Genomic DNA, 57,671 nt, shown 5'->3' on the forward strand with positions numbered 1-57,671 from the left:
AACAGGAATTTGAAAATGTTCAGCCAAAGTTATGGCGTAGGGAAGGATTTGGTTGTAGCCTCGTTTTTTTAATTTTTTCGGATGAATGGGAATCGGAATGATTCCATCGAATTTTTTTAAATCTACATCAAAAATGGTCTTTTCGGCCAATAAATATCCGATTTCAGGATGATTGAGGTATTTGAGATGATGCAAGAGTTTTTGGGTGACGTTTTCATGTCGGAAAAACAACAAACTATGGGCAGATTGGATTTTACAAAAGGGTTTCAATTTCTCAAAAGCCAAATTATATTGGTCCATATTCCAATGTGTTAAAGGCAAATCGGCAGCACAAGTAACACAAAGTGGATTTCGCTGCGAAATGACCGAATCACAATTCAGACATCGTATCGGGAAAAATAAATCGAAAATAGACCGTCCTATTGCCAGTATTTCCATTAAATTTGTAATTGTTTTTGACAATTAAGTTAATGAATAAAGTTCGCGTCACCAAGTCTTTTACTTTTGAAACTGCTCATGCATTGTATGGGTATAATGGAAAGTGCAAAAATATCCATGGTCATTCCTACAAATTATATGTGACCGTAAAAGGCACACCGATTCAGGATCCAACCAACCCAAAATTTGGGATGGTCATCGATTTTGGTGACATCAAAAAAATAGTGAGAGCGGAAGTGGTGGATCAATTTGACCATACCATTTTGTTGAATATCAATTCACCTCATAAAGAATTGGGAGAGCATTTGTTGGCAGAAGGACATAAAGTGATATTTACGGAGTATCAACCTTCTTGTGAAAACATGCTTTTGGATATGGTGCAATTGATTCGTCCTCAGTTAGATGCTTCTATAGAGTTGATCTCTATGCGGCTTCATGAAACCGAAACATCTTATGCTGAATGGCTGGCGGAGGACAACAGATAAATATCCAACTTCAAGAAGGAAAAAAAGTATATTTTGCTTCAGACCAACATTTGGGAGCGCCAAATGATGAAGAAAGCCGAATCAGAGAATTAAGATTTGTCAATTGGTTGAACCAAATCAAGCCGGATTGTCAGGTATTATTTCTACTCGGGGATTTATTTGATTTTTGGTTTGAATACAAACAAGTTGTACCGCGTGGATTTGTGCGGATTTTGGGGAAATTGGCAGAATTATCAGATTCCGGAATCAAAATTTATTTTTTTACCGGCAACCATGATTTATGGATGCGGGATTATTTGGAAAAAGAAATCGGAATGGAAGTATTTCATGACCGAAAGCAATTTCAAATTAATCAAACCAAATTTTTCATCGCGCATGGAGATGGTTTAGGACCCGGAGACAAAGGATATAAACGCATGAAAAAGTTGTTCCGAAATAAAGTTGCCCAGTTTTTCTTTTACCTTTTGCATCCTGATTTCGCCGTTTGGTTGGGCATCAATATGTCGCTTAAAAACAAATTGATTTCAGGTGACGAAGATGTGAAATTCCTCGGTGAAGAAAAGGAATGGTTGGCGCAATATGCCCGTAGAAAGTTAGAAAAGGAACATTTTGACTATTTCGTATTTGGTCATCGGCATATGCCGATGGAAATTCAAGTAGGTGAAAATTCTTTTTACATGAATTTAGGTGATTGGGTGAATCACTTTACTTATGCGGTTTTTGATGGCGCAGAACTAAAATTAGAACGCGACGTTGCCCAATAAATCTTCGTAGATTTCTAATAAATTCTCCCAAAAATAAAATCCTAAGATCGTGGCTAAATAAAGCCAAAGTAGAACTTCTTTTACCGTATTGGATTTTTGGTATTGGGTAAATCTAGTGAGGAAAATAGCGAGTGGAAGACCTAAAAACGCCAAAGCATCAGTATTTTCTCCGGCAAATAAAATCAAGATAATGACCCAATTGGTGAAATAAAGAAAATTCAGAAAATATTTCTGGCGTTTGTTGATGTCTTGAGTTGCAGATTGAGCTAAATGATCCAACCAACTCAAAATGATAAGCAAACCGATGGGAATCAAACCCCAAATGGGGAAATCCCAAAAATCCATGCAAAATGCAGATTGATAGGAATTTATCCATTCGATTTGGCCGATTAAATACAGCAATTGGACGCCGACTATCAACGGTAAACTGATGCCGATTAGAAATAAAATAAATCCTTTTAAAGTTACGGACCGCATATATATGAAAAGGAACAATAGGAATCCGAAGAGCAAAAAACCAGGTGGAAAAAAGAAGCCTGAAATGCTTAAAAGGATGCCGACATCAAATAGAAATTTGGTATTTTCCGGACTTTGATCGGCTACAATCAGTCTCCAGAAAAGCAATGTGCTCATCAAAAGAGCAGCGGATAGTTTAAAATCGAGGGAAATTTCTGAAAAACAAAGCATCCAAATCAGAAAATACCAAAAGACCAATCCCTGGTGTTTAATCAGGGGTGAATTTTGATATAATAATAAGCTGACGAAGATGGAAATAAAAAACAAGAATATACCCGTAATGGATTGCCAATCAAAGGATAAGGTTTGTGTTTTGATGAAAAACAAAAGGATAAAAAGAATACCAAGAATAATTTGAGCGAAAAAAGACTTTCCAGAGAGTAATTTTACCAACATTTTTATAACTTTGTCCTCACTTATAGAAACAAAGATATGGGATTAATTACAGATTTTTGGTTTGGGTTTGCGAATTTATGCAGATGGTTTTTTGAAAACACTTTGGTGCCAATCGGACATGCTTTTGACTGGATTTTATTCATCGTCGGAATGGTGTTGATGGGATGGTGGTTAGTCAAACTGAAACAGTTCGGAAACGACAACGAGAAGGATTACGAAGGCTGGTAAGCCTTAATAAACGACCTAATTATTTTTATATAATTTGAATTCCTGTGAAGCGTAAATGACGGTTTGCAGGAATTTTTTATGGATGAAAGTTTCGTCAGATGGCGTTTTTATCTCCGAAAATCATCAATTTTCCGGTTTTATAAATGATAAACAAATCCAAAAGGAAAGACCAATTCCGGACATAGTAAATATCAGTTCTGATACGCATTTCCATGTCTTTGTCTGAATCCACCGCTCCTCGATATCCTTTTACCTGAGCCAATCCTGTAATACCGGGTTTTACATAGTGACGTAATGAATACTTCTTAATGATTTCAGCATAGACTTCATTTTCAGAGACCATATGCGGTCGAGGCCCTACGATGGACATTTCACCTTTTAGGACATTGATGAATTGCGGGAGTTCGTCCAGGCTGGTTTTTCTCAAGATTTTCCCAAGTTTGGTCACACGCGGGTCATTTCGCTCGGTTGGTTTTTTATTGTTGTCTTTGTCGTCACGCATGGTGCGGAATTTCAAACAATCGAATTCTTTTCCGTTCAGGCCATTTCGTTTTTGTTTGAAAAGAATGGGACTCCCTTGGGAAAAATAAACCATGATGGAAAGTAGTGGCAATAACCATGATAATAGGAAGAGAAAGACAATAAATGTAAAAGCAATGTCAAAAACTCTTTTGATGAATTGATTTAGGATGTTGTCGAGCGGATATTTTTTATAGGTTAAAATAGGGAAACTGTCGAGGTAATTGATTTCCAAACTCTGTTTGATCTCTAATGAAGAACTTGGGATGAAGCCAATTGGGATGTATTTGTTTTCCAATATATCGGTTACTTTACCGACCATTTTTTCATCCATTCCGTTGCCGAGCGAGATGTAGGCAAAATCGATTTCCTGGGTTTGCAAATATTGATTTAAAGAATTGAGATCCAATAAACTTTGATTTTCCTTTGGATTTTTAACGACAAAGATGTCTTTGATTTTTAATCCAAATTCGGCTTTTTTAACAAGTAAATCTTCCAAACCTTGGGAATTGTCATTGAACCCGAGCAAGATGACATTACGGAGGTTAAAGCCTTTTTTTCGATAGTATTTTAAGATGTTTTGAATGAGTAATCTACTGAAAAATAGGTAAATAAAAAGGATGCTTAAGAAATAAAATGATTCTATACTTGTATATAAACTCTCTTTTTTTCCTCCTGAAATAGCAAAAAGGATAATGGCAAATATGACCATTTGGAAAACAATTCTCCTCAAAATATCTAAAAACCGAGAAAACCGGAACCTATTGTATAATCCAACTTGTCCAGCGACTAAAAGCCAAAAGAGGATGATAAGGACTAAGGATTTATAATGAACTTTTGCGAATACTAAAAGACCGTGCAAAGATCTTTCCCAGCCTGAATCGTGAATAAAAAGGAATAGGAAAAAGAGTCCGATTAAAAATATTAGATCAATAAATGCTAAAAGTAAAATAGAATAAGGAGAATACCTTTTTTTTGACATTTTTTAAGAATTACAAATTATATTCACCTTTTCGCCCTTCACTTAAGGACAAAGATATTAAAAGCATTTCATTTAACTGTTAAGTAAAATCCTGATATTTTCTTTCTACATATGATTTAAACTTTTTCTCGAAATTATTTTTTGAAAATTTCAGGACATTTTCTCTGATTAACTCAGGGTCAAAAGACAATGACTCAAAATACAGAATTGCTTCTTTTATTTCATTTGAAACCGGATTTTTAAAATGGACCCCCGTTTTTTCATTTATAACCGTTTCTTTTGTTCCGCCTTTTCCAAGGCAGATTACCGGAGTTCCGCAAGCTTGGGCTTCAACCGGAACAATGCCAAAATCCTCGAGTGCTGCGAAAACAAATGCTTTCGCATTTTTTAAATAGGATTTTAGTTCATCATTTGAAATAAAGCCTACAAATTCAATATTGGGTTTGGCAATTTTTTTTATTTTTTCCAATTCAGGACCATCACCTGCCACAACTAATTTTTTATTAGGTATCTCATTAAATGCTTGAACAATTTGTTTGGTGTTTTTATAGGGAACCATGCGAGAAGCGGTAAAGTAAAATTCATCTTTTTCTTTTTGGAATTCAAAAAATGAAACGTCAACGGGAGGATATATTACTTCTGATTCTCTTCTGTATACTTTGTGTATTCTTTCAGCAATATAATTTGAGTTTGCTACAAAATGATCTACTCGGTTTGAGCTGATGATGTCCCAAGCACGTATTTTGTTTAACACGTATTTTGCATAAATTCCTTTTAATCCTTTGTTGAGATTAGCTGATTTTAAATAATCGTGGTACAAATCCCAAGCATAGCGCATAGGGGAATGACAATAACATATGTGTAATTGATCTTGATGAGTCAAAACACCTTTAGCAATTGACGAAGATGAGCTTATAACCAATTCAAATTCTGATAGATCAAATTGTTCAATTCCATATGGGAATAATTGTAAGAACTTTCGATGATTAGATTTTGCAGTAGGAAGTTTTTGAATAAAACTTGTGTGAACATTTGCTCCATTAAGAATATAGTCCCTGTCTGAATTTGTTAAAAAATCAGTAAGCGCATAATGTTCAAAATCATCCCACATAGAATTAATAGAACGAATTACTTTTTCGGCTCCTCCATTTACATAATACCAATCATGTACCAATGCTTTTTTCATAAAAATGGTGTTTTAAAAATGGTGTATTTTATAGATTAATAATCGATTGCTTCGATAATTTTCTTACGAAATACATCCGTTGAGAACTGATTTGCCTTTTCAGAAATATAGTGGGGGGGGGGGAGCTTTAGCGTTTCAAATGTACGTACAGCATTCGTAATCTCTTCAATCGATTGTTTGTTGTATAAATATCCGGTTACGCCATGTTTAATTGTTTCACCAGTTCCTCCGACTTTATAAGCAATTACGGGAGTTCCGGCAGATTGAGATTCCACTGCTGCAATTCCAAAATCTTCTATTCCTACATAAACAGAGGCTTTTGCCTTTTTCACATATTCGTATACTTTATCAGAAGATAGAAAACCGGGAAATTCAATATTGGTTTTTGCCATGGATTTAAATTGAGGCATCAACTCTCCATCGCCGATTAATATCAATTTTTTCTCTGGCATTTGATTAAAAGCTTTAATCAATAAATCAAATCGTTTCATTTTGGCAAAACGACCAACGGCTACATAATAGTTTTCTTTTTCAGGATAAAGCTGGAACAAAGATAAATTTACAGGAGGGTAAACGACAATAGAATCACGGTTATAATGTTTCTTAATCCATTCTTTTTGGAAATTAGAATTAGCGATTAATACATCAGGTTTTTGTGCACTTTTCACATCGTAAGCCCTTAAATAATTTACGAAAGGCTGAATCAAAAAACGAAAATTCCCAAAATAAATTTTCAATTGTTCTTCATCCCAAATGTATTTTAAATTTCGGGATTGGATATAAGAAATGTGTTTTTGATGAAAATTTGATTTATTTACTCCTTTGGCAATATTATGCGAAGAACTGATGATAACTTCTGCATTTTTGTCAATTCTAATTTGATTTACAAAATAGGGAAAAAACGGTAGCAAGTACCTAAAGTATTTACCGAAAAACTGTAATTGAGTAGTAATGATTTTAGGATTGTTTTTAAAGAATTTATGTTTTTCTTCCTCTTTTCTTATATCTGTTAAGGCATAATATTTTTCAAAATCAAAGATTTTGTCAATTTCTGTTATTACTTTTTCAGCACCTCCATATAAATCTAACCAATCGACAACTAAAACGTTTTTGCTCATAAAATAACCAGTTTCTTATAAAGGAAATCTACTAAATATTATCCTTTCTGAATTTAGTGAATTTTCAATCAAGTTTAAATCTTTAAAGTATCCAATGCAATTTTTCATATTTCTTTTGATCTTTTTAGACTCATAAACGAATCTTAGTAAAATTCAGACGAGCCCGCTCAATGGTTTCCTGTATATTGGATGGATAACGATAATTTCCTGCCAGTATGGACAGAATACCATCCGTAACTTCTCCTGCCGGTTTTTGAGCATCATAAACTCTTCGGTTCTCGTCATATCCGATGTCCATTAAAAAGTCTGCACATTTCCTATGGTACTCTATCAAAACAAATGGCACATTGGCGTAACATGCAAAAACCGAAGCGTGTAATCGTGTAGAAATGATAAAGTCACAGTTTTTAATTTCTTGCCATACTGATTTTACATTATTCATATAAGGAATAACAGAAATATTTTGTTGAGGCAGCTGCGAGATAATTTCTTTTGTAAGTTGTTCATCGCCTATTTTTTTATTACCATTGAAAATAAAGAATTTAAAATGAATTTCCGGATTTTCAGAGAGGAGTTTCAAGACATCTTTTACAAACTGATTTCTCCTATTTTCATTTTCTAAATCGCCATTGTGAAAACGCTCATAATTACATACACTGACACCGATCGTTTTCTTTTTAACCAATGGTTCTAAGGTGATTTTTTCCATATCACCAAAACATTCGGAAAGCAAAGCAGCTAGATCGAACGCCCGTATGGGTTCGTAATTTAAATCAAGTGACTTTGCATACTCAAAAGATTCTGAATCTCTTAAAGAAAGAAAACTTGACTTTTTCAGGTATTCAATCACTTTTTTTTCATCTTCTACGGATTGAAATGGTCCCAAAGAGACTCCGATGCTACCATGTTTTAAACTTTTATTCAAGATTCCCGCTTTTTCGGCAAAAATAATATCACTGAGAGGAGTGATTTTACTGAAAACGGAACCGCCGGCATTGATGAAATAATCAGCCGAAAGAGACTCTTTAAAAACTGAGAGTTTTTGAATAAGTCTGTTTGTATTATTTGTTGGATAAACATTTTTTATAGGTGTTAAAGAAATCGGTAAAGGATTTCCCGTAAAAAGGGCCGGGTTTTGATTATGCCAATAATATTGATTTCCCCACGAAGATATTTCTACAAAGGCATCGTCTCCTGTATTTTGGTATCCATAAAAACCGTTAAATATGATTTTCTTCATTTCTTGTAATCTTTTTCCTTTTTTGTAGATTAAGTATTTTTTATGAATTTCCTATAATAATAAACTAAGATTGCATTTGAACTTAAAAAAGAAATAAAAATGGCCAATGCTAACCCGATATCTCCTAAAAAAATAATCGCCATAGAGCCTATTATGATTAAGGCCAATGAGGCAAATAGATGTGTATAAAATAAGGGCGAAGTTATTTCTTTTGCTTTTAATGCCATAGCTAATGGCCTAGAATATACAGTAATAATTTGAGATACCCATATAATAAATATGATCCAAAAACCATTTCCATATTTTTCTTCATACACAAAATAATATACTCCGTAAACCAATGGTAGAGAAATGAAGAATAAACCTATAAGTGGTATGTTGAGATTTTTATAAAATTGATGAACCGTATCAGAGAGATTTTCAGTTTTTTGCGAAAATAATGGAATATAATAACTCTCCATAGCAGCGAGAAGAATGGTAAATAAGCCTAATAAGTTTTGAATGCTTCTCACCTTAGCTGTTCCCAACTCGTCTACTCCCAATGCATCTCCCAATATAAAAACACCTTGGCTGTAAACCCAGAATAGTATACCTCCTGCTATAATCCACTTAGAGTAAACGTAATGTTCTTTAAAAATTTTAGCAAAGGTTTTGATTTTGTTGTTATTTGGCTGCTTTGGATGATTGACAACTCCTCCCCATTTAATAAGACTAAATGCCGTAATGCAGATGGCTCCTAAATAACTGATGGAATATAAAGTCAAAATAAGATTTAAGGATAATTCATTTGAAAAATAAAAAGTTAAAGCGAAAAATGACCCAACTAAAAAAATGGATGAAACAACGTTCGCATGAAAACAAATGACCTTACTTGCGAAAATTGTCTTTTTCAGTAAGTCGTTTACAATCATCCCCAAACTGAGGCCTAAGAATGCCCATAAATTTACATTTTTCACCTGAATATTAATAAAATAGCGACAAATAAAGTTTATCGCAAAAGTTCCAATTATGGCTAAAATAAGTAATGAAATTATATAAATTAATAGATTGGATTTCCATTTTTTAGGGATAAAAACTAAAACTGGAGAAGAAATGAAATAGGAAATAAAGATAAATACAAAACTTGCATAGCTGTAAACCAGTACAAAATCAGCAAATACTGAAACCGAAGCCAATTTGGATAGCAAAAATACGGCTCCAAAACTTAACAATGAAACGAGCGATTGATCAATTAGTATTAAAAATTTATCTTGAAATAGATCATTTACTTTCACAGAAATAAATTTATGCTTGTCCAGAGTTTTTTTATTCGGGCTAAGGTAAATAAATTTGGAGACTTATAGGAGTTTAGACTTTTTATATGCGAAAAATCAAAATTCTTTTTTTTAACCTCATTTTGCTTTTTTTCACCAATTGTGTGGGGCTTTTACCGTATTCCCAAAATTCGATGAAAGAAAAATCAAATATTTTAAACCCTAATGAACCCATTATTTGGGGCATAAATGGTCATCCGGTAACCTCAAAAGATTATTTAAAAATAAGTATAGATCAACAACTTCAAATTCTTCAACAACATCAGATAAGTTATTATAGATTTGATGTACGACTTGATTTAGAAGGAAATGTTGTATGGTATGAAAATGAGTTTGAGGAGTTGTTAAAAAAGTCCCAATCCTATCAAATTGAATTAATGCCGGTAATCCTTATTAATTTGTTTTTTGATGATTACCAAATAACAGAAGAAGAGGCTTTTCTAAGAGGTCAAAGGCAAATGAAAGGATTTGTCAGTAAATATGGTCAAAATATCGATGTTTATGCTTTAGGGAATGAACAGGATCTCCGCTTGCTTAAAAATGATAGCACAGGGCTTTACCCATCAGATTATGAGGTTGATAAATTTAAAATTGTAGCTGCCTATTTTAAAGGGATGATAAGTGGAATCAAACAGGTAAATCCAAATTCAAAAACTATCATCAACAGCTCTAATGGGCTATATTTCGGTTATTATCAGCTTTTAGAAGATTATCAAATAGATTACGATATCATCGGCTATCAATGGTATTCCTTTTCTTATGGATCTGAAAAAATTTTTGCAGATGCTATAATGGATTTATACAGTCAATTCAAAAAACCGATTTGGGTAACCGAAATCAATCGAACTCATGGGAGTTTAGAGGATGATAACAATGATCAGTCTTATTTGATGGATTCGTTTATGCGGACTTTAAATTTAATTCCGGAAATAAAAGCTTTTTTTATTTACGAATTATTTGATGAGCCGTCACTTAAGGGTTTACATAAAGAGTTTGAACAGTCTCAATATGGAATTTTCAAGTGGAATGGTTCAAATAAAATTGAACCTAAACCAGTGTCTGATGTTGTCAAACTTAATATTGAAGAAAAGAAAAATGGTTCTGAAAATTATGTTTTTTCCGTTTTTCAAAAATTGCTTTTGAAAGAACCTTCAAAGGATGAATTGGATTTTTGGAGCAAGCAATTTGAGTCTGCCAATTCAATGGAATCATTTTTAGAACTTTTTTTATCGGAACAACAAGTTTATTTTGAAAAAGTACTATCTCTTAATCGATCAGCAAAAGAAAGAAAAGAAATCAGTGGAGTAAAAACGGACCAAGTTTATGAACAATATTTAAACCGTTTGCCCAATCCCGTTGAAAAAAGGTTTTGGGTGAGTAAGCTGTCAACGAAAAGCCCTATTTTTGATATTCATCGGACAATTTTATTGTCAGAAGAATTTTGGGTAAACGCCATGCGAAATGGTTATGAAAGAAATTCGGGGTTTAAATTTAATAACTAGATAATTCTTGGTCAGAGGGTGTTTTAATCATACTCAGAATAGATAGAACGACTCCAAACATCATGGCTCCGAGCTGACGGCTCAGAACATTTTCAAAAATACAAAATAAAAACAAGGCTAAAACCAAAGCAAAGGAAACATAATTTTTATATTGGCTTTTGAAAAGCATGACAAATATGATCAAAAAAACGATTAAGGAAAAAATCCCACTGCTTAAATAGAAATTTATAAATTGATTGTGGGAATTAAACCGACTTTTCACAAAAAACTTTCGATGTTCTTCATTTAAGAAGTTTTCATGGGTTAAGTAACAATCTTCAAGTTGGTTGATTGAGTTTTTGAAACCTAAGCCCATCCAAGTTGCTGAATTAGATTTCACAATTTTAGCTGAACACTGCCAAATATGGGATCTGGGTTCCAGTAAGATTATTTTCTGAATTTCGAGTTTGTCCTGTTCAAATCCTGCTGTTAAACGACTGATAAAATTAGGGTTGAGAACTCCCGCAAAAGCCATAACAACAATTCCTCCTAAAGAAATCAAAAGCGTCCGTTTTTTATTTTTGGCATAAAAAACAGCAACACCTATTATGATGAGTAGAGATAAAATTGAAAGCCTTGCGGAAATAAATAAAATGAATATGCAGAAAATGAGACACAATAAGTAATGGAAGATTTTTATCCTTTTTTTTCGTTGATATCTGACCAAATACAGACATACACAAAAGGAAACCAAATAGATGAAACCCAAATAAGGTCTTTCACCCATCAGTAATTCATTGACTTTTGCGCCAACATCCAGATTCAGGTTTTGATAGGAATTATAGTGAAGTCCTAATTTTATAACAGAAAGTAACAATAAACTCGTAGAGCCGATTAGAAATGCATATAGGGGAGGCATATTGTTTTTAATAGGAATTGAAAGAAATAAAATAACGGGAATTGTAATTATTTTAGTTAAAAATGAAAAATCTTCCCATCTATTCCAAACAAGAATTCCGATTAAAATTATTAAAATCAACCCTGTAAATAAAAAGATAATTTTATTGTTCTCCTTTTTCCAATCTTCTTTTTTAACGACAAATGGAAAGCAAGCAAGTAGTATTCCCAATATTATATTGGGTGCTGCTTGAAAATGTTCCGTAAATGGAATCACAGCAAAGAAAAGAGAAAATATGAAATTGTATATTTTGTTTAATTGTTTCAATGGTTACTCAAGTTAAGAGTTATAATAAAATTAATTTAAATAGGGAGGATTTTTCAGATTGAATTCTTTTTTTGATTTAATTTCAAAATAAATTGCGTTTGGTTACGATCAAAAATCTTCTGAAAAATTTCAGCAAAGAGAAAGAAGAAAAAGCCAGATATTCCCAAAAATTTATGTCCTTATCTTTATATAGTATTTTAAAATTGCTCAATTCTCCTTTTTCCATTTTCCAAATATTTTGAGAAAGTCCAGATTCACCATAAGGATTCTTATCCAATACACAAAAAGCTAATATTTCATTTAAGCAAATAGCTTTATAGTTTTTAGTTATTTTCAGCCAAACCATATAATCTTCTGAATGTTTCTGATCTGGATTAAAGGGAAATTCCTCAAGAACTTTTTTCTCAGCAAATACAGTTGGTGTTTCAAAATAATTTTTAATAAAGCTTTGTTTGAAGTTAATTTCTTGATAAGGAACTGAATCAGGCAGTTTCTTTTTTTTATATGCGCAGGAAATCAATTTTACATTTTTTTCCTTGTGAAAAATAGCAACTTGTTTTTCTAATTTGGTTTTATCCCAATAATCATCTGAGTCTAAAAATGCAATCCAATTGGTATTGGCCATTTTGACACCGATATTTCTTGCGACTGAAGGCCCAGAATTTTTACCGGTACTCGTAAGTTTTATTTCAATTAAATGATTATTATATTTTTGGATATCTTTTAAAACTTCCCAAGTATTATCTGTAGAACAATCATCGATAAGAATAATTTCGTCTGCTTTGTAGGTTTGATTAATTACGGATTCAATACACTTATTAATTGTTTTAGATGCATTGTAACATGGTATAACAACAGTTATTTTTAACTCTGTAGTTTGTGTCATTTGATTTGATTTGAAATATCTTTTCTGAAATCTAATCTACATTTTATTAATAATATAAGACAAAGCCAAAATCCATATTGTTTAAAGTGGTCAACTTGTAACCAATTTATTGATAGTCCAATAAATGAAAGTAGTAAAATTACACCTATGAATCGATATTGATTAGAAGAAAATTTCCAGTATAGGAGAGAGTAGTATATCGTTAAGAATAAGAGGCTTAACCAAATAATTATTCCAATTAGACCTAATTCTGCTATTACACGTATGTGAAAATTATAGATTGGAGGAAAGGATTTGAGATTTTGATTTTTGTAAAATAGATCATATTCATAATTATTTACAGTAGCCCAATAGGGGTAATGATCTCTTGAATGATAGGTTAGCTGCCCTATTCCTACTCCGGTGATTGGATTTTCTTTAAATACCTGTATAGCAGCGTATTGCATGCCGAATCTTGACTTGTTTGATACATTTTTTGTTAGGTTTTTGGAGAAATTTATGCGATCTGTTTTTTCATAAAAGGTATTAATTATTTGCTCAGACTTAAACAATGTAAGGAGGAAGATCAAAACTACTCCATATTTTAAAATTCTGATCGTGCCTGCTCTAAACCTAATATCATATATGAAAAGGAATAATAGTACTAATAATTGCACTGATATAATAATTAGTGCCGACCTAGAATCTGAAAAGAATAATAAAACTAAGATGACCCCTAAAGGGATATATTTATATACCTTTTTTTCAGTAAATATATAACTAACCATCCATGGCAGGATTGTGAGTAAATATGTGCCCAAAGCAGGGATTTCAAATGTAATTGATGAAATTCCAAGTCTTCTTCCTATGCTTAAACTGGTGTTAACAAAAGGGAATATATCAAATGATTCTAATACAGGAATTAGGAAACTCATTCCAAAGAAAACAATGGCTATTTCTATAAAACCATATACTGATACAAAAATGAAACTAAAGAGAAAAATTTTCCGAATGAAAAGAAATATATTCATGACAGAGTAGTTCTTTATCACATTCCAAAATAATATCGTGAAGATTACAGCAGAAATTAACATGGAAATACTCTGTCTTATATATCTGCTTATCCCGGAAGTGTGTTTGAAATAACTGGTAGAAATCGTCTCGAAATTGATTAATGCTGATAAAACCGTCCAGAGAATAAAACAAATTAATAGGATAGACAAAGAGTTTCTGTATGGAAAACTAAATTTTCCCTTTATGCCACTTTCTATAATTACAAAAACAAATCCTATCAAAAAGAAATAAGTTGCCGACTCATCGCTATATTCACCCAGAAAAGACATTCCTTCAAATTCATTAAAAGGAATAAAAAACACCCCTAGTGCAAATAATATTGTATATATTTTACGAAGTGACAAATCAGGTGAATTTATGACATATAGAGAATTTATTTAAGCATCTTTAGTTTTATGCTTTTTGGTATTCCTTCGTCTTGTATTTAATAAAAAGGACCTTAAGTAAAGCTACAAATAGGAAAATTCCAAATAAAATAATTGGTAATAAAATGGTTTTAGGAAGTTTATTTACTTCAATATTTGGAAAAATAGCCGCATCATAAATGACCTTAGTTTGTTCTAGTTTTTGAAGATTTAATTTTCCTAAATCTCTTATTAATATTTTTTTACCAGTTATCAAATCATTTAAATCAGCATACATCTCTATATTCATATCAGAGCTGTTTACAGATGGAGAACTTATTTTTTGTAAAATCCTATTCACTTCAGTAACAGAAGAATCTATCTCTGCAATTTCTTTTTCTATGTTTTTCTGTTCAACTTTCTGACGTTCTATGTAATATTTTTCCTGATTGATGTTGGTAATAAAATCATTTACGATTTTACGATCCAAATCTTTGCCTTTTGTAGTTAATGTAATTAAATGATATTTATATAATTTCTCAACATTTGAACCTTCTTCATAATTTTTTAATTCAATATTGTTTTCACTCAAATATTTGGCAATTTCCAAATTATTATTGCCATCATTTATGAATTGGTATATATCAACAACCGGCTTGATCTCTACAGTAGAAATTGGACCTTCTTCAAATTTCTTGTTTTCAATCTCACTATACAAATAATTTAAACTACCAAAATTAGGAATTACGATTATCTCTTGCTTATAGGTTTTTTCCATGATTTTATCTAAAAAGTAACCTGAAATAGCTCCAAGAATAATTAAAATAGAAATTATGATGATGTTTCTTGTTAAAAATCTAAAAAATTTATAAATCGAATATCCTAAATGGTCAATAAAATGGATAGACTTTTTAGTTAAATATGATAAATCTATTTCTTGAGAATCTGAGTTTTGGTGAGAATTTGTAGTCATCTTAATTAATATTACAAGTTGGGCAAATATAACAGAATTATCATTATCAAAAAAAAGAGGGAATTCCTTTGATAGCCTAATCCCCCAGCACACTCCACATCGGCCTTCTAGCCGGTGTCGGATATTCAGATGTAGGAATTGGGTTGATTTGGGTGGTGAAGCCGTTTTCTTTGGCGATTTTTTGTGCAAATTCAAACCAAGACATTTGGTCAGGGCCTGAAAAATGATGGATGCCGTAGTTATGATTTTCCGATACAATCAAGTCATATAGGTATTGCGCCAAATCACGTGCATCTGTCGGTTTTCCGATTTGATCGGCTACGATGTTGAGTTCATCTTTTTCCGCCATCAATCGGAGCATGGTTGTATAAAAATTTTTGCCATAAGGCGAATACACCCAAGAAGTCCTGATGACAAAAGTTCTGGGGTTTAATTCTAGTGCCCATCGTTCTCCTTCCAATTTTGATTTGCCATAAACGTTAATCGGATTCGGTTTATCTTCTGGTAAATAAGGTTCTCGGCTTTTTCCGTCAAAGACATAATCGGTCGAAATATGGAAAAGTGTAGCACCTTGTTCGGCACATTCTTCTGCCAAGTATTTCACCGCATCAGCATTGGCTTTAAAAGCCAATTCGGCTTCATTTTCTGCCAAATCCACAGCCGTATAAGCTGCACAATTCACACAAAAATCGATTTGATTGGAAAAGAAAAAAGTTTCGACCAATTCTTTTCTGGAAACATCCAATTGGCTTCGATCCAAAAATAGAAATTGATAGTTAGAGGTAGGATTTTCTGTTACAACATCCTGAAGACATTTTGCCAATTGACCATTGGCACCCGTTACCAAAACCTTTTTCATAGAGATACAGGCGTTAGTTCACGAAATGATTTGGCATGTCGGTCTTTTTCCGAAAGAAGCATATCCGAACTCGGAATTTGCCAATCGATTTGTAAATCCATGTCCAAAGGATTTACACCATCTTCTGAGGCTTTGTTATAAAAAGCATCACATTTATAATAAACGACCGCTTCATCGCTTAAAACGGAGAAGCCATGTAGGAATCCGGTTGGGATGAAGAGTTGTTTTTTATTTTCATCGCTGAGTTCAACCGCAATGGATTGACCATAAGTAGGTGAATCTTTTCTGACGTCCACCGCTATGTCCAAAATCTTTCCGGAAAGGACACGGACGAGTTTGGCTTGTGCAAATTCTCCTCTTTGCAAATGAAGACCACGCACGACACCATATTTGGATTTGGACTCGTTGTCTTGTACAAATTGGATGTCGATTCCGGTGTTTTCTTGAAACTTTTTTAAGTGGTAACTTTCGTAGAAATATCCACGTTCATCAGCAAAAAGTTGAGGTTCTATCTCAAAACAGCCTTTTAATATGGTTTCTTTAAACTTCATTTTTTGATTTAAAGTTCGAATTTAAAAAGAAAAAGCCGTTTTGTAGATACAAAAACGGCTTTTTAAGTTTGAATTAAAATGAATTTATTTAATTCCTAAATCTTTTTTCACATCTGCAGTGATATCGGTTCCGTTTGAATAAAGCAAGATGGATTTTTCCATTACATATTTTAAACCTTTTGCAGCAGCAACTTTGTTAATAGAAGCTTTTACTTTGTCTTCAATTGGTTTTAATAATGTGTTTTCTTTTTCGCCCAATTCTTTTGCAGCAGCTTGCTGATAAGTAACCAATGCTTGTTGCTTAGTCATGTAATCTTTTTGTTTGGCTTCCAATTCTGTCATCATTCCTTGAATCTCAGCTTGAGATTTTCCTTCTGTTTTAGACTGAACTTCAGTTTCGATTGCTAGAAGCGCATCTTGCTGTTTTTTGATTTCAGCTTGGTGCTTTTGTACCAAAGCATCTAACTGCGCATCAGCAGAAGTTTTTTCAGGGAAAGAGGAAAGTACTTCTTCTACGTTTACTACGCCGAAATCCTGTGCAGAAACTGCAAAGCTTCCCAATAATATAAAGCTAAATGCTACAAATAATTTCAAATTTTTCATTTCAGTTATTATTAATTTTAAGTGTTTATTTTTTTAAATTGTTTGAATTGCTTTTTGAACTTCCAGATCGGGAAGTGCTTTTTCCAGACGAATTTGATTTTTTAGTCGAATTACTTGTCCTACCGTTTGAACTATTTGAACTGTTTCCTTTGCTTGGCTTTTCAACTGCATTTGGGTTCAATAATAATAGTACTTCGCGGCTGATGTCAAATTTTGGGTCTGTATATACCATGATCAAATCACTTCCTTTGTCAAAAATGAAACCATAGTTTCTTTTTTTTGCAACTTCATCAACAGCAACATAGATTTGATCCTGAATCGGTTTTACGAGTGATTTTCTCAATTTGATCAAATCGCCATCTTGACCATATCTTTTTTCTTGAATTTGTTTGATCTCACGAAATTCACGGTCTATTTCTTCTTGTTCTTTTCTGATTTGATCTTCTGTCAAAAGGACTTTTTCATTCAAGAAATCAGCTTGTCTTTTGTTGGCATTGTTCTGACGATTTTGAATTTCTTTGTTCCATTGTTCAGTTTGCGTTTTCAGCATTTGTTGTGCATCATTATAAGATGGAAGATTTTCCAAAATATAATCCGTGTCCACATATCCAAATCGTTGCGCCGACAAAGAAACTGTTGCTCCAAAAATTAAAATTGTCAATAATAAATTTTTCATCGTGTTGTCGTTTTATCGAAAATTATGCCATAACAGATTTGGCAAAAATACGTTTTTTAAAATTGTTGTCCAATAATAAAGTGGGTTTGCCATCCTGACGGTTCGTTGGAGTACATGGTGTTATCAAATCCATATCCAAAGTCAAATCCTAACATCCCAAATGCTGACATGAATATACGGACACCTACTCCCGCAGACCTTTTTAACTCAAATGGTTTGAAATCTTTGGTGTCTAACCAAGTGTTTCCGGCCTCAGCAAATCCGAGTGCAAAGATTTTGGCTTGTTGACCCATCGTGATCGGATAACGCAATTCCAAAGTAAATTTGTCATAAACACTACCACCACCGGTCGGTGTGATGTCGTCTGCGGTTCCTCCGGACTGAGTCGAATCATCGTATCCACGCAATGGCACGATTTCACGACCATCAAATCGGTTCCCCATCAAACCTGTTCCACCTAAATAAAATCTCTCAAATGGAATGGTTCCGACTTCACTGTTGTAACTTCCTAAATACCCAAATTCACCTCCGATTTTTAAGACCATTTTACCGGCCAATTCTTTGTACCAATAAGCGCGTGCTTTAACTTTGTAATATTCCAACCACTCAAATTTTTCTACATCTTCCAAAGTCGAATAATCTTTCCCATTCAATAAAGAATAAGGAGGTGTTACGGTCAAGGAAACACTCATGTCCGATCCGTTTTGTGGGAAAATCGGATCTGGTCCGGAAGAATTTCGGGTCAAACCTATAGTGTAATTAAAGTTATTGGAAGATCCGTTTTCATATTGCAAATCACCTACGGTCAATGCATAATTGTCAAAATTATAACGTTGATAAGAAAGAGAATGTGAAAGTCTGAACCAGTCGTCCGGCCAGGTCAATAATTTGCTTAAACCTACCGTCGCACCGATGATATTCAGCGCTGCTTCTTGACCATAAACATCACGATAATTGTATCGAGAATAATAAACTGAGGTAGAAAGTGCAGTAGGTCTTTTTCCTCCGATCCATGGTTCTGTAAAGGAAACACTAAAGTTTTGGTAACCACGTCCGGCTTGTGCTCTTAGAGACAAGGACTGTCCATCTCCCATAGGAACTGGCTTCCAAGCGTCTTTATTGAAGAGATTTCGTACCGAGAAATTCCCAAATGTTAATCCGAGTGTACCCAAAAAGGTTCCGGCTCCATAACCTCCTTGTAGTTCTACTTGACTGGAACTTTTATGTACCAACTCCCAATTTAAGTTAACAGAATTGGTTTCTGGGTCTGGCTGGATATCAGGATTGATTTGAGTTGGCTCAAAATAGCCTAAAGCTGCCAATTCATATAAAGTCCTTTTGATTTCGGTTTTGGAAAATAAATCACCCGGTTTTGTTCTTAATTCTCTTGCGATAACATGGTCATAAGTCACATCGTTTCCGCTAAATGTAACACGGTTATAAGAAGCAGGTTCACCTTCTATGATTTTGATTTCCAAATCGATGGTGTCATTTTTTACGTTTTTCTCTATCGGAATCATTTGTGAGAACAAATATCCGCGGTCCATGTACATCGTAGAAATATCATCATCTTTTTCAGATCCACTGATTTTTTTCTGAATCCCAACCGCATCATATCGATCTCCTTTTTGGTAAGCAAATTTTCTTTCCAAAATCTCCGTTGGGAAAACGGAATTTCCGGTAAAAGTTACATCACCCAAATAGTAAGGCTTTCCTTCTTCCACTTCTATTTTGATGGCGATATTATTGGGGTCAACTTTAATCACGGTATCAGAGATGATTTTGGCATCACGGAATCCGATGGATTTGTATTCCTCGATGACATTTTTTAAATCTTCGCGGTATTTGGTAGGATTGAATTTCGAACTTTTGAAGAAATTGATGGATTTTTTCTTGGTACCTTTCATCGCTTTTCTTCTCAATTGACCATCACGAAGCTCATTGTTTCCTTCAAAATCGATGCTTTTGATTCTAACTCTTTCGCCTTTGTCTACATTGATTTCCAAATCAATTTTGGAGGCATCTTCTTCTTTTTTCTTTTCGATAAAATCTACTTTGGCCTCAGGATATCCTTTTTCCAGATAATGACCTTTGATGGAATTCCTGATTTGATTTTTCAAATTACTGGTGATTTTCACACCCGGATCCAACTTATGTTCTTTGGTAAAATCTTCTCTTTTTCCTTTTTTGATGCCGTTAAATTTGGCTTCGACCAACTCAGGAAGCCCTACTAAATGTAAACGTAGATAGATTTTATCACTTTCGGTTTTGGAAACGTATAGATCCACATCAGAAAAAAGATTGGATTTCCATAGTTTCTTTAAGGCATTGTTGATTTTTGTCCCTGGAATCTCCAGTTTCTCACCCAAACGCAAACCTGTAAAACGCATGATTTGGTTTTTGGTGAATTTACTTTCTCCACTGATCTCTAAATCGGCTAACATATATGTCTGCGGATTGGTATATCCGGCCTGTGAAATATCCTGACTGGGCACGGTAGGAAGTACCGGCATGGTTTCAGTTAATATAGAATCTTTTTCTACTGTCAAGGAATCTTCCTGGGCATACAATATTCCACTCAAACTCAAAAGGATGATTGCATATAAGTTCCTCATAATCACTTCTTTTCGCATAATTCTATTACTCTGTTTTGATCTGTTCGCCAGTTTTACCAAATCGCCTTTCTCTTTTAGAAAAATTGGAAATGGCATCTAAGAAATGCTCTTTTCGGAAGTCGGGCCATAAAACGTCCGTAAAATACAATTCAGCATAAGCAATTTGCCACAAAAGGAAATTACTGATTCTGAATTCTCCGCTGGTGCGGATGAGCAAGTCTACTTGGGGTATGTTGTAGGTATATAAATTTTCTTCAAAAATACTGAAGTTGATGTCATTTGGGCTGAGTTCACCATCTTGAACTTTTTGTGCAATTTTTTGGGTTGCACGTAAAATTTCCGCTTGGGAACCATAATTTAAAGCAATGTTTAAAGTTGCTTTTTTATTGTCCTTGGTTAGATCTATTGCTTTTTGCAATGGTTTTTTTACATAGTCAGGCAAAGGTTCGGTTTCGCCAATGACCATCAATCTGATTCCTTTTTCATGCAATTCTTGGATTTCAGATGCAATGGTTTTGGAAAGCAATTTCATCAAAAAAGCAACTTCCAGTTTGGGACGGTTCCAGTTTTCAGTTGAAAAAGCAAATAAAGTCAAATAGGGAATGCCTAAATCTCCACAGCTTTCGATCGCCGAACGCACCGATTTGATCGCATTTTGATGACCAAAAGTTCTTTCCAACCCTTGATTTTTCGCCCAACGTCCGTTTCCATCCATAATGATGGCGACATGTTGAGGTAAGTTATGGAGATCAATAGTATCTGTAATGGTTTGATTCATGTAGAGGATTAATCACAATAACATGGAGGGCGTCCAAATGTGTAGGTTAGTGTAAGTCCGGTAAAGACATACCAGTCAGTATTGGACATGTTTCCAACTTGTCGGGATTTGATGATATTTGAATTTAAATCAGTCACTTCCTGTTCATTTAGTCCTGGTTCTGAATTAAATGTAAAATCTTCAGTACTTGCAAAACTATGATCGAGATTGTCCGTTGAAGTATAGCGGAATCCTACTTCTGCAGATACGACAAATTGACGGTATTTGTATTTGTAACCTGCTCCAAAAGGAAAGGTAAATTTCGTTTCTTTTTCTGTTCTGGTAGAGATATCAGTTGCCAAAGTTGGTGGGTCTAAAATCACACCGTTTTCATCTCTGGCAAATGTGTTTTCTACTGTGTAAAGTGCTTTGTCATAAAGAAATGCACCTACTCCTGCAAAAATATAGGGCGAATGTTTCTTTCCATGCTCATCGTTGATGTCAAAGAAATTGTATTCAAACACTAGTGAACCCTCGATTATATTGTTTTTGTAGGCGTAATCTCGCTGTTTTTTATATTGTTCCGGAGCGCTGGCATCTGCCCCAACTACGCGGCTGTAGATTCCATTAAAGCGCACACCCATATAAGGGTTGAAATTAAAACGGTATAACGCTCCTACTGCAAAAGGAATTCTGTCGGCTAAAGATTCTGAACCATATGAAACCGGCATGGGATTGATATAATTGGATTTACCAATGTCTCCGATCACATTTGCTCCTCCTGCAAATATTCCGATTTCATGTCTCTGTGCAATTGACAAAGAAAAAAATAGCCCGAGTGTTAAAATAAGTAGATTCTTCATATTTTAATTAAGAATAGATGTGCAAAAATTGAACGGAAAAATAACAAATTTGTTGCACATTTTTTCTAATAAGCGACAAATATAATCAAATATGCTCGGCAGCTATATGCTTTAACAAAAATTATGAAAAAATTCTAATTTTAATTTCTTCTGTCTGAGCCCCAAAACATCTTTTCCCGCAATGTCATCAAATAGGTTTTGTCGTTAGGCTCCACAATTTTTATTTTAAATTTCGCTTTTTTTAACTGTAATTTCACATCTGTAGACAATGGCTTGTTCCGCGCATCTAGCGATAAGAAATATTCGCCAACTCGACTGTGAATTTTTAAATCTAAAATCGAATGGTCTGAAATCATGTACGGCCGAACATTCAGGTTGTGCGGTGCTATTGCTGTGATGATAAACGTATTGTTCTCCGGATGAACGATTGGGCCACCACAACTTAAGGAATATCCGGTTGAGCCCGTCGGAGTTGAAATGATCAAACCATCTGCCCAATAAGAATTTAGAAATTCCCCATTGACATAAGCGTCTACCGTGATCATACTGGTCGTTTCTCTTCGCGTGACCGTAATTTCATTTAATGCAAATGGAAATTCGATTTCAGTATCTTCAGAATGGACTTCTATCAGCGAACGACTGCTGATTTTGTAATTGCCTGAAAATATGTTTTCTAGGCTTTCCAATAAAAATTCCAAATTGATCGTGGCCAAAAATCCCAACCTCCCGGTATTTACACCTACCACCGGAATGTTTTTGTCTTGTATAATGGTCGCAGCACTTAAGATGGTTCCGTCACCGCCAAATGTGAAAAACAATTCGACAGATTTTTGTAAATCTTCATAAGAGGAAAATGTCTCTGAATCCAAATGGATGGAAAGTTCTTCTTTCAGTATTTTTTGGAATTCTTTTTCGACAGTATAACTGATGTTTCTACGGTGAAGTTCAGCGAAAAATGCTGAAAATGAGTTTTTCTGCTCTACCGAAGCCTTCAAGCCATAAATCGCTACTTTCATCAATTGAAATTAAATATCTAAATATTTCATCAACATATCAAATCGGTCTTTCATCAAATCCTCTTTTTCATCATTGAAGAACTTATATAAAACCGAATAATTAAATCGTTCAAAAGTTTCACTTACCGAAACCAAATTATCAGAAATCAATTTGATCGCAATTTGGATTTTATCTTCCTGATAGCCAGTGATGAAAAGTCCTATGATTCTTGCGTTATTGCTTTCCGCAATTTTTGCTATTTCGCTGATGGAAAATTGTTTCTGCGAAACCTCTACGATCATAATTGCGCCGGGTTCAAAAATAAAAGGCAATGTTGACAATCCTGAGATCACATCTTCCATCATCAAAAGACCCAAATATTGAAGTTCTGTGTTCAATACCACCAAAACATTGGCAGTATGATTGTGAAAGTTTTGAACTGCATCTAGTAAAGAACCGGTTTCTGTCATATAAAAGAATTCGGCGAAATCTTTTAATTCGGAAAGTTTTATTTCAACTTCAGAATCTTCCAGAGTCTCTCTTGAAAGCATGCCCACAAAACCCAATCCTTCGAAAACCGGAACATGCGTTAACCCAAATTCTCTCATCAATTCCAAACCATGCCCAACGGTTTGGTTGAGTTTGGGTGGAATAAAGTCTTTACTGATGTAGTCTGTTACGATCATCTTTTACAAAGATAGGAATTAAGAGAATAGTAAAAAGGAATTAGTGATTAACTGAAAATTTATTTCCATTGACTTAAAAAAATACCCTCTCCATCGGAGAGGGTTAGGGTTATTTTTTCTTCAATTCCACTGTAAAATGTCTCAAAATCGGAGATTCCCATACGATTTCATATCCGGAAGTGATATCATTTCTTCTATCGTAAATATTTTTCAGCGCAACAGCGATGTAATCCATGTGGTTGTACGAATAGGTTTTTCTCGGAATCGCCAATCGAAGAAGTTCCAATTTAGGAAAACGATCCAATCGGGTTTCAGGATCTCGGTCAGCCAATAAAGTTCCGATTTCTACACCCCGTACACCGGCTTCTTTGTACAATTCGATTCCCAAAGTTTGGGCTGTATATTGTTCGCGAGGTACATTGGGTAAAAAACTCAAAGCATCCACAAAAACTGCATGACCACCTATGGGCTTCTGAACCGGAATGCCAAATTCGATCAATTTATTGCCCAAATATTCCACTTGACTGATACGCGCTTTTAGATAAGGATGTTCCGTAGATTCCATCAATCCTTGCGCCAGCGCTCCCAAATCGCGTCCCGCCAATCCGCCATAAGTCAAATAACCTTCGTAAATGATCCCGAAATTTCCACAAGTTCTGTAAAGACTTTCATCACGCAGACAAAGCAATCCTCCGATATTTACCAATCCGTCTTTTTTTGCAGACATCGTAAATCCTTCTCCATAAGAAAACATTTCCTTCACGATTTCTTTGATGGTTTTGTTTTGATAGCCGGCTTCTCTTTCTTTAATGAAATAAGCGTTTTCTGCAAAACGCGCCGCATCGAAATAAACCGGAATTCCGTATTGATCTGACAAAGCCTTCACCGCTTTGATGTTTTCCATAGAAACCGGTTGCCCGCCAGAAGTATTACAAGTAACGGTGACCAAACAGAAAGGAATATGCTCTTTCGGATGCGATTTATAAACCTCTTCCAATTTATTCAAATCGATATTTCCTTTAAATGGATGCAAATCATGGATGTCAAAAGCTTCGTCGATCGTACAATCCACCGCATGTGCTTTTCTGAATTCAATATGCCCTTTGGTCGTGTCAAAATGAGAATTTCCCGGAACAACCATTCCTTCTTTCACCAAAACACTGAACAAAACATTTTCCGCCGCACGTCCTTGATGCGTTGGTAAAACATGGGGCAATCCCAATATTTCATTCACCACTTTTTTAAGTTTCAAAAAGGACTGTGAACCGGCATAACTTTCGTCTCCTACCATCATTTCAGCCCATTGTCTATCGGACATTGCGCCCGTTCCACTATCGGTAAGTAGATCTACAAAAACTTTATCACTCGTCAGGTTAAACAAATTATAACCGGCTTCTTCGATCCATTTCTCACGTTCTTCGCGCGTTGAAATGTAAATATCTTCAGTCATTTTGATTTTATAGGGTTCTACCCAAGGTAATTCCATATGGTTTGTTTTTTTGTGTGCGGTTAAAATTAGGGATTCTTTGTTGAATGTTTCAGGTTTGGAGTTTAAAGTTTTTTAGGTCCAGCCACAAATTCCTTCAAATAAAAAGGTTCAAAGTAAGCTACGTCTTCAAATGTTTTTTGGGCGAATTTATTTTCGGCTATTCGAATCATATTTTTTGCAGAAGGATGAATGCCTTCGATGAAGGAAGCATTCGGTAAATTCAAAATTTCTTTGCTCTTTTCAACGCCATCACCTATGAAAACAATTTTTTTATCAGCCCATTCTCGAAAAGAACTTTCATCTAGGATTTTGGCTTCGATTTGAGAAATTTGATTTCCACTTCCATCAAATTTAGCCGTATAAACTTCCATACGCCGCGCATCGATCATCGGGATGATTAAATCAAAACCTTTGTCAATTTGACTTTGTGCCAGAATTTCCAACGAATTTAATGAAAGCAAAGGAATGTTCAGTCCAAAACAAAATCCCTTTGCCGCCGAAACGCCTATTCGCAATCCGGTATAACTTCCAGGTCCTCTGGATACACAAACCGCATCTATTTCGTTTAATGAAATTTCTGCACCTTCCAGAGCCCAATTCACAAACTGGTGCAACTTTTCAGCATGTCCGTAGTTGTTGTCATATTCCTCACAAAGGCAAAGCAATTCGCTGTTTCGGGAAATGGATACCGAACAGTTTTTGGTGGAAGTTTCCAAATGAAGGATTGTCATTTGTTTTGAATTTATTGCAAAGTTAATCGAAATAAACGGCTTATTACAAACCTTCCGTCAATGGAATTCCGGCATAGAAATCAAGCACTTTCATGCGGAAAATGAAATTGTATTTGGCTTGAGCCATTTGAGATTGCGCTACCACCAAATTATTTCTGGCGATGTTCAGATCATAAATATTCAACACGCCGGCATCAAAGCTTCGCTGCGCAAAATCAGCCGAAATTTCAGATGATCTTACGCTTTCTTTGGCGGTTTCAAAAGCGATGGAAGAAGCATTGGCATTGAAATATGCTTCTTGTACATTTTCTCTGATGGTTTGTTTTTGTTGTTCCAAATTATTTTGCGCAAGTGATTCACTGATTTGGGCTTTTTGAACGTTGAGTTTGTTGTTGAATTTTTCAAAAATCGGAATGTTGACTTGAACCCCAAAAACGTTTGTCAGGTTATCGTGCCATTGGCTGAGCCAAGCATCTGCCACCAAACCTTTGTTAAAATAATCGGCATAACTGGTCCCGAAATTATAAGATCCTGTGATCGTTGGTAAAAATCCGGTTTTGGCAATTTCGATGTCTTTTCCGGCGGTTTCCAAATCTACTTCTGCTTTTTTAACAGCCGGTTGCTCTGCGTACGCCGTAGCCAAAACTTGGTTCAAATCATAAAGCCCCATCTTTATATCATCAGAAATGTTGACGGTTTCGATGTCAAATTCTCGGTAATCAGGCAATTGCAATAAAACGGAAAGGTTAAATAAAGCGCGATCGACTTCGATTTTTGCATCGGCAACAGTTTTTTTATCCTGGGCGACATTGGCTTCCGCTTGAACCAAATCAGCTCGGGCGATGCGTCCGTTGTCAAATAATTTCTGTGAGCGATCCAATTGTTGTTCTGTAACAGCTAAATTTCCTTCAGCAATCATCAATAATTCTCTGTTCAAAACGATGTTGAGGTAATAATTGATGACCAAAAGTGAAATATCATTGATAGCAGTTTCGGTTTGGAACTGATAGGAATCCACGACCAAATTGGCTTTTTCTTTGTTTAAATTTAAAAGTCCACCGTTGTAAATCGTGATTTGCGAATTAATACCGAGACTATTGGTATATTGTTGATAACCTTTGTCGATGCTGGGATGATTGGTTCCCAGCGTCAAAGAGTTGTCAAAATAACCGTTTGCTGTAGGAAGCCATTGGTTGTTGGCGTATTGCAAATCATTTTCAGAAATTTCTTCATTGATCCGATTTTGGATAATCGTCAAATTATTTTCTGTAGCATGATTCACACAAGCTTCTAAACTCCATTTTTCTTGCGCAGAAAGGCTGATAAAGCAAATAAAAATTGGGACAAAAAGGATTTTCTTCATAATTCGATCAACTGAACAATTGGTATAAAACTAATCTAAATTGTTACAAAATTGACAAAGATTTCATTGGGTTAATCTTATTTTCTAATTCTTCAATTATATTCGTATTAAATTTAAAACTGATATGAACGACAAAATGGTGGCTGGAAGTGAAGAATGGGTTTCTCTTCCCGGATTGGGGCTTCCGACTATAAAAGTACGTGTAGACAGCGGTGCCAAAACTTCGGCTTTGCATGCGGTCAACATCCAACCATTTCAAAGAAATGGCGAAAGTTGGGTGTCCTTTGATGTTTATCCTTTACAATTTGACGGAAAACGAGTGGTGCATTGTGAAGCACCTGTTGTGGATAAACGCATCATCAAAAGTTCGACCGGGAACAGAGAGTCTCGGTACGTCGTCAAAACGATTTTGAGAGTAGGAGAGGAGAGTTGGGAGATTGAGGTTTCGCTTACGGACAGAGATTCTATGGGATATAGGATGCTTTTGGGAAGAGAAGCCATGATGGGAAAAATGATGGTCGACCCTGAGAGTAGTTTTTTGTTTGGGCAATTGGCCAAAGAAGATGCAGAAAAGTTTTATACAAAAGGAGATGAGAATGTCCAAGGGTTAAGAATCGGTTTGCTGGCCAGTAACCCTGAATTGTACAGCAACCAACGCATCATCGAAGCTGGTGAGCAATTGGGGCATCATATTGAGTTTTTTAACATCAGCCAATGTTATATAAAATTGGACGCCAAAACGCCTGAGGTTCATTATCGCGGAGGTCGTATTTTAAATGATTTTCATGCGGTGATTCCAAGAATCAGACCGAGCATGACCTATTATGGATGTGCGTTGACACGGCAATTTGAGTCTTTGGGTGTTTATGCTTTGAATAATTCTTCGGCCATTACGCATTCGCGTGACAAATTGTATTCTTTACAATTATTGTTGAACAATGGATTGGACATACCGATTACGGGTTTTGCCAATTCCCCTTTGGACACCAATGATTTGATCAAAATGGTCGGCGGTTCGCCTTTGATCGTGAAACTTTTGGAAGGAACACAAGGAAAAGGAGTCGTTCTCGCTGAAACCAAAAAAGCAGCAGAATCGGTTATCAACGCTTTTAAAAGTCTGAATGCCAATATTTTGGTTCAAGAATTCATCAAGGAAGCAAACGGGAAAGATTTGCGATGTTTCGTGATCAACGGTAAAGTAGTGGCCGCGATGCAAAGAGAAGCGCCTCCGGGGGAATTTCGTGCCAACATTCATTTGGGTGGAACGGGATCTGTGGTGAAAATCACAAAAGAAGAAAAAAGATTGGCGATTCAAGCAGCAAAAGCCATGGGACTGGATGTGGCGGGTGTAGACATGATCCGTTCAGCAAAAGGACCATTGTTGTTGGAAGTGAATTCTTCTCCGGGACTGGAAGGAATAGAAGGAGCGACCGGAAAGGATATAGCCGTCGACATGATCAAAGCCATCGAGAATAATGTAGCCAAACGTTATGTGAAGAAAAATAGAGTAAGGTAGAAATCCGCCTGATCAGCTGCATAAAAAAAGGAGCTTAAAAAAGCTCCTTTTGTACCCCAAACCGAACCAATGTCGAACCACTTCATTGAAGATTTAGTATATTTTTCCGATTCAGAAATCGGTATTTCCACTCCAAAAATAGATTGTCAGAACATCAATCATGATAATTAAACTTTTAGAAAAACAAATGGTTCTGCGGTTGAGTCTTTTCAAATGAGTTCGTAGATTTAAATTCATACGCTCAATGTGATTGGTTTCAAACCGATTTGTTTTATGAATTTCTTTAGGAATTAATGTTTTGTAATTCTTAAGTCCATCTGTATAGATTTGCTTAGCCTCTGATAAAATCAATGTTTGGATAACTCCGTTAAGTGTTTTGTTTGACCGAGAGCCAATTCTGAAATCTGCAATTTGTTTTGAAATTCTCTATGGCATAACAAATCCAAATTTGTCGTGAATTTCGTTGTATAAAAGTACAGAGTTCATCCATTTTATATTGCTTTGCAAATGAAACCATAGGCTTCTTAATTGTTCGGGCTATTTCAATTATTCTTCTGATAATTGTTGTCGTAGAGACTTTCAAATACCGAGACAGACTTCTGATGCCTAGACCTTCTTTGGTCAGAGAAATAATATCAACGTTAAGATCGACACGATAGGCATTGGATTTGTAATTGCTCAATTGCCTTCTCCCACACGACTTGCATTTGAAACGCTGTCACCCATTGGAGTGAAAACCATTTTTAACACAGTGGTTTTCACAATATTTACAATTCAATTTTTCCATGTCCCAATCTGATACATTAGATTCGATAATTACGATTTTAAAGCTATTTAAGCAATTATAAATGACAAAACCAACCCGAAGGCTGGCTTTGTTTCTCTAAATCATTTTCTGAAATATACTGAAAATGAATTCTTTATGTTTTGGTTTTTGGCAAATGTCCCAATGTGGAACACTACCACCAAATTAACTGAAAATGAGTTTCTTATGTTTTGAGTTTTGGTAAATGTCCCAATGTGGAACACTACCCCATGTGGGACATTACCCTATGGTTTAAAATATAGGATATTATAAATCTTATTATTATTTTTTTCTATTTGTATTCCATAAAAATCAATATACTGATTTTTAGACTTCATTATAATAATACTTTCATTAGGGTATGAAATAATGTAGTCTCTGCCGAAATAATTTTGTAATGAGTCTGTTTTATTTATGTACAAAAAATTAACGATTTTTTGATATTCATACATTTTAATCTCGTCATTATTAACTTTATTTTTCAAATTATTGTTTTTATATATCACTAATACTAACGCAATGATATTGAGTATTAAAGATAATGTTATAAATAATCTTTTCATAGTTATGGGTATTGACGGTATATCGGAGTCGCCCTAATTAGGGGTTTGATAAAATAACTTATCATATCTTTTAACAATATCACTTATTATAAATTCTCTTCCTTGTTCAAATGGAATTTTTTGTACTTCACGCAAGTAAATATTATACATAGAGTCGTTGGGATTTCTTTGTTGGAAATCCTTAATGACTTTTTCAAGTTGAATTTTAAAATTCGCATTATTATTTTCAATCAAATATTTAGTGAAAGCATAATCCATAGGAATTTTATCCTTAGTTTTTTCAATAATATCTAATGCTTTTCTATAATGAAGATTTGCACTATCTCCCATATCAATCTTTTCATAACCAATTCCAGTAAGAGATTCAAAAGCGTAGTTAAAATCATGGTCTATTGGAGTAGGGGTATTCTTCATTGAGTAAATTAATGAATCATATTCTTTTAATATGAAATAAGTTTTAGCTTGCCAAATGTAATTTTCATAATTATCGGGAGATAGTCTAATCATACAGTTGATATATATTTTAGCAGAGTCCGGCATATTTAAAGGTATATTGTTGTATTTATCGTATGAATAGCTAGGCATTGTTGACAATGTAAAATAACTTGCAAAAAATTTTTCTCTACATATTTGTTCATTTTGTCTCTTTTGACAAGAACTAACTATTAAAAATAAACCAAAACACACAAATTGAATTGCTTTTACTATCCTCATAATTAAGAGTATTAATAATTTTATTAAAAGGAGAAATAACTGGTACAAGATAATTAGCTCCCATCAAATCATTGCCTGCCGCTGCTTTATTGTCCATACCTACATTAATATTAATATATGAGTTGAGCGGATACATAGGAGTAATAATTCTCCGATGGCGCGGATTTGCAATCCGTGCCTAAACTCATTTTCAAACATACTCAAAAATACAATTATAAATCAAATCCGTATGTATTATCGAGAAGGCGTAATTAGAAAAGAATTGAATAACAATGAATTACATCCAAAAAGAAAAAGGACAAACAATCAATTTGATCATTTGTCCTTTTTAGTACCCGAGGCCGGAGCCCATTAATAATTTTCTATTCTTAATTCAATTTTAATCATCTAATAATCACTATATTTGAATATTAGCAGAGATTACAGAAATAAAATTAAGCTATATTTAGCTACTTTAAATTTATAATTAACCACCTTTTTAGCCACCCTTTAATTTTGTTTAATCAAGTTGAATTCTGATGAAAGTAAGTTTTGAATTAAGAAAGGAAAAAATAAACGTAAATGGATTAATTCCCATACAGGTAGTTGTAAGATCTGATGGAAAGCGTTTGCGCAAAAATATAGGAGAATCCGTAGTAGAAAAATATTGGAATGGCACCCGAGTTGTTCCCAATTCAAAAAAAGAATCTTATAATCGATTTCAGGAAATAAATGATAAATTAGTTGAGGTAGAAGAAAGGATTAGGAAAATTTCGCTTTATTTTACTTTGAACAAAATAAAATTTTCTAAAGAACTGTTTCTTGAAAAGTTTGAAGCTAAAGAAGAAATCGCAGTAGAAGTATTTGACTTTTTTAAATGCTTTGATGAATTTATTGAAGTTGGAAAATTATCTAAATCATACAATACTACAAAGGCTCAAACAACGGTAATGAATTTTCTAAAACTATTTAGAGATGAAAAAAATATCAAGATTGACTTCGAATCTATAGATAGTCAATTTTTTGAAGAACTCTCAAGATTTTGCTTTTTTGAGAAGGAAATTAAAAATAATTATTTTGCGAAAATCATTTCTGTACTCAAAACATTTTTTAGATGGGCAATTAAAAAAAATTATACAAATAATCGAAATTTTGAAGAATTTAAAGCATCAGAACATGACATTGACATTGTTTATTTGACATTTGAAGAACTAATGACGCTATATGAGAAGGAGTTCGATACAGACCGATTATCTCACGTCCGTGATTTCTATTGCATGGGCTGTTTTACCGGATTACGATTTTCTGACTTATCTAAACTGCATTTAGCCAATATTTCAGAAGACCACATTGTGCTTTCCATTCAAAAAACAAAGACACAAAACCATGCCATAAAACTTAATAAATATGCAAAGGCTATCCTGGAAAAATATAAGGGAACAATCTATGAGCCATTACCTGTAATTTCTTCTCAAAAATTCAATGAATACATTAAAAATTGTTGCGAAATTGCTGAAATTAATCAACCATTCACTACCCATTGGTATGTCGGAAATAAGAAAAAGACACTAACCCAGCCTAAACATAAATTCATAACCAGCCATACAGCTAGAAAGACATTCATTACCAACTCCTTATTGTTAGGAATGGAACCTAAGGCAATTAAGAAAATTGCTAATATTAAGAAAGATGCTGTGTTGGACAAGTACATGAAAGTAACGGAAGCATTCACGGACGAACAAATGGACAAAGCATGGGGGTAGGGAATTTTGATTTAATTTTCTATGCACTTATTTTGGTGCTGATAGCTTTGGCAGTTTGCTATAAGTTCTTTGCCTACGTCATTAGAAGTTACTTTTTAAATGAGTCCACTTGGTTTGTTCAACAAACAATCTTAAGCTCTTATTTTGTTTTTAAATATTTAACTTCAGCTATTATCATTTCTTACTTGATTATTGGAGTTTATTTTTCAGTTTTCACCCTGTACTGGTATTATGGGCTGATTTTATTGGGGTTAACATCCTATTTGATTTATCGAATATTAAAAGACATAAGAGATGGAAAGTTCAATCTTAGAGATGATTTTGAATTTAATAAATATAGTACCGCAGTAAGTTTTTATAATAATCAGTCTGAACAATACCGAAAAAAGAGTTTTCAGGCAGTAATTGACAAAATAAAAAGAACCGAAATAAACGGGCTAGGTAAGGAAGATTATGCAGAGTTTCTAAATAGAAATGTCCTATCAAAAATAGAAAATGTCTTAACATTCGAATATTACGATTCTAAATTAAATCATTCCATTTCTGATCATTATACTGGTAATCTTTTTTATAGAAAATTTCTGAAAAATTTAAAGGAAGTATTAAGTCGTATTGATAAACGAACAAATGATTTGAAACTTTTAAATTCCGATTATCAAGTAATTGTTAATTTACTTCTCAATATCAAACTTTTAAACTTCGATGACATTCAAGGCTATCACTACAAAATTGATTTATTGGATGAAGAGTTGGATGTGGTTTTAAAGGAAAGAAATGACTATTCACTGGAACAATATAAAGACTTATTAAAATTTAATGGCGATTCAAAAAAGATCTATAGCCTTTTTGAAAAATATTTGGAATTCAAATACAACAATAGTAATCATCTAAAAGAACTAAAAATTCAATTTATATCTTTTGTGAACTTTTTTGGCGATGGAAAATATTATGAACCACCATATATAAAAAGTTTTGAAACAAAAGATATTAAACATCTGATAGGATTTTTTTCATACTTATCCGGTAAAGGACTTGTAAAATACAATGTTCAAGATTTAGTCTTTCTCGTTTTAAAGATAACCGGACATGAAGAAGAAGTCAATAACACATCTTTTGAACAAGCGCACCGGAACATTAAATTCAAATTATCAGAAATTGAAGAAAAAGCACTAAACGCTCGTTACAATAAGTTATTTAATTCATTAAAATAAATATCTCTTTTTCAAACATATACATTTAGTAAAAATTACTTAATTCACCGTAAATTTTTCCATTGGCATTAATGCTTAGAAATTTGGTTTCAGTTAAACCAATAAAAAAGAATTAAAATGTCAGTACAATTGTATTCCCATTCCAAATCAGATTTGGAAAAAGCGGTTGAAATTATTCTTAAAAAAGCAACCGAATTCTCATCGCCTCTTAAAAAAGAGGAAGAACAACCCGAAGACCTCATTCCACAAATTGAAGCAGCAAAATTCCTGCATGTTTCCATTCCTACCATTATTGAATGGAGAAAGAATAAAAACTTACCATTTTATAACTTCAGTGGGAGGTATTACTATTCCAAGAAAGAACTTTTAGAATATGGAAAAAACAGAAGAAGGTAATAATTACAACTTCTGTTTACAAGTAATTAGTTTTTGTGTATGGCTTCCGTACTAATCATACAAACTAAAAAAAACATTTGAAATGAGCGAAAAAATCCCATACCTGAGAGTAGGCACAACCTATTATAAAACCATTGAAAAACCTTTAATTTCCGGAGACAAAATTTCTATTTTGGTGCGATGGAATAGAGAAACCATTGTAAGCGATCATGGAAAAACCTATGTTTCACAAGTCCCTAAATATGACGGTTTCTGCTGTATTCCAAGCCATCTGAATTATCAGCAAATCATTGATGGTTTTTATAATATCTATAACGAAATTCCTTATTTACCTGATAAGGTTAAAAATGAGAAAAGAAAAGGGACAGAAGAAATTCCGTTTTCTATCGGTTTTATGAAACATATCTTCGGAGAACAATTGGAACTAGGATTAGACTACCTGAAAATTTTGCTCGAATCTCCTACTCAAATGCTACCAATTCTCTGTCTGGTTTCAAAAGAAAGAGCGACCGGAAAATCAACTTTCATCAAATGGCTGAAAGAGATTTTCGGACTGAATATGACCTATATCAAAGGCGATTCTTTCAGCAGCCAGTTTAACGCCGATTGGGCAGCTATGCTTATAGTAGCAATTGATGAAGTCTTCTTTGATAAAAAAGAGATTACGGAACGGTTAAAATACCTTTCAACCACTAATAAAGATAAAGTAGAAGCCAAAGGAAAAGACAGAGAAGAAATCGACTTCTTTGCAAAATTCATTCTTTGTTCCAATAATGAAGATAATTTCATTCAGATTGATGAAAACGAAATTCGTTTCTGGATTATCAAAGTAAAACCAATTCAGACTGAAAATACAGAATTCCTGCATAATTTGATTAAAGAAATCCCCCACTTCCTAAGCTACTTGATTAAAAGACCTTTCCATACTCAAAAACAAACCCGAATGTGGTTTTCGCATTCTGAGATCAGAACCAAGGCTTTACAAAAACTTGTCTGGAAAAACAATAATAAATTGGAATCTAAAATCATTGAACTCTTATATGAATTCTTTGAAAGCACCGAAGATGATGCAATACAATTCATCCCGCAGGATGTTTTCAGCATGTTGGGAAAAATGTTCAGGAATCACTATTGGACGGTTAATGATGTCAGAAAACTCCTGAAAGAAAACTGGAAGTTAGAACCACAAAAAAATTCATTGTCCTACACCAAATACGATATTGATTATAGCGGAAGCTTTTACGGGCAAAGCAAAACAGGACGATACTTTACACTGGAAAGAAATTTCATTCTTCAAAAATTTGATGAAATGATGAATTAACTGCTAATGAAAAGAAAATCAATTATTTACTTTTCATCAAAAGCCTCATCAAATTTATAACCCCTCAATTTTGATGAGAGACTGATGAGAATAAAACTTCGGATTTGATGAGATGATGAGCATTTGATGAGTCTATAAAATAATGTAAAACAGAAACATACAGCGTCCCCTCATCAATTCATCAAAAATTTAAGTTTGCAAAAGCCGGACTTTAATTAACTCCTAAAATTTTATTAACTACAAACAAATTAAAAATGAACTGCAAACAATTTAACAATATACCGTTGGAAGAAGTCCTCCAAAATCTCGGACACCTTCCAACGAAACAAAACGAAAAAGAAGCCTGGTATCTAAATCCTTTTTCCAACGAATCTCAGGCATCTTTTAAACTAGATAAACGTCAGAACCTTTGGTATCTGTTCTCGGAAGGAATCGGAGGAAACAATACCGATTTTATGATGAAATACCTGAATGCTTCAGTCAAAGAAGTATTAGTCTGGGTTAAAGAACAGTATTTTTCTTCTTTTCATCAGCAAAATCAAAATTATACTCAAGGTTCAGACAAAACGAATTACCAAATTACTGAAATTAAGGAATTGCAAAATCCAAATCTGATAAAATATCTTCAGGAAAGAGGACTCTCTTCAAATGTTTACCCTTTGATCAAAGAAGTCCATTTCACAATCGGAGATAAAAAACTCTATGCGATTGGATTTAAAAATGAGTCCGGAGGATGGGAGCTTAGAAATCAATATTATAAAGGCGCTGTTTTGAAAAAGGATATTTCTATGATCTATCTCAATCAGAACAATCAATTAAAAAACAAAAATGTAGTCGTTTTTGAGGGATTTATAGATGCATTATCTTTTGTTGAAATAAAGAGGTTTTTCAAGGGAGATTTATTGGTAATGAATTCAATTGCATTATTGAGCAAAACCAAAGAACAATTAAAAAATTATTCGAAAATCCATTTGTTTTTGGATAATGACCGATCTGGAGAAAAATGTAAAATAGAACTTTTAAGCAGTTTCCCTCAAGCAAAAGAATGTTCCAAAATTTATTCTGATCATAAGGATTTAAATGAATATCTGCTACACAGAATCAGAAATGAAAACAAGAATCAACATAGTGAGAAAAAACAGCAGGAACAAGATAAACAAAAACATTTTCGAGGGCATAAACGTGGAAGATAAAATAGGAAAATGGAAATACTTCCGGCTATAAAAACAGTACTTGGACTATATATTTTACCAAACTACCCGCAGAAGTTAGGAGCGCATTCGCAACTTTGAAAGTCGTCCCTCCTAACAAAGTTTCTTCTGCGTTCTGCGAAGCTTTATAAAAACGTGTAAAACGCAAATATTTTTAGTTGATGGTATAATCTAAATTTTCAGTGATAATGAAAACATCCATTAATTTCAAAGCTGCAAAATCTGATTCTGAAACTCATAATTTCAGAAAGAAAACTTTGGATTACATCTGCAAAGAACTTACTCCAAAAAATGAATACTGGATGGAGGAAAAAATTGCAGACAGAATTCAGAAAATCGAAGTTTATTGTAAAGAAAAATCAGGAAGGAAATTACAGAAAAATGCTATGCCGGTACGTGAAGCGGTAGTTGTAATTAAAGAAGATACAAATTTGCAGGATCTTCATCAGCTCGCTAAAAGATTAGAAGATGAATTGATGATCAGAATATTTCAGATTGCCATTCATAAGGATGAAGGACATTATGATAAAGACACCAAAGAATGGAAGCCTAATTATCATGCGCATTTGGTTGCTGACTGGCAGGATTTGAAGACCGGAAAAACCTTAAAGCACCAATCTTTTCATTATTCTAAAATGCAGGATCTGGCAGCAGAATGTTTGGGCATGGAAAGAGGAATCTCAGGCTCTAAATCACGATTGGAAGCCATAGAATTTAAAATTCAGAAAAAAGAGGAAGATTTTAAGGCTCTGGAAGAAAAGTATAACGAAATGAAATCAGCAATCAATTCTAAAAATTTTGAAGAATTAATTGTTAAGGAATCAGACTTCTTAGGGTTTAAGCATATCAAAACCGATAAAACTATTGAGAATTACGAAAAAACGTTCAAGGTCTACAATCATAGACTATTGAAAAACAAGACAGAATTAGAATCCAAAACCAAACAGATAACTGAACTTCAAGTACAAAATAAAGAACTCAAAAAGGAAGTATCTTTTCTCAAGTACAAAACAAATTCCATATTGACAAACAGCAATATATATTCCGTTCAAAAAGATAAATATCTGAAAATGGTCATCAATGCCCTTGAAAGAACAATTAAATTTGAACGCTTTAGAAATCCACATTTTAAGCATTTATCTGACTCTCAGGAAATGATCAAAGAAATGTCCGGAATCTGTAAAAAATTATCCAAAGAAAATAATATTCCAGTGTCTGCATTTGAAGAAATTTTCAAGGATTCAGAAAATAGTGTCAGGTTTTTATCTTTATTGCGATTTGGGAATGAAAATCTCAATTATAATGATGAAGATATTCCAATTAAGAAGAGAAAGAGAGGGAGAAGATTGTAGCTGTCAGATTGGATATTGACAAGTTCAATTTAATTGAATTAGCACTACCTGCTTTTGACGTAAAAAAGAGCCCACGCCGTTGTATATACTTTTAAGTATTTAGTGAGTGTTCATGACCTCACCCTGCGGGTTTACAAGCACCCTCGTTATTTTTAAGCTATCCAATGATCAATTCGATGCCTGCCTTTTCTGCTTTGTATTTTATTTTGGTCTGCAATTCATAATAACTCCAGTTGCGAAGCACAAATTCCTGTTCTTTTGCAATTCCTATCTTGTCTTCCTGATTTTTAAGAATAAGCGTGCCTGCTTTTTGCTGGATGCAAAAATCAATAAGCTTCCGGCTATACAGATGAAGTCTATGACTTACATAATGGCTTTCCAGATTTTCTGTTTTATACAATGCCTTTTGTTTCCGTTTCGCTCCTTTTCCGGAACGAGAATAGGTGATACCAGTCTGAATTCTCTTTTGTTTTGCCTGAATCGCAAGTCTGCGATATAAAAATTCCTCTTTCGAGCCAATATTAATACGTACGTTGTTAGCTTTTACTACAATAGGATGTTCCAGAGAAAGGGAAGCTTCTGCGATGATTTCGGGTTTTAGCAAGTGCTCTTCTTTTTCAAACTCAAAAACTGCAAGCCAATAAATTTTTCCCGATTTCAGCTGAATCTGGGATGTGCAAAGTTTTATTTCTCCCTTTAAAAGTCTTTCCATTATCAGGCGTTTATCAGAAAAGTCTTTCCCTAAATACGTTTTAACCGGAATAGCAAACATATTGAAACAAAACGCTTTCTTTTGGGAATCATACTTCATTTTGCTGATACATCTAACCGGAAGCGGAATGGGAATATCTCTTCTATAGTTTTGCAAAGATTTTACCCCCTGCCAATAATCGGCTTTATTTTTAGAAAAGGTTGATTGAATAGTATTATTCAAGCTTCCCAGAATGTCAGTGGGAATCTCACCTTTAAATCGGTCGCAAACCATTCGTGCAGTGGTGCTTGTTTTCGAACGTGTAAATATTCCCATTTCATTTTTGTTTACATCAGCCAGCTTGTATTGAATTTCTTCTGTGAAGTAAAAGAAATCCTTGATCATTTCCTGAACATAAAGATGGGAAACAATAAAATTTGCTGCACGAAAGCAGCGGTTCTGATAACGGTAGAGTCTCTCCCACATTTCTTTTTTTTCATCGAACGGAACGTCGATTAACAGCTGAATTTTTCGGGTAAGTGTAATCGTAGATTTTTCCATTTCAAATAGATTTTGAAAATGTGTTCTCCTTCTGTAAATACTGATATGCATGGAGGAAATCCCGATGAACTTCCTTTTCAGAAAGTTTGAGTTCTTGTGCAATAACCATGAAAGAGGATTTTTGTTCAAATCTTCTCTTCATAATCTCGAGTTGTTGACTGGTTAGTTTGCTTGGCTGTTCTTCATTTTCGGAGGTTCTCTGCTTTGGCTGTTCAAAAGAACTCCTATTAAGAATTTTCCGAAGATCATTTATGGCTCTGCTTACCTCATTACTTATACCTGTCACACTGCTTCCCATTGCTTCTGAAATTAATTTGTACTGAAAACCATATTCAAGGCAAAGTTCAATCAGGTATTTTCTTTTGGGATCAAGTACGCTTAAGACTTTATTAACTTCGTCAAAATTTCTTTGATCAGATTCCTGACGGAGAAGATGTTCCTTATCTTGCAAAGGATCGTAACCGACAAGATAATCCTGATAATTCTCAAAACGTTCAAGTGAATTAATTAATCGATGAAATTTATTCCTTGGAGCAGTGACATACGATATACAATCTCTTTTCATAACAAACCGTAAAAAGCCAAGAATATGATTAGGCGTTTCAATGGTGTCGCGGTGTAGCCAAAGTTTGAGGAATGTATCCTGAAGAATAGTTTCCACTAAAAAATCATCCTCAAGCACTTGCCTTCCAACCCAGAAAAGAAGTCTTTTATAGCGTAAATGAATATGTTCCAGAGCGATTGGATTGCCTTTTTTCAACAGTTCGTACAATTGAAGATCATTCATTGTTCGAGGCAAAGAGTTTGTTCTTTTCATAAGCAGTGTATTTTAGCCAATTATAGCTCGAAGAACTGCTTTGATCAATAAGGTAAATTCTCTACATAAAAACGCTAACTCTACATCTTGTACAATAGAAAAAGCGTGGAACTCAACTTACTGCATTAGAGGCACTGGTATGCCCGTGTACGATAAGAGAGCCCACGCCGCGGTCGTGAGCTAATTTACTTATCTTCTCGTACACATAAAAATTACCAGTTTTCTAATGCGAGATTCTAAGCAATTGCTTCAATATTTTATTAGAATAATTGCATTTACATTATTGCAAATATACTAAAACTTTCATGTAATCCATTTGGATTACATGAAAGTTTTGATTTTTTCACAAAATTGCATTATGGCTGGGCTCAACGAGAAAGATATATTGCTAAAAAACAAAATTGCTGATAGGATTAAGTTTCTAAGAACTAATACTGGCTTGTCACAATCTGAATTTGCTAAAAAATATGAAATTGACAGACAAATATTAAATCGTTGGGAAAGTAAAAGCAATAAAAGAGGGTTGACAATCTATACTATAGCGAAATTTTGTGATCTTGTAGGTATTTCTCTAAAGGATTTTTTTGATTTCGACGCATAAGAGAATAGAAAAATTACTCTTGAAAAATTTTTAAACAGAGTTTAATAAAAAAGACAGTTGAGGTGTTAATCTATTTGACCTTCGGAATACCAATTCAACAATACAGAATTCATATAAAAAGTATATTTGGCAATGAGATTGTCAGACTCAACCTGAAGAAGATTGTTTTTCGCAGTCAGGTATTCATAAATGTTAATCATCCCAAACTCAAATTTATCATTGGTCTTTTCAAAGGAGAGTTGGTGGGCATTGAGATTGGTCTCTGAAGATTGCCATTGGTTGTATGAATTATTTGTTTTCAGATAGGCTTCACTCAGTAAATTATAATACTCCTGCTCATACTGTCTTATCTGGAGTTGAGAACGTTCCAATTCTATTTTGGACTGTTCTACTGATTTTTTTGTTTGTAGCTTATTGAATATTGGGATGTTCAACGATAAACGTATGAAATGGCTTCTATTATCTGCAATCTGGTCACTGAACGCTCCGACTCTCGAATCTGTGTAAAAGGAGGAAAGAGAATAACCTGCACTTAAGGTTGGATAATATAAGCTCTTTTGCTCATCTATTTGTTTCTGGGCTATTTCCTCATCTTTTTGAGCAAGTTTGATTTCAGGTCTTGTGGACAATCCGTTTTCGTAAAGGTTTTGAATTTCTTCCGACGGTTGTGAGACCAACAATTCATTTTCAAACAAATAATTGCTTGAATCTTTCCTATTCAATAAATTCTGCAAAGAAAGATAGGCTTGCTGACAGACAGATTCCGCATTGGTCTTTCTCTGATAATCGGAAGTCAGATTGGCTTTCATTTCCAATAGATCGCTTTCCGATTTATTACCTAAATCGACTTCTTCTTCAATTCTTGAGAGATGTGTTTTTGTATTTTCAATTTGGGATTCTACCAGCTTTAACTGTTCTTTGCTAAACTGTAGCTGATAAAATGCTTGAACTACCTGAATCAGAATATCATTTTTGGTAATCTTGATATTGTATCGAACTTTTTCCTTTTCAAGTTTAGCAATTTTAATCCTTTCAAAATTCTGCCAGTTAAACAGATCCACATTAGAACTCAAAGCGATATTGGAAGATTGAATGTCCAATGTTTCTCGGCTGTTGGTTGCAGGATTAATGACTGATCCAAATTCAAAGTTCTGCCCTGCCGAAATTCCCAATGTTGGAAGTAAATTACTACGTGTTTTTTCTACTTCTTTTGCGGAAATTTGCTCCTGTAATTGCTGATCTTTGATAGTTAGATTATTTTCCCAAGCATAGTTTATCGCTTGTTCCAATGTAAAGGATTGTTCCTGCCCTGCAACCACTATACAGTAGAATAAAAAAATGATTGTCAGTTTATTCATCTGTTAAAATTAAAATCAACTTTGTTTTTCCGCAACGAAAAACCAGTTTTTATACACTTGATGAGACATAAAGTTAGAATCCTCAAGATGAGGGGTCTCCACTACAGAATCAATTAATGTAGTATAATTATTCTTTTCAAAATATGCCCTTATTTCTTCTGCGGTAAACATTTCCGTTTCATCGCTAAAAAAATAATCCAACGGACCAAAATGTATAAACAATCCTTTCTTCTTTAAGACCTGATCTATTTTGCCGAACCAAAGTTTTAAGGCTATGACATCTGTAAAATAAATTGAAAAGACACAATCTATTTCATTATCATCAAAAGGTAAGTTGAAAATATCAGCAACAAAAAAGTCAACTTTGGACTGAATTATTCTTTTTCGTTCTTCATCTATATAGGCAGAATGCTTTTGAGCAACATTGTCCAAAGTCAATACATTCTTATTTCTTGGTTGATAGAATTCGTATTGCTCTCTTTTCATCAACTCTTTGATATGCCAAATCATCGAATACGACTTATCTAAAGAATAAACTTTTTCAAACAAATCCGCAAGATCAACCGAGAGCCTACCGGTTCCACAACCTAAGAATAAAGACTTCTTATAAGCATTTTCAGAAATAACTTCCTTTATAGAATTAACTATCGTACTAATTTGTTCCTCCCCTTCCTTATAATAGCACCAATCCCTCCTTAAATACCAAAAGTCTTTTAATGTTGTATTCAGATTATCATTGGGATTAATTCTCAAATCCAACAAAGGAGTGACAGAAATTTCTTGCATAATTGCATTTAAGATTTCTCTGACATTATTATAATTATGCAGATAACCTTCGACCAGTCTGTTAATAAATTGCTTTCTATCTCCATCATAATTAGATAATTGAAAAATTTTATTTCCCATCAATTTATTATGGTTATAAAGCAAATAAAATGTTTCAGCTATGTATGGCGGTATATTATCTATGTAAATTTTTACGTCATCAATTTGAGTGAAATTATCTTTCATGTTGGTTATTTAATTGCTAAAAATCCTTCAAAACAGACATACTTCATTATAGTAGTAATATCAGTAAATCCGGCTCTTTCTAATAAGTCTAAGTTACCTTGAGTTGAAAACGGTTCTAAAATACCTTTCAAACTTCTCGTTTTATCTAAAATTTCTTCTTTACTAAATCCTTGTTCCAGTTTATAATCGGTATAAAGTGCTGTCGATATATCCTGAAAGCGTGCGTCTGCACCTCTTACTTTTTCAAAAAGTAAAAAAGCCCCTCCCCAATTAAGAGAATTGTATATTTTATCAAAAATTAGTTGTCTTACTCTCGGTTTTATAAATTGAATAGTGTAATAAGAAATTATCAAATCAGATTTTTCCAATTCCAAGTTGAGAATATCATCACAGAGCACATCAACATTTGAATAAGAAGATAGCTTACTTTTGGCACAATTTACCATATCTTCTTCTATTTCTATCCCGATTATTTTAATTGACTTTGCTTTATTATGTTCTGCCAGACTTTCAAGTAAAGTTCCGGTACTGCATCCTATTTCATAACAGATAGATTGATTGGAAAGGAAAAAGTCGGATAATCGACAAATTAGATCATGTCCTTCCTTATATAATGGAACGGACTTTAGAATATGGTTGTCAAATTTTTTGGCATTCTCGCCTGAAAAAGACCAGTTGGCATTTTTTAAATTCATATTATAAAACTAAGATGCATTTATTTAAACAACTCTTGAAAAGAAGAAGTCTCACAATTTCCGTAATTGAACCATTACAGAAATTGTTTCAGAAAATAGCCTGAGTTAAAGAAAAAGAGGCTGTTTTCACGAGTTGTGTACAGCCTCTTTTCTAAATTTTTCGAATTTTTTAATTGATTAGGTATAAATCCACACTTGATTTTTAGCATCCCATATTCTTCTAGGCATTTTATCATGGCAGTCACCTAAAATACCACCTGTTAATTTTTCAAGCTCGTTTGAACTCTCATCAACAAATGAATTTTTAAATTCTTCTAATGATAATTTTTTCATAATTACTATATTTTTTAAGTTGTTAAACATTGGCAATTTAAAAATATTTTTTGATTTAACAAATTATTATATAATTTAGTCATCTAATCATAATTTAAATTTAAAAGATGGATTTAGAGATTATATCAAAACTCTTTTATGAGGGACAAACAAGTCTTGTTGATGCAATAAAAAGACTTCTATATAAAAATGACCAATCCATTTTTGAAAAAATAGACTTTTATAACGACCAAATCTATTTAGATCCGCTTTTGTATTCTTATTTTACTTTAGGAAGCGATGGATTAAATATGACCCTTGAACAAATATTATATTCATTTCTTCCTGACACATCTACATTAAATGTTATTAGTGACAAAAATGGCATTATATATTTACCAAATTTTGGATATTTATCAAATGTAGAAAGAACTTCGGTTTTTGCTTTTGATAAAAGCAATCGCCAATTATTTTTGAAAACCGATTTAAATTCAGTCATTTCGTATGTATATGAGCCTATCAATAACATAGAAAAACATCAAATAGAGTTATGTATATACAATAATCCATATTTTGATAAACTCATGCAAACTTCATGGGTAGAATCTGGTGATAATTTTTCACAAACTGAGCATAAGGATTTAGTAAATAATAACAAGGAAAGTATAGAAAAAGCTCTGGAAATCATTAGAAAAAATATTCCAAGCTTTTATCAACTAATTATAGACTCAACGAAAAAAATATTTCTATACGAAAACTCGGAAATTAGAAGTTTTGTTACTAAGCAGTGTCACGGTGCTATTTTTTTAAGCGTAGATCAACATTCAAATATTAATTACTTCTTAGAAGAGCTTTTGCATCAATGTGGGCATAATATATTTAATGCTGTCACATTTGATGTAAGTGAATTTCTTCAGGTATCAGAGAATACAAATCTTGGAGCACTAATCGGCAATAACGACTCAAGAACAATTTACGGAGCACTGCATGGTGTATTTACAGTAAGTTCAGGTACTCAAGGATTATATGAAATATATAAAAATGTCGATTTAGAAAATGATGTGTTAAACGAGGAATTAATGGCTAGATTAGCAATAAAATCGAGTCGATTTAGGTCTGGTATTGAAAAAATAGACTTCCAAAGTATATTTACAGAGAAGGGAAAGTACATATACGATTTGTTAGATCAAAAATGTGAGCAAATAATAAATGATAATCCAGATATATTTAACAAGTTCGATTTTTCAAACCAACCACATGTTTTTTCGTATGAGAAATTCAAACAGATTAATTAGGATAATGAAAAATTTTATTTATATACTTCTCCCATTTTACCTTGTTTCTTGTCTAAACAAGTCACAACCAAAACAAAATTTGAAATCACCTGATTACTACTTTGCTCTTGCAAAAAAATATGGGTCCCAACAACAAGGAAGTGAGATACAGCAGATATATTATGACAGTGTACTTTATGTAGATCCTAACAATGCGAATACTTGGTGGGAAAAATCAACTTGGGAAATAAAAATTGGAAATTATATCAAATATTTTGAATACATGAACAAGGCTGTGGAGCTAGACCCCGGAGCTCACTTAGGTTGGAGAGGTGCTGTGAAGTTATATTACCTGCATGACTATGACGGAGCCTTAAAAGACTTTTTTGACCTAAAGAAATTATATCCTAATGCTACAAGTCTTGCTGCCAGAGGAGAAGATTTGGATTTCCTTATTGGAAGTGCTTATTGGCAAAAGAACGACTTTGAGGAAGCCATCAAATATTTCAACAAATCTATTTCAGAAAATAAGAATGGGGAAGAATGGGCTGATGTTTATACGTTTGTTTACTTAGGAATTTGTTATAATGAAACCGGAGAAAAAGATTCTGCAAAAATCCAATTTGAAAAGGCATTAAAATATTACAAACAATGCGTTGATGCTTACTACTATTTATCTAAAATCTATTTAGAAGAAGGTAATAAGGTAGTTGCTTTGAATCATATCAACAATGCTATAGATTATGCCGATAAGGGTTTTATCAAACAAGATTCTTATCGTGATGTACTCGGGCAAATTTACTATTCGGATTTAACAGATTTAAGAAACTCCATCAGATCTGATAAATAGTAATTAGTGTTCTAAATTTTAGTGCAATTATGTTTGACAGATAAAGAAATAGAAATATACCATCATTTTTAGACAGCTCATGCCAAAAAATAGTAGAATTTAATCCTCAAATATTGTAGAAATATGATTTTTCTAATCAATCAAATGTCTTCTCTTATAAGAAAATCAATCCTTTATAGATTAGGGTTTATTGTCTTATTCATTAATCTTTGTTCTTGCGATTTATATCCACCCCAAAATAAGAATAATATATGGATTGGTCAATTTACTAATAAGGTGTATAAAATTTCCAATCCCTATCTGTATGATTATAATGATTCCATCATTATTTCTGTTTTTAATCAGGCTCAAAAATTGTCAGATAGTTCTCAAGTATTTACAAGAGATTCTGTACTACTTATTGAAAGAGATGCAGATACTCTTTATTTTAAGAAAGCTAAAGAGGTAAAACCAATCAACTACTTTCATTATCTAACGGATAAAAATTGGCTGATCAAAGAGAAAAATGAAAATGAATCCTTGATAAAGGAAAAAATATATCAATTCAAGAAAGACAGTACAGTCAATATTTTAACGAAGTACAAATTAGATAATTCCATTCTTTATAGTGAGTCGGAAGCATATAATTACAAAATAGTTTCTAGAAGTGATGTGACCATACTAGCCATATTTAATGATTATTTTGTAATCCAAGGACAAATAACAACATTAGAACAAGACAAACTAATTGTAGATTTTGTAAATAATATCCTACCAAAAACCTATGAATTTATTGGATATGAAAATAAATCTATAAATTTAGATAACCCGTTTCAAACCTGTTATGAATCTTCAATTGGACAATACTTTTATTATGAGTTAGGAGCTAAGTATAATGGCGGATTAAGAAAAATTAAAGAAATATTTGCAGAGCAATATAAGTATTCTTCTGAAACAAAAAATCAAGATGGATACATAAGAATCAGGTTTGTTGTGAATTGTGAAGGGCAAATCGGTCGCTTCAGTATAATGGAAACGGATGATAACTACCAACCATATTTATTTGACAGAGAGATTGTGAAGAATCTTTTTTTTATTATAACAAAATATCTAAAAGATTGGACTCCAGGTGTTGTTGACAAAGATAATTCAACTCAGTTTGATTACTATAAACACCTTACTTTTAAAATAAAGGAAGGTAAATTAATAGATATATTACCATAATATAGGAATTATTTTAATTTTTAAAATTCTTCGTCAATAGATGTAAAAACCTTTCTGTTAATCTTAAATCATCCGTAATTATTTCCGCTGTACCTATAAGATTTTTGGGTTCAATCTCTTTTTTGTAAGTTGTTTTTAATCCATTAGGTAATGAGGCCTCTACAAAATAATAGTCTTCATTTACCACTTCTGAAATAGCTTTAACTTTCCCTTGTAATACGCCAAATTCCTCGTAAGGATAGTTATTGAGTTTTATGTTAACTAATTGTCCCTCCTTTACTTTACCTGAGTTATTGGTCGGCATTTTTAGAGTGACTCTGTAGGTATGCTTATCCTCACTTTCATTTATAATTGATAAAAGATTGGAGTCTATGTTTATAAATTTATTTTGATATATATCATCCAGATATTGAATCTTTCCATCCCTTGACGCTCGCAAGGCATAGGTATTTGCCCAATCTTCAAAAGATTTAGTCATCTCTTTTATGCTATTTGCTATATCAATATCATAATCCTGATGCGTATCTTTATCTGTTTGTTTCAATGTTTGAAGATTACTTCGAATCAGTTCTATATCTTGTTGAATTTGAAAAATTTGATTATCATACTGCTGAACCTGCCTTTGATACTGTAAATACTGGCTTTGTGAAATTTCATAATCAGCTTTGGTTACAATTCCTTTTTCAAGCATTTTCTTTTGCCTGTCCAAATTCAATTTACTGACTTGCATTTCTTCAAACGCAATTTCCTTTTGATTTCTCAAATTAGAAATTGAACTCATCAAATTACTTATCCTTGATTGATTTATGGAAGACTGATTACCATAGTTATTGTCAGTTGAATAGCTTCTGTACTTTTTAATCAACCGAAGAAAATTATTATATGAAGGCTGTAATTCTCCAACGTCAAGATAATTGAAGTCTACACTAAAGACTTTATCGACATCACTAATATTTTCGTTTAGATATTTTAGTTTTTTTTCCAGTTCGAGAATATCCGGAATTGATGCCTTCGTATTTATAATTAATAACCAATCTCCCTTTTTGACCAAAGAATTATTTTTTAGAAAAATAGAATCAATTTTACCTGTTGTCCTGGAAACCAGCTTTATAGGAGGTGCTTCCGATGTGACTTCTGCTTCACACCTAACTACGTCCGGATACTTTATAAACCATGTTAAAAAGATCAGTAATAGTAAAAAGATCAGAAAAAAAGTATTTCCCCAGGACAGTATCCAGCTAGGGGTTTTATTCAGAATATCATTTACAAAATCACTTCTTTTCCTTATATCGTAAACTTTTGAAGATTCTTCCATCATTATCTACTTATTTCAAGTTGATTTTTTACGAGTGTATAGTATTTCCCTTTCTGATCAATTAGGTCTTGGTGTTTTCCTATTTCGGCTACTTCTCCTCCGTCTAAGACAACAATCTGGTCAGCGTCCCTAACTGTACTTAATCTGTGAGCAACTATAATAACTGTTTTATTCTCATAGAATGCCTTCAGATTCTGCATTATGGTCATTTCATTATTCGCATCCAAAGCCGATGTTGCCTCATCTAGAAATATATATTTTGGATCTTTATATATGGCTCTCGCAAGCAATATTCTTTGAGCCTGCCCTCCACTTAAACTTCTGCCACTAGAACCCGGCGGACCAATTCTTGCATTATAACCGGAAGGATGTTCTTCGATAAAATCATAAATATTGGCAATTTTAACGGCCTGCAATATTCTTTCCTCATCGTAATCTCCGAATGTATTGGATTCAGTAATATTTCGAGCAACAGTATCTGAAAATATATACCCATCCTGCATTACATTTCCACATAATTGACGCCAGGAATGTGTGTCAATCAAATTCAAGTTTACATTATCAATATAAATTCCGCCCTCTGTTGGTAAATATAATTTTAGAAGTAATTTTAATAAAGTAGTTTTACCTCCTCCGCTCATACCCACTATAGCCGTCACTTTACCTTTGGGGATAGTTAAACTAATGTTTTTTAGAATCATAGGACTCCTATTGCCTCCATAACGAAAGGATAAATTTTCTAATCGAATATCTTGTGGTTCACTCTTGGCTCTGATAAGATCTTTCTGATTCAAAATCTTCTCTTCGTCTGTTTGAAAATCAATGTCCGTAAATCTTTCGACGCTTAAGCGGGCATCCTGTAAATCCCTTAAAAACTGAATAAAAGAGTTTAACGGAACATTAATCTGACCAACGATGTACTGAATGGCCAACATCATACCCAATGTAATATTCCCGTCAATTACACCTTTTGCTGCTAAAAATGTTATAAGAATATTCTTTGACTCATTTATAGTATTACCACCTATTGTTTGAAATTGAGCTAATTTCAGATTTGAAATTGATGTTTTATAAAGCCTTATTCTTATTTCCTCCCAAGACCAAATTCTTCTTAACTCTGAATTATTGACTTTTACCTCTTGTATACCATTGACGATTTGCATAAGAGAGGTGTTAGTCCCTGCATTTTCTTCAAATCTTTTATAGTCAAGCTCCTCTCTTCTTTTCATAAAATATTGCACCCACACAATATACAGGATAATGCCTGCGAGAAATACTAAGAATATAGTTGTATCATAATACAAAAGGATGAAAAGAAAAACTATGGCATTTAAATAGGAAAAAATCGTACTCGGAGCTGTTGATATTAGTCTTTCAATACGAGAAGAGTCATTAATTCTTTGAAGAATATCGCCCGAAGTCTTAGAATCAAAGAAAGACAATGATTTACTTAAAAGTTTACGTAAGTAGTCGGTTGCTATTAATATACTTGCTCTTGTACCAACAAATAACAATAACCAGCTTTGAATTAAAGAAAATATTGTACTGCTCAGAAATAAAGTAATTTGAGCTATCAGAATAACAAGAATAAAACTTAAATCCTGATTAGCGATCCCTTTATCTACTACTGCCTGCGTTAAAAAAGGAAAAGCCAATTGAATAATCGTGCCCCCTAACAATCCTAACACAATTTGAAAAATATATCTCTTGTCTTTACTTACATAAGAGCTTAACATGCTTAAACCACCTTTCCCTTTTTTATCTCCTTCTTGGTGATAAAAATCGGGAGTTGGCTCAAGCAATATTATAATCCCTTTTTGGTTAACATCATCATCTTTTCTATTTTGCCAACGACGAATATAATCTTCATGAGAATATCTTACAAGGCCATGTAGTGAGTCTGCTACATATACCCATTTATTTGTAATTCTATATACAATTAAAAAATGTCGATCTCGCCAATATGTAATGCATGGCAATGGTGCTTCATTCTTTAATGTCTCAAAATCTACAAGTGCAGGTAGTGCCTGAATTCCTATTGCTTCGGCTCCCTCAACAATTCCCCTTGCGGACACACCTTCCATCGTGATACTGCAAACGGTTCTTAGCCGCTCGATATCAAAAGTCTTCCCATAATATTTTGCGATCATTCTAAGGCAGGTTGGGCCACAATCATATTGATCATGTTGTCGGTAAAAAGGAAATGCTTTTCTTTTCTTAAGCATAAGTAAGTTTAAGATTTGATTATATTTAAACAAAAGTATTAAAAATGATCCAAAATGTGAGCTACCCAAAATCAGGACTTGAATCATATAGAAAATGGTTTTAGCAGGTATATTTAAAAACATGAGTTTTATTATGTAATAGAAAAATCATTAAATCTGCTATATATTAGATTCAAATTATAAAAGAGTTATTCTAACAACTTATCTTAATAAATTATGAAAAAAATTAAATTACTCAACGCAGTTTTTCTAGTTAGTTTATTTTTAACAATTAGTGTTAGTATTTGGCTTTATTTCCAACTTTCAAGAGAAATAGGTAATATTTCATTTCAGAAAGAACATAGTGACAGTCCTCATTTCAGATTATGCCCAGATAATAAGATATATCAATATTATTCGGTAAATACCTCGTTTGTTGGAGGAAGAAACGCAATTAGAGAAGAAATATATAAATTTCTAAAAGTTTTAGATGATAAAGATCATTCTTTCTCTGGTTATGTAACCACAAGATTTATAGTTAATTGTAATGGTGAAATTGATAGAATTAGAATAAAAAGTGTTAATTCTCACTTTCAAGATTATTCAATTAATGCCGCCAGCAGTAATTTAATTATTCAAGCTATTAGAAGATTAAAAAATTTCATTCCCGGACAATCTTCAAATGGACAGTCAGTAAATTCTTATTTTCAGCTTAATTTCAAAATTGAAGCAGGCGAAATAATTGATATATTCTAACCCCTAAAGTTTTTTTATGAAGATTTTTTTCAAAATAATAAAATTATTATTATCAACAGTATTTTTATTTTACACAATACTCATAGCTTATTTTTTATTTTTTTCTCCAAAAGAAAAACGATTTGAAATTGGAGAGACACTTCAAGGAACTTATTTATCTCAAACTATATTTGATATATTAATATGGCAATATCCTAATTACTCAAATGCCTATATGGAAAAATCAGTAGCTTTTAATAAACGAGGCGAATACTCTAAGGGATTTTCTCTTCTAAACAAAGCAGTAGACATAGACCCTTCCAATCATCTTGGATATAGAGGATGGCTTCGCTTGGTGAAATTAAAGGATTACAAAGGTGCAATTGGTGATTTAGAAAGATTAGACTCTCTTACTCCAAATTTTGAAGATTATCCTTGGGGTGAAAATATTCATTATTTATTAGGAATTTGTTATAATGGACTTGGGGATTTTAAGCGAGCAAAATATGAATATAATATCTATTTTAACTCTGAAAAGGACTCAACGTATTTGAATTCAATGGCATTTGTTTATTATGGGAATATTTTATTGGAACAAGATAGTTTAAATAAGGCTAACGATTTATTTAATATTGCAATCAAGATTGATAAATATAGAACCGAAGCCTATTACCTCAAAGGAATATATTATAAAAAAATCAACGAATTAGATTCTTCCAATATTAATTTAAAAAAAGCATTAAAACTTTATGATGATGGTTATAAGAATCAAGATTCCTATAATGAGGTTTTTCAAGAAATTTACAGAAACGATATAGAAATTGAAATTTTAAATTTATCGGAATAACTACTATATATGGATTCAGAATTAATTTAATAAACTAACACATGATAAATTTAGAAAATCTCTCTAAGATTGGGATTGGGACTTACAGAATGTCAATTGAGAATAATAATCACAGAGAAGCTTTAGAGTACGCTATAGATAATGGAATAAATTTAATCGACACAGCTTCAAACTATCAAAATGGGAATTCAGAAAAACTTATCGGAAAACTTATTGATAGCTCCCTTCGTGAAAATGTCTTTATTATTACAAAGGCAGGATATATTCAAGGCGATGATATTAATAAACTATCATCAATAAATAAAAACAAAATAGTTCACATTAATGAACGATTTTATTATTCGATAGACAAATCATTTATAGAGCTTCAAATCAAGCAGTCTTTGGAAAGAATAAATACGGAGTATATTGATTGCTTCTTAATTCATAATCCTGAACATTATTTTGATGTGCCCAATGAGATTCAAAAGGATATTGATCAGCATATCATTGAGACTTTTCAATATTTAGAAGGATTGGTTAATACCGGAATAATTAGGTATTATGGGATTAGTTCAAATCATTTACCTGATCCTTCTTTAAAGAATTTTGGATTTGAAAACCTATTGAAACTGAGAAACCAATTTCCTCATTTTAAGATCGTTCAGTTCCCGTTTAATCTTGTTGAGTCAAATGCCTCATTAAAATTGTATAACTCAAATTCGTTAATTGATGTTTGCAAACAGTATGATATAAAATGTATCTCAAATCGTCCGTTTAATACAATTTATGAAGGAAAAACTTTACAATTGATAGATCATTCCTTTGAGCTTAACAATATTAATGAAGAGAAGGAAATCGAACTCTTCCATAAAATGCTTAATCTTGTGCAAAATAGATTACATGAAATAGGGGAAAATACTCCTATTGAAGAATTTACCCCTATTAAATATTTGATTAAAAATAGAAAATTAATAGCAAATGAAGCTGCATTAAATGAAGTTATTAGAAGGTATTTATTTCCTTTTCTGAACCAAATTGAATTGGCAGATGAGAATACTTTTAAAATAATTTCTCTATTGCAGAATGAATGGAGATTATTCATCAAACAGAACAACAAATTAAGGCTAACAAGCCTAAAAGAAAAAATGGGTATAAATGAAAACGAAGATTTAATGAAATATTTATATGACCTATACTTAACTCAAGGAGTTGATCATGTACTTATGGGATTGAGAAATAAAAAATATGTTGATAATATACTTCACTTATTATAAGTGATTAAGTATATTTAACCACCCATTTAGCCACCTATAAAAATAAAAACTCTCTATCAATCGAAATCGTAGAGAGTTTTATGTACCCGAGGCCGGAATCGAACCGGCACGTCCTTGCGAACACAGGATTTTGAATCCAGCGCGTCTACCAGTTCCGCCACTCGGGCTGGTAATTGGACGGCAAATATAGGATGTTTTTTTCCATACTACCAAATTAAATTTCAATTTCTAATCCATCAAATGCTAAAAATCGATTTTTCGGCAATTCATCTTGTATATCTTCATGAAAGCCAAGCGTTAAGCTGATGTGCGTGAAATAAGCACTTTTTGCCTCAACTTGATTTGAAATCTCTAGCGCTTGTTCCAAAGTGAAATGAGAATGGTGTATTTCCGTTTTTCGCAAAGCATTTAGCACCAAAATTTCAACGTTTTTAATTTTTTTTAAGGTCGTTTCAGGTAAAAAACTGGCATCCGTAATGTAAGCGAATTTTTGATCGATTAAAAAACCGATTATGGGTAAATTCCCATGTTCAACCGCCAACGGCTCTATTTTATATCCTGCAACTTCAAAAGCAGTATTTCCTAAATAATTTAAATTTAAATTCGGAGCGCCTGGATATTTTTCTTCGGCAAATGCATAGGGAAACCGATTTTTTATTTCATCGAGTGTTCTTTCTAACCCATAAATTTCCATAGGCTTTCCAGCAAAATGACTTAAAGATCGCGTATCATCAATCCCCAAAACATGGTCATTGTGCTCATGGGTAAATAAAATAGCTTCCAGTGTACGGGCATTGGCACGCAGCATTTGTTGCCGGAAGTCCGGTCCGCAATCGATGAGGATGTTTTGACCGTTTTTGGTCAATAAAACAGAGGAGCGAAGCCGTTTGTCTTTTGGGTCGGTGGAAAAGTTAACCGGATGGTCGCTGCCGATCACCGGAATGCCTTGAGATGTTCCCGTTCCCAAAAACTGAATTTTAAGCATTGAATTCGGTTTAATTGTGGTAAATTTACGCCATAAAAATAAAAATGAAAATATGAGCTTTGACCAGGTTTTATCGGCCAAACAAAAAGCGTTGGAAATCAATTTAGATCCCAATATTTATGGAACTTTTGCAGAAATCGGAGCAGGGCAGGAAACGGTTCGGTTTTTTTATAGAGCGGGTGGTGCTTCAGGAACATTGGCAAAAGCCATGAGTGCTTACGATAAAGATTTCTCAGATGCTATTTATGGAAAGGAAGAAGACGGTCGATATGTGACGGAAGAACGTTTGAAAAAGATGTTGGATCATGAAATGGAATTGATTGAACAAAGATTGAATAATGAAACCCATAAGGAAAAACTCTTTTTTACTTATGCCAATACCGTAACGACCATCGATTTTACGAAGACCTACAAAGGTCATGGCTGGGTCGGTATACGATTTCGAAATGATCCCAATCAAGTAGAATATAACGAGATCATATTTCATGTAAGATTTAAAGAAACAAGCGCCCAACTTCAACAGGAAACGCTGGGTGTGATGGGTGTTAACTTGATTTATGGTGCGTATTTTTATAATGACAACCCACGTAGACTATTGCGTTCACTTTATGACGGACTAGATAAAGACCAAGTGGAGATTGATATGGTTAATTTCAGTGGGCCAAGGTTTGCTTATGTGGACAATCGTTTGATGAGTTTGCAATTGGTGAAAAACGGCATGACTGATGCAGTAATTTTTGGGCCAAATGGGAAGAATTTTTTACCCGCAGCACTATTGTATAAAAAGAACATCTTTGCGATGCGTGGAAGTTTTCGTCCGGTAACGCATGTGAATTTAGACATGCTGCAGTCGAGTTTGGATTTGTTTATGAACGAAGAGGAAGTAGGCAAAGAAGATACTGAAATTCTTTTTGAAATTACTTTGAGTAACCTTTCATCTGATGGTGAAATAGACGAACGCGATTTTCTGGACCGAGCGGATATCATCGGGAGTTTGGGGTACAATGTGATCATTTCCAATTTTTCTGAATATTATAAACTCGTGCATTATTTTACCGAATTTACACGAAATACGACCCAGATAGGACTTGGGATGGGTGTGAACAATTTATTGGAAGTCTTTAATCCAAATTATTATGAAAATCTTCCGGGTGGTATCATGGAAGCTTTTGGGAAATTGTTCAAGAAAAATGTCATGGTTTATCTCTATCCATATCTAAATAAAGAAACCAATCAGTTATTAAATTCAGACAATTTGAAGGTAAATGAAAACCTGAAAGAATTGTACAAATTCTTTAAATTTAACCAAAGAATCAAGGATATAGAAGACTATAACCCAGCTTATTTGGATATTTATTCGCGAAAAATATTGGAGCAAATAGGCAAAGGAGAAGAAGGTTGGGAAAATCATGTTCCGGTAGGTGTTGCAGAATTGATCAAAGAAAGAGGGATGTTTGGTTACACCAACACTTATGCCTTGAATTGACTGACAGAAGAAATGATGATTTAAAATTGAAAATTCTTTCCACTCGGGAGGAGTTTTTTATGATATAGAGGCTGGCTTTTCGTGAAAGTTCTGAAAAGATTTAGATATATAGCTAAATCAACATAAAATAACATGAATCTTTAGCGTAAAAAACCGAATTTCTTCGTTAAAAACACTCGCCGTAACTAGGCTATGTCTGCGTTTTTTGCCTTAAACTTCAATTTTTTATTTCAAAATATTCTATGCCATTCTTTATCGACTTAGCTATATTTGCAAAAAATTTAAAAATGGTTTGGGAGATATTCATTGGGGTTGTCATCATTTTATTGGCATTGGATTTAGGCGTTTTTAATCGCAAAGCCCACATTATTTCTCATAAAGAAGCGGCCAAATGGACGACATTTTGGGTAGGATTGGCACTTCTTTTTTCCGGATGTATATATTGGTTTTATGCAGACGGACTGGTAGCCAATCATTTGAATTATTCGCCCAGAACAGCAGTTTCAAAATATTTACAAGGTTATTTGTTGGAATTATCGCTATCGGTTGACAATATTTTTGTGATAGCCGTTATCTTCCGTTCATTCAGCATTCCGCAGAAATACCAGCATAGAGTATTGTTTTGGGGGATAATCGGAGCAATTGTATTCCGTGCATTGATGATTTTCTTTGGGATTTGGTTGATCAATAAGATAGACTGGATTACGTATGTGTTTGGCGCATTTTTAATTTATACTGCCTATAATATGGTTTTCTCTAGTGAAGAAGCAGAGTTTAATCCTAAACAAAGCCGGGTTTTCAAAATGGTTAGGAAAATCATGCCGGTTACCAAAGGAATCCAAGGGCAAAAATTATTTGTTAAAAAAATGGGTATTTGGGCGGCAACTCCTTTGTTTTTGGCATTGGTAATCATAGAGTTTACGGACATCCTTTTTGCTTTGGACAGCATCCCGGCTATTTTGGCAATTACGGAAGATCCTTTTATCGTTTTTTCTTCTAACATCATGGCGATTTTAGGACTTAGATCCATGTATTTCTTTTTGGCCAATATCATTGACAAGTTTTCTTATCTAAAATTCAGTTTAGCTGTAATTTTAATTTATGTCGGTATAAAAATGATATTGCACCATTATTTAAAAGCCAATGGCTTAGAAATTCCTGAATGGCTCTCTCTTACAGTCATTGTGGTATCCCTCGGTGGAGGTATTTTGTACTCTTTGTACAAGAATCGTCAAGAATAATTTGTTAAAAACCATCTTTTCTAAAAATCTTGTTGGATTAATGTGAATTTTTCGTTAAAATT

The 57,671-nt window shown here is 33.4% G+C and carries 53 protein-coding genes, 1 tRNA gene and 1 pseudogene (1 of these 55 only partly in view); 20 read left to right on the top strand and 35 right to left on the bottom strand.

Features of this window, described 5'->3' with window-relative positions; all coding sequences use genetic code 11:
* Nucleotides 1-438, bottom strand: partial view of a ComF family protein gene (locus HU137_RS05330; RefSeq protein WP_182042756.1) — the 5' portion only. It extends 240 nt beyond the left edge of the window; the window shows 438 of its 678 coding nt (coding positions 1-438); the start codon lies at nt 436-438; its stop codon lies beyond the left edge, outside the window.
* Between the two features lie 32 nt (nt 439-470).
* On the opposite strand from HU137_RS05330, the gene HU137_RS05335 reads away from it, so the two are divergent.
* Nucleotides 471-923 (top strand): 6-pyruvoyl trahydropterin synthase family protein, encoded by a 453-nt coding sequence (locus HU137_RS05335; RefSeq protein WP_182042757.1) that lies wholly within the window; start codon nt 471-473, stop codon nt 921-923.
* The gene (locus tag HU137_RS05340; RefSeq protein WP_220457177.1) at nt 899-1,687 is read left to right on the top strand and encodes a UDP-2,3-diacylglucosamine diphosphatase; all 789 of its coding nucleotides are present in this window, start codon (nt 899-901) and stop codon (nt 1,685-1,687) included. Before HU137_RS05335 ends, HU137_RS05340 begins: the two co-directional genes overlap by 25 nt.
* Here the strand turns inward: HU137_RS05340 and HU137_RS05345 are convergent.
* Nucleotides 1,664-2,599, bottom strand: a complete 936-nt coding sequence (locus HU137_RS05345) for a DUF6427 family protein (RefSeq protein WP_246361480.1) — start codon at nt 2,597-2,599, stop codon at nt 1,664-1,666. The two genes, HU137_RS05340 and HU137_RS05345, sit on opposite strands and share 24 nt — an antisense overlap.
* Before the next feature lie 36 nt (nt 2,600-2,635).
* On the opposite strand from HU137_RS05345, the gene HU137_RS05350 reads away from it, so the two are divergent.
* Entirely contained in the window at nt 2,636-2,827 is a 192-nt protein-coding gene (locus HU137_RS05350; RefSeq protein ID WP_182042759.1) for a hypothetical protein, read from the top strand.
* A gap of 94 nt (nt 2,828-2,921) precedes the next feature.
* On the opposite strand, the gene HU137_RS05355 is transcribed toward HU137_RS05350, so the two are convergent.
* The 5 genes from HU137_RS05355 to HU137_RS05375 form a co-directional block, all read right to left on the bottom strand.
* On the bottom strand, nt 2,922-4,328 hold the full coding sequence (locus HU137_RS05355; protein WP_182042760.1) for an exopolysaccharide biosynthesis polyprenyl glycosylphosphotransferase: 1,407 nt from the start codon (nt 4,326-4,328) through the stop codon (nt 2,922-2,924).
* 79 nt (nt 4,329-4,407) lie between these two features.
* Nucleotides 4,408-5,514, bottom strand: a complete 1,107-nt coding sequence (locus HU137_RS05360; RefSeq protein WP_182042761.1) for a glycosyltransferase — start codon at nt 5,512-5,514, stop codon at nt 4,408-4,410.
* Nucleotides 5,515-5,549: 35 nt separating this feature from the next.
* The gene (locus HU137_RS05365; RefSeq protein WP_182042762.1) at nt 5,550-6,632 is read right to left on the bottom strand and encodes a glycosyltransferase; all 1,083 of its coding nucleotides are present in this window, start codon (nt 6,630-6,632) and stop codon (nt 5,550-5,552) included.
* A 130-nt stretch (nt 6,633-6,762) separates the two neighbouring features.
* Nucleotides 6,763-7,872 carry a polysaccharide pyruvyl transferase family protein gene (locus HU137_RS05370; protein WP_182042763.1) on the bottom strand — a complete coding sequence of 370 codons (1,110 nt, stop codon included), beginning with the start codon at nt 7,870-7,872 and terminating at the stop codon, nt 6,763-6,765.
* Between the two features lie 29 nt (nt 7,873-7,901).
* The gene (locus tag HU137_RS05375) at nt 7,902-9,146 is read right to left on the bottom strand and encodes a polysaccharide biosynthesis protein (protein WP_182042764.1); all 1,245 of its coding nucleotides are present in this window, start codon (nt 9,144-9,146) and stop codon (nt 7,902-7,904) included.
* Nucleotides 9,147-9,319: 173 nt separating this feature from the next.
* Between HU137_RS05375 and HU137_RS05380 the strand changes: the two genes are divergently transcribed.
* Nucleotides 9,320-10,687: a glycosyl hydrolase 53 family protein gene (locus HU137_RS05380; protein ID WP_182042765.1), complete on the top strand. Its 1,368-nt coding sequence runs from the start codon at nt 9,320-9,322 to the stop codon at nt 10,685-10,687.
* Here HU137_RS05380 and HU137_RS05385 read toward each other — a convergent pair.
* The 16 genes from HU137_RS05385 to HU137_RS05460 form a co-directional block, all read right to left on the bottom strand.
* Complete coding sequence (locus HU137_RS05385; protein WP_182042766.1) at nt 10,677-11,585, bottom strand: O-antigen ligase family protein; 909 nt, start codon at nt 11,583-11,585, stop codon at nt 10,677-10,679. The genes HU137_RS05380 and HU137_RS05385 overlap by 11 nt on opposite strands.
* A 388-nt stretch (nt 11,586-11,973) precedes the next feature.
* Nucleotides 11,974-12,777 (bottom strand): glycosyltransferase family 2 protein, encoded by an 804-nt coding sequence (locus HU137_RS05390; RefSeq protein ID WP_182042767.1) that lies wholly within the window; start codon nt 12,775-12,777, stop codon nt 11,974-11,976.
* A complete protein-coding gene (locus tag HU137_RS05395; protein WP_182042768.1) occupies nt 12,774-14,174 on the bottom strand; it encodes an O-antigen ligase family protein in 1,401 nt (466 codons plus the stop codon). The genes HU137_RS05390 and HU137_RS05395 overlap by 4 nt, the downstream gene beginning before the upstream one ends.
* Before the next feature lie 49 nt (nt 14,175-14,223).
* Nucleotides 14,224-15,147, bottom strand: coding sequence for a hypothetical protein (locus tag HU137_RS05400; protein ID WP_182042769.1), 924 nt, complete (start codon nt 15,145-15,147; stop codon nt 14,224-14,226).
* 76 nt (nt 15,148-15,223) lie between these two features.
* Nucleotides 15,224-16,006, bottom strand: coding sequence for a dTDP-4-dehydrorhamnose reductase (gene rfbD, locus HU137_RS05405; protein ID WP_182042770.1), 783 nt, complete (start codon nt 16,004-16,006; stop codon nt 15,224-15,226).
* Nucleotides 16,003-16,557 (bottom strand): dTDP-4-dehydrorhamnose 3,5-epimerase, encoded by a 555-nt coding sequence (gene rfbC / locus HU137_RS05410; RefSeq protein WP_182042771.1) that lies wholly within the window; start codon nt 16,555-16,557, stop codon nt 16,003-16,005. Before rfbC ends, rfbD begins: the two co-directional genes overlap by 4 nt.
* A gap of 84 nt (nt 16,558-16,641) precedes the next feature.
* Complete coding sequence (locus tag HU137_RS05415; protein WP_182042772.1) at nt 16,642-17,160, bottom strand: OmpH family outer membrane protein; 519 nt, start codon at nt 17,158-17,160, stop codon at nt 16,642-16,644.
* Between the two features lie 25 nt (nt 17,161-17,185).
* A complete protein-coding gene (locus HU137_RS05420) occupies nt 17,186-17,836 on the bottom strand; it encodes an OmpH family outer membrane protein (protein WP_182042773.1) in 651 nt (216 codons plus the stop codon).
* A gap of 56 nt (nt 17,837-17,892) precedes the next feature.
* The gene (gene bamA / locus HU137_RS05425) at nt 17,893-20,451 is read right to left on the bottom strand and encodes an outer membrane protein assembly factor BamA (protein ID WP_246361481.1); all 2,559 of its coding nucleotides are present in this window, start codon (nt 20,449-20,451) and stop codon (nt 17,893-17,895) included.
* A 25-nt stretch (nt 20,452-20,476) separates the two neighbouring features.
* Nucleotides 20,477-21,229, bottom strand: a complete 753-nt coding sequence (locus HU137_RS05430) for an isoprenyl transferase (protein WP_182042774.1) — start codon at nt 21,227-21,229, stop codon at nt 20,477-20,479.
* A gap of 8 nt (nt 21,230-21,237) precedes the next feature.
* Nucleotides 21,238-22,071 (bottom strand): type IX secretion system protein PorG, encoded by an 834-nt coding sequence (gene porG / locus HU137_RS05435; RefSeq protein ID WP_182042775.1) that lies wholly within the window; start codon nt 22,069-22,071, stop codon nt 21,238-21,240.
* Nucleotides 22,072-22,211: 140 nt separating this feature from the next.
* The gene (locus tag HU137_RS05440; RefSeq protein WP_182042776.1) at nt 22,212-23,087 is read right to left on the bottom strand and encodes an NAD kinase; all 876 of its coding nucleotides are present in this window, start codon (nt 23,085-23,087) and stop codon (nt 22,212-22,214) included.
* Between the two features lie 9 nt (nt 23,088-23,096).
* Complete coding sequence (locus tag HU137_RS05445) at nt 23,097-23,753, bottom strand: CBS domain-containing protein (protein WP_182042777.1); 657 nt, start codon at nt 23,751-23,753, stop codon at nt 23,097-23,099.
* 109 nt (nt 23,754-23,862) lie between these two features.
* Nucleotides 23,863-25,239, bottom strand: a complete 1,377-nt coding sequence (locus HU137_RS05450) for a tryptophanase (RefSeq protein ID WP_182042778.1) — start codon at nt 25,237-25,239, stop codon at nt 23,863-23,865.
* 65 nt (nt 25,240-25,304) lie between these two features.
* A complete protein-coding gene (gene tsaB, locus HU137_RS05455; RefSeq protein WP_182042779.1) occupies nt 25,305-25,973 on the bottom strand; it encodes a tRNA (adenosine(37)-N6)-threonylcarbamoyltransferase complex dimerization subunit type 1 TsaB in 669 nt (222 codons plus the stop codon).
* 43 nt (nt 25,974-26,016) lie between these two features.
* Nucleotides 26,017-27,336 (bottom strand): TolC family protein, encoded by a 1,320-nt coding sequence (locus HU137_RS05460; protein WP_182042780.1) that lies wholly within the window; start codon nt 27,334-27,336, stop codon nt 26,017-26,019.
* A gap of 124 nt (nt 27,337-27,460) precedes the next feature.
* On the opposite strand from HU137_RS05460, the gene rimK reads away from it, so the two are divergent.
* Complete coding sequence (gene rimK / locus HU137_RS05465) at nt 27,461-28,852, top strand: 30S ribosomal protein S6--L-glutamate ligase (protein ID WP_182042781.1); 1,392 nt, start codon at nt 27,461-27,463, stop codon at nt 28,850-28,852.
* Between the two features lie 111 nt (nt 28,853-28,963).
* On the opposite strand, the pseudogene HU137_RS13145 reads toward rimK, so the two are convergent.
* Both HU137_RS13145 and HU137_RS05475 read right to left on the bottom strand, forming a co-directional pair.
* Nucleotides 28,964-29,639, bottom strand: a pseudogene (locus HU137_RS13145) (IS1 family transposase).
* Between the two features lie 614 nt (nt 29,640-30,253).
* On the bottom strand, nt 30,254-30,934 hold the full coding sequence (locus HU137_RS05475) for a tetratricopeptide repeat protein (protein WP_182042782.1): 681 nt from the start codon (nt 30,932-30,934) through the stop codon (nt 30,254-30,256).
* 518 nt (nt 30,935-31,452) lie between these two features.
* Between HU137_RS05475 and HU137_RS05480 the strand changes: the two genes are divergently transcribed.
* The 6 genes from HU137_RS05480 (at nt 31,453) to HU137_RS05505 (ending at nt 38,167) form a co-directional block, all read left to right on the top strand.
* Entirely contained in the window at nt 31,453-32,676 is a 1,224-nt protein-coding gene (locus HU137_RS05480; RefSeq protein WP_182042783.1) for a site-specific integrase, read from the top strand.
* Complete coding sequence (locus tag HU137_RS05485; protein WP_182042784.1) at nt 32,667-33,887, top strand: hypothetical protein; 1,221 nt, start codon at nt 32,667-32,669, stop codon at nt 33,885-33,887. Before HU137_RS05480 ends, HU137_RS05485 begins: the two co-directional genes overlap by 10 nt.
* A gap of 117 nt (nt 33,888-34,004) precedes the next feature.
* Nucleotides 34,005-34,283, top strand: coding sequence for a helix-turn-helix domain-containing protein (locus HU137_RS05490; protein WP_182042785.1), 279 nt, complete (start codon nt 34,005-34,007; stop codon nt 34,281-34,283).
* Between the two features lie 82 nt (nt 34,284-34,365).
* Nucleotides 34,366-35,604, top strand: coding sequence for a primase-helicase family protein (locus HU137_RS05495; RefSeq protein WP_182042786.1), 1,239 nt, complete (start codon nt 34,366-34,368; stop codon nt 35,602-35,604).
* Between the two features lie 254 nt (nt 35,605-35,858).
* Nucleotides 35,859-36,797: a toprim domain-containing protein gene (locus HU137_RS05500; protein WP_182042787.1), complete on the top strand. Its 939-nt coding sequence runs from the start codon at nt 35,859-35,861 to the stop codon at nt 36,795-36,797.
* A gap of 206 nt (nt 36,798-37,003) precedes the next feature.
* The gene (locus HU137_RS05505) at nt 37,004-38,167 is read left to right on the top strand and encodes a hypothetical protein (RefSeq protein WP_182042788.1); all 1,164 of its coding nucleotides are present in this window, start codon (nt 37,004-37,006) and stop codon (nt 38,165-38,167) included.
* 157 nt (nt 38,168-38,324) lie between these two features.
* Here HU137_RS05505 and HU137_RS05510 read toward each other — a convergent pair whose 3' ends face one another.
* Nucleotides 38,325-39,419 carry a transposase gene (locus HU137_RS05510; protein ID WP_182042789.1) on the bottom strand — a complete coding sequence of 365 codons (1,095 nt, stop codon included), beginning with the start codon at nt 39,417-39,419 and terminating at the stop codon, nt 38,325-38,327.
* Nucleotide 39,420: 1 nt separating this feature from the next.
* The gene (locus tag HU137_RS05515; RefSeq protein ID WP_182042790.1) at nt 39,421-40,236 is read right to left on the bottom strand and encodes an RNA polymerase sigma factor; all 816 of its coding nucleotides are present in this window, start codon (nt 40,234-40,236) and stop codon (nt 39,421-39,423) included.
* Between the two features lie 358 nt (nt 40,237-40,594).
* Between HU137_RS05515 and HU137_RS05520 the strand changes: the two genes are divergently transcribed.
* Nucleotides 40,595-40,837: a helix-turn-helix domain-containing protein gene (locus HU137_RS05520; protein WP_182042791.1), complete on the top strand. Its 243-nt coding sequence runs from the start codon at nt 40,595-40,597 to the stop codon at nt 40,835-40,837.
* A 65-nt stretch (nt 40,838-40,902) separates the two neighbouring features.
* Here HU137_RS05520 and HU137_RS05525 read toward each other — a convergent pair whose 3' ends face one another.
* From HU137_RS05525 to HU137_RS05540, 4 genes are all read right to left on the bottom strand, one after another.
* Nucleotides 40,903-42,195, bottom strand: a complete 1,293-nt coding sequence (locus tag HU137_RS05525; RefSeq protein ID WP_182042792.1) for a TolC family protein — start codon at nt 42,193-42,195, stop codon at nt 40,903-40,905.
* Between the two features lie 15 nt (nt 42,196-42,210).
* Nucleotides 42,211-43,206 carry a class I SAM-dependent methyltransferase gene (locus HU137_RS05530; RefSeq protein WP_182042793.1) on the bottom strand — a complete coding sequence of 332 codons (996 nt, stop codon included), beginning with the start codon at nt 43,204-43,206 and terminating at the stop codon, nt 42,211-42,213.
* A 5-nt stretch (nt 43,207-43,211) separates the two neighbouring features.
* Nucleotides 43,212-43,901: a methyltransferase domain-containing protein gene (locus tag HU137_RS05535; RefSeq protein ID WP_182042794.1), complete on the bottom strand. Its 690-nt coding sequence runs from the start codon at nt 43,899-43,901 to the stop codon at nt 43,212-43,214.
* Nucleotides 43,902-44,078: 177 nt separating this feature from the next.
* On the bottom strand, nt 44,079-44,234 hold the full coding sequence (locus tag HU137_RS05540; RefSeq protein ID WP_182042795.1) for a hypothetical protein: 156 nt from the start codon (nt 44,232-44,234) through the stop codon (nt 44,079-44,081).
* Between the two features lie 107 nt (nt 44,235-44,341).
* Between HU137_RS05540 and HU137_RS05545 the strand changes: the two genes are divergently transcribed.
* The 3 genes from HU137_RS05545 to HU137_RS05555 all read left to right on the top strand — a co-directional run bounded on the left by HU137_RS05545 (nt 44,342) and on the right by HU137_RS05555 (nt 47,540).
* Nucleotides 44,342-45,508, top strand: a complete 1,167-nt coding sequence (locus HU137_RS05545; protein ID WP_182042796.1) for a hypothetical protein — start codon at nt 44,342-44,344, stop codon at nt 45,506-45,508.
* A gap of 4 nt (nt 45,509-45,512) precedes the next feature.
* Complete coding sequence (locus HU137_RS05550; RefSeq protein WP_182042797.1) at nt 45,513-46,337, top strand: tetratricopeptide repeat protein; 825 nt, start codon at nt 45,513-45,515, stop codon at nt 46,335-46,337.
* A gap of 123 nt (nt 46,338-46,460) precedes the next feature.
* Entirely contained in the window at nt 46,461-47,540 is a 1,080-nt protein-coding gene (locus HU137_RS05555) for a hypothetical protein (RefSeq protein WP_182042798.1), read from the top strand.
* A 13-nt stretch (nt 47,541-47,553) separates the two neighbouring features.
* On the opposite strand, the gene HU137_RS05560 is transcribed toward HU137_RS05555, so the two are convergent.
* A complete protein-coding gene (locus tag HU137_RS05560) occupies nt 47,554-48,858 on the bottom strand; it encodes an HlyD family secretion protein (protein ID WP_182042799.1) in 1,305 nt (434 codons plus the stop codon).
* On the bottom strand, nt 48,858-51,203 hold the full coding sequence (locus HU137_RS05565; RefSeq protein ID WP_246361482.1) for a peptidase domain-containing ABC transporter: 2,346 nt from the start codon (nt 51,201-51,203) through the stop codon (nt 48,858-48,860). Before HU137_RS05565 ends, HU137_RS05560 begins: the two co-directional genes overlap by 1 nt.
* Before the next feature lie 93 nt (nt 51,204-51,296).
* On the opposite strand from HU137_RS05565, the gene HU137_RS05570 reads away from it, so the two are divergent.
* The 3 genes from HU137_RS05570 to HU137_RS05580 are packed head-to-tail and all read left to right on the top strand — an operon-like array spanning nt 51,297 to nt 53,897.
* Entirely contained in the window at nt 51,297-51,815 is a 519-nt protein-coding gene (locus HU137_RS05570; protein ID WP_182042800.1) for an energy transducer TonB, read from the top strand.
* A gap of 16 nt (nt 51,816-51,831) precedes the next feature.
* On the top strand, nt 51,832-52,641 hold the full coding sequence (locus tag HU137_RS05575) for a tetratricopeptide repeat protein (protein WP_182042801.1): 810 nt from the start codon (nt 51,832-51,834) through the stop codon (nt 52,639-52,641).
* 41 nt (nt 52,642-52,682) lie between these two features.
* Nucleotides 52,683-53,897, top strand: coding sequence for an aldo/keto reductase (locus HU137_RS05580; protein ID WP_182042802.1), 1,215 nt, complete (start codon nt 52,683-52,685; stop codon nt 53,895-53,897).
* 83 nt (nt 53,898-53,980) lie between these two features.
* Here the strand turns inward: HU137_RS05580 and HU137_RS05585 are convergent.
* Nucleotides 53,981-54,064: transfer RNA gene (locus HU137_RS05585), tRNA-Leu, on the bottom strand.
* A 47-nt stretch (nt 54,065-54,111) separates the two neighbouring features.
* Nucleotides 54,112-54,882, bottom strand: coding sequence for an MBL fold metallo-hydrolase (locus HU137_RS05590; protein WP_182042803.1), 771 nt, complete (start codon nt 54,880-54,882; stop codon nt 54,112-54,114).
* A 52-nt stretch (nt 54,883-54,934) separates the two neighbouring features.
* Between HU137_RS05590 and HU137_RS05595 the strand changes: the two genes are divergently transcribed.
* Both HU137_RS05595 and HU137_RS05600 read left to right on the top strand, forming a co-directional pair.
* The gene (locus HU137_RS05595) at nt 54,935-56,368 is read left to right on the top strand and encodes a TonB-dependent receptor (RefSeq protein ID WP_182042804.1); all 1,434 of its coding nucleotides are present in this window, start codon (nt 54,935-54,937) and stop codon (nt 56,366-56,368) included.
* A gap of 287 nt (nt 56,369-56,655) precedes the next feature.
* Nucleotides 56,656-57,609: a TerC family protein gene (locus HU137_RS05600; protein WP_182042805.1), complete on the top strand. Its 954-nt coding sequence runs from the start codon at nt 56,656-56,658 to the stop codon at nt 57,607-57,609.
* The last annotated feature ends 62 nt before the right edge of the window (nt 57,610-57,671 follow it).

This window comes from Moheibacter lacus, assembly GCF_014042165.1.
In the GTDB taxonomy this organism is placed as follows: Bacteria; Bacteroidota; Bacteroidia; order Flavobacteriales; family Weeksellaceae; genus Moheibacter; species Moheibacter lacus.

Bases quoted from the DNA above. Each gene is read 5' to 3' on its own strand.
- HU137_RS05360 (WP_182042761.1), bottom strand. From the start codon at position 5,514: ATGAAAAAAGCATTGGTACATGATTGGTATTATGTAAATGGAGGAGCC.
- HU137_RS05560 (WP_182042799.1), bottom strand. From the start codon at position 48,858: ATGATGGAAGAATCTTCAAAAGTTTACGATATAAGGAAAAGAAGTGAT.
- HU137_RS05595 (WP_182042804.1), top strand. From the start codon at position 54,935: ATGAGCTTTGACCAGGTTTTATCGGCCAAACAAAAAGCGTTGGAAATC.
- HU137_RS05510 (WP_182042789.1), bottom strand. From the start codon at position 39,419: ATGGAAAAATCTACGATTACACTTACCCGAAAAATTCAGCTGTTAATC.
- HU137_RS05565 (WP_246361482.1), bottom strand. From the start codon at position 51,203: ATGTTTTTAAATATACCTGCTAAAACCATTTTCTATATGATTCAAGTC.
- HU137_RS05460 (WP_182042780.1), bottom strand. From the start codon at position 27,336: ATGAAGAAAATCCTTTTTGTCCCAATTTTTATTTGCTTTATCAGCCTT.
- HU137_RS05555 (WP_182042798.1), top strand. From the start codon at position 46,461: ATGATTTTTCTAATCAATCAAATGTCTTCTCTTATAAGAAAATCAATC.
- HU137_RS05545 (WP_182042796.1), top strand. From the start codon at position 44,342: ATGGATTTAGAGATTATATCAAAACTCTTTTATGAGGGACAAACAAGT.
- HU137_RS05445 (WP_182042777.1), bottom strand. From the start codon at position 23,753: ATGATCGTAACAGACTACATCAGTAAAGACTTTATTCCACCCAAACTC.
- HU137_RS05380 (WP_182042765.1), top strand. From the start codon at position 9,320: ATGAAAGAAAAATCAAATATTTTAAACCCTAATGAACCCATTATTTGG.
- HU137_RS05385 (WP_182042766.1), bottom strand. From the start codon at position 11,585: ATGCCTCCCCTATATGCATTTCTAATCGGCTCTACGAGTTTATTGTTA.
- HU137_RS05550 (WP_182042797.1), top strand. From the start codon at position 45,513: ATGAAAAATTTTATTTATATACTTCTCCCATTTTACCTTGTTTCTTGT.
- HU137_RS05345 (WP_246361480.1), bottom strand. From the start codon at position 2,599: ATGTTGGTAAAATTACTCTCTGGAAAGTCTTTTTTCGCTCAAATTATT.
- HU137_RS05400 (WP_182042769.1), bottom strand. From the start codon at position 15,147: ATGACTACAAATTCTCACCAAAACTCAGATTCTCAAGAAATAGATTTA.
- HU137_RS05520 (WP_182042791.1), top strand. From the start codon at position 40,595: ATGGCTGGGCTCAACGAGAAAGATATATTGCTAAAAAACAAAATTGCT.
- bamA (WP_246361481.1), bottom strand. From the start codon at position 20,451: ATGAGGAACTTATATGCAATCATCCTTTTGAGTTTGAGTGGAATATTG.
- HU137_RS05415 (WP_182042772.1), bottom strand. From the start codon at position 17,160: ATGAAAAATTTGAAATTATTTGTAGCATTTAGCTTTATATTATTGGGA.
- HU137_RS05525 (WP_182042792.1), bottom strand. From the start codon at position 42,195: ATGAATAAACTGACAATCATTTTTTTATTCTACTGTATAGTGGTTGCA.
- rimK (WP_182042781.1), top strand. From the start codon at position 27,461: ATGAACGACAAAATGGTGGCTGGAAGTGAAGAATGGGTTTCTCTTCCC.
- HU137_RS05370 (WP_182042763.1), bottom strand. From the start codon at position 7,872: ATGAAGAAAATCATATTTAACGGTTTTTATGGATACCAAAATACAGGA.
- HU137_RS05390 (WP_182042767.1), bottom strand. From the start codon at position 12,777: ATGACACAAACTACAGAGTTAAAAATAACTGTTGTTATACCATGTTAC.
- HU137_RS05340 (WP_220457177.1), top strand. From the start codon at position 899: ATGGCTGGCGGAGGACAACAGATAAATATCCAACTTCAAGAAGGAAAA.
- HU137_RS05535 (WP_182042794.1), bottom strand. From the start codon at position 43,901: ATGAATTTAAAAAATGCCAACTGGTCTTTTTCAGGCGAGAATGCCAAA.
- HU137_RS05420 (WP_182042773.1), bottom strand. From the start codon at position 17,836: ATGAAAAATTTATTATTGACAATTTTAATTTTTGGAGCAACAGTTTCT.
- HU137_RS05530 (WP_182042793.1), bottom strand. From the start codon at position 43,206: ATGAAAGATAATTTCACTCAAATTGATGACGTAAAAATTTACATAGAT.
- HU137_RS05590 (WP_182042803.1), bottom strand. From the start codon at position 54,882: ATGCTTAAAATTCAGTTTTTGGGAACGGGAACATCTCAAGGCATTCCG.
- HU137_RS05515 (WP_182042790.1), bottom strand. From the start codon at position 40,236: ATGAAAAGAACAAACTCTTTGCCTCGAACAATGAATGATCTTCAATTG.
- HU137_RS05480 (WP_182042783.1), top strand. From the start codon at position 31,453: ATGAAAGTAAGTTTTGAATTAAGAAAGGAAAAAATAAACGTAAATGGA.
- HU137_RS05355 (WP_182042760.1), bottom strand. From the start codon at position 4,328: ATGTCAAAAAAAAGGTATTCTCCTTATTCTATTTTACTTTTAGCATTT.
- HU137_RS05335 (WP_182042757.1), top strand. From the start codon at position 471: ATGAATAAAGTTCGCGTCACCAAGTCTTTTACTTTTGAAACTGCTCAT.
- tsaB (WP_182042779.1), bottom strand. From the start codon at position 25,973: ATGACAATCCTTCATTTGGAAACTTCCACCAAAAACTGTTCGGTATCC.
- rfbC (WP_182042771.1), bottom strand. From the start codon at position 16,557: ATGAAGTTTAAAGAAACCATATTAAAAGGCTGTTTTGAGATAGAACCT.
- HU137_RS05485 (WP_182042784.1), top strand. From the start codon at position 32,667: ATGGGGGTAGGGAATTTTGATTTAATTTTCTATGCACTTATTTTGGTG.
- porG (WP_182042775.1), bottom strand. From the start codon at position 22,071: ATGAAGAATCTACTTATTTTAACACTCGGGCTATTTTTTTCTTTGTCA.
- HU137_RS05440 (WP_182042776.1), bottom strand. From the start codon at position 23,087: ATGAAAGTAGCGATTTATGGCTTGAAGGCTTCGGTAGAGCAGAAAAAC.
- HU137_RS05505 (WP_182042788.1), top strand. From the start codon at position 37,004: ATGAAAACATCCATTAATTTCAAAGCTGCAAAATCTGATTCTGAAACT.
- HU137_RS05365 (WP_182042762.1), bottom strand. From the start codon at position 6,632: ATGAGCAAAAACGTTTTAGTTGTCGATTGGTTAGATTTATATGGAGGT.
- HU137_RS05570 (WP_182042800.1), top strand. From the start codon at position 51,297: ATGAAAAAAATTAAATTACTCAACGCAGTTTTTCTAGTTAGTTTATTT.
- HU137_RS05430 (WP_182042774.1), bottom strand. From the start codon at position 21,229: ATGAATCAAACCATTACAGATACTATTGATCTCCATAACTTACCTCAA.
- HU137_RS05580 (WP_182042802.1), top strand. From the start codon at position 52,683: ATGATAAATTTAGAAAATCTCTCTAAGATTGGGATTGGGACTTACAGA.
- HU137_RS05495 (WP_182042786.1), top strand. From the start codon at position 34,366: ATGAGCGAAAAAATCCCATACCTGAGAGTAGGCACAACCTATTATAAA.
- HU137_RS05500 (WP_182042787.1), top strand. From the start codon at position 35,859: ATGAACTGCAAACAATTTAACAATATACCGTTGGAAGAAGTCCTCCAA.
- HU137_RS05575 (WP_182042801.1), top strand. From the start codon at position 51,832: ATGAAGATTTTTTTCAAAATAATAAAATTATTATTATCAACAGTATTT.
- HU137_RS05490 (WP_182042785.1), top strand. From the start codon at position 34,005: ATGTCAGTACAATTGTATTCCCATTCCAAATCAGATTTGGAAAAAGCG.
- HU137_RS05540 (WP_182042795.1), bottom strand. From the start codon at position 44,234: ATGAAAAAATTATCATTAGAAGAATTTAAAAATTCATTTGTTGATGAG.
- rfbD (WP_182042770.1), bottom strand. From the start codon at position 16,006: ATGAAAAAGGTTTTGGTAACGGGTGCCAATGGTCAATTGGCAAAATGT.
- HU137_RS05475 (WP_182042782.1), bottom strand. From the start codon at position 30,934: ATGAGGATAGTAAAAGCAATTCAATTTGTGTGTTTTGGTTTATTTTTA.
- HU137_RS05600 (WP_182042805.1), top strand. From the start codon at position 56,656: ATGGTTTGGGAGATATTCATTGGGGTTGTCATCATTTTATTGGCATTG.
- HU137_RS05450 (WP_182042778.1), bottom strand. From the start codon at position 25,239: ATGGAATTACCTTGGGTAGAACCCTATAAAATCAAAATGACTGAAGAT.
- HU137_RS05350 (WP_182042759.1), top strand. From the start codon at position 2,636: ATGGGATTAATTACAGATTTTTGGTTTGGGTTTGCGAATTTATGCAGA.